The 57671-nt window shown below is 70.2% G+C and carries 50 protein-coding genes and 1 riboswitch (2 of these 51 cut by a window edge); of the genes, 10 read left to right on the top strand and 40 right to left on the bottom strand.

Annotated features, from left to right (window positions below):
• The 4 genes from ACWGO0_RS03430 to ACWGO0_RS03415 form a co-directional block, all read right to left on the bottom strand.
• Positions 1 to 1083, bottom strand: the start of a protein-coding gene (locus tag ACWGO0_RS03430; protein ID WP_453527275.1) for a Tox-REase-5 domain-containing protein. 1425 nt of this gene lie to the left of the window's left edge; 1083 of the gene's 2508 nt are visible here — the first part of the coding sequence; the start codon lies at positions 1081 to 1083; the stop codon falls past the left edge of the window.
• A gap of 195 nt (positions 1084 to 1278) precedes the next feature.
• A complete protein-coding gene (locus ACWGO0_RS03425) occupies positions 1279 to 1578 on the bottom strand; it encodes a hypothetical protein (RefSeq protein ID WP_453527272.1) in 300 nt (99 codons plus the stop codon).
• Between the two features lie 48 nt (positions 1579 to 1626).
• Positions 1627 to 3255, bottom strand: a complete 1629-nt coding sequence (locus ACWGO0_RS03420; protein ID WP_453527269.1) for an IS200/IS605 family accessory protein TnpB-related protein — start codon at positions 3253 to 3255, stop codon at positions 1627 to 1629.
• Positions 3256 to 3423: 168 nt separating this feature from the next.
• On the bottom strand, positions 3424 to 4272 hold the full coding sequence (locus ACWGO0_RS03415) for a M4 family metallopeptidase (protein ID WP_453527266.1): 849 nt from the start codon (positions 4270 to 4272) through the stop codon (positions 3424 to 3426).
• 41 nt (positions 4273 to 4313) lie between these two features.
• Between ACWGO0_RS03415 and ACWGO0_RS03410 the strand changes: the two genes are divergently transcribed.
• Positions 4314 to 4496, top strand: a complete 183-nt coding sequence (locus ACWGO0_RS03410; RefSeq protein ID WP_453527555.1) for a helix-turn-helix domain-containing protein — start codon at positions 4314 to 4316, stop codon at positions 4494 to 4496.
• A gap of 78 nt (positions 4497 to 4574) precedes the next feature.
• On the opposite strand, the gene serA is transcribed toward ACWGO0_RS03410, so the two are convergent.
• The 6 genes from serA to ACWGO0_RS03380 all read right to left on the bottom strand — a co-directional run bounded on the left by serA (position 4575) and on the right by ACWGO0_RS03380 (position 14307).
• Positions 4575 to 6167 (bottom strand): phosphoglycerate dehydrogenase, encoded by a 1593-nt coding sequence (gene serA / locus ACWGO0_RS03405; RefSeq protein WP_453527263.1) that lies wholly within the window; start codon positions 6165 to 6167, stop codon positions 4575 to 4577.
• Positions 6168 to 6467: 300 nt separating this feature from the next.
• Positions 6468 to 7469, bottom strand: coding sequence for a ketol-acid reductoisomerase (gene ilvC, locus ACWGO0_RS03400; RefSeq protein WP_453527260.1), 1002 nt, complete (start codon positions 7467 to 7469; stop codon positions 6468 to 6470).
• Between the two features lie 113 nt (positions 7470 to 7582).
• On the bottom strand, positions 7583 to 8110 hold the full coding sequence (gene ilvN, locus ACWGO0_RS03395; protein WP_383782881.1) for an acetolactate synthase small subunit: 528 nt from the start codon (positions 8108 to 8110) through the stop codon (positions 7583 to 7585).
• A 22-nt stretch (positions 8111 to 8132) separates the two neighbouring features.
• Positions 8133 to 9986, bottom strand: a complete 1854-nt coding sequence (locus ACWGO0_RS03390) for an acetolactate synthase large subunit (RefSeq protein ID WP_453527256.1) — start codon at positions 9984 to 9986, stop codon at positions 8133 to 8135.
• Positions 9987 to 10192: 206 nt separating this feature from the next.
• Positions 10193 to 13030, bottom strand: a complete 2838-nt coding sequence (locus tag ACWGO0_RS03385; protein ID WP_453527253.1) for a putative bifunctional diguanylate cyclase/phosphodiesterase — start codon at positions 13028 to 13030, stop codon at positions 10193 to 10195.
• Positions 13031 to 13356: 326 nt separating this feature from the next.
• Positions 13357 to 14307, bottom strand: a complete 951-nt coding sequence (locus ACWGO0_RS03380) for a 2-hydroxyacid dehydrogenase (RefSeq protein WP_453527250.1) — start codon at positions 14305 to 14307, stop codon at positions 13357 to 13359.
• Between the two features lie 160 nt (positions 14308 to 14467).
• Here ACWGO0_RS03380 and ACWGO0_RS03375 point away from each other — a divergent pair, with 160 nt between their 5' ends.
• Positions 14468 to 15424 (top strand): aldo/keto reductase, encoded by a 957-nt coding sequence (locus ACWGO0_RS03375; protein WP_453527552.1) that lies wholly within the window; start codon positions 14468 to 14470, stop codon positions 15422 to 15424.
• 144 nt (positions 15425 to 15568) lie between these two features.
• Positions 15569 to 16732, top strand: a complete 1164-nt coding sequence (locus tag ACWGO0_RS03370) for a PQQ-dependent sugar dehydrogenase (RefSeq protein ID WP_453527549.1) — start codon at positions 15569 to 15571, stop codon at positions 16730 to 16732.
• A gap of 37 nt (positions 16733 to 16769) precedes the next feature.
• Here the strand turns inward: ACWGO0_RS03370 and ACWGO0_RS03365 are convergent, their stop codons facing one another.
• From ACWGO0_RS03365 to ACWGO0_RS03295, 15 genes are all read right to left on the bottom strand, one after another.
• Entirely contained in the window at positions 16770 to 19850 is a 3081-nt protein-coding gene (locus ACWGO0_RS03365; RefSeq protein WP_453527546.1) for a helix-turn-helix transcriptional regulator, read from the bottom strand.
• Between the two features lie 47 nt (positions 19851 to 19897).
• On the bottom strand, positions 19898 to 20071 hold the full coding sequence (locus ACWGO0_RS03360) for a hypothetical protein (RefSeq protein ID WP_453527247.1): 174 nt from the start codon (positions 20069 to 20071) through the stop codon (positions 19898 to 19900).
• A gap of 294 nt (positions 20072 to 20365) precedes the next feature.
• Positions 20366 to 21034 carry a hypothetical protein gene (locus ACWGO0_RS03355; protein ID WP_453527245.1) on the bottom strand — a complete coding sequence of 223 codons (669 nt, stop codon included), beginning with the start codon at positions 21032 to 21034 and terminating at the stop codon, positions 20366 to 20368.
• Positions 21035 to 21116: 82 nt separating this feature from the next.
• Positions 21117 to 21671, bottom strand: coding sequence for a GNAT family N-acetyltransferase (locus ACWGO0_RS03350; RefSeq protein WP_453527243.1), 555 nt, complete (start codon positions 21669 to 21671; stop codon positions 21117 to 21119).
• 20 nt (positions 21672 to 21691) lie between these two features.
• Positions 21692 to 23938 carry an MMPL family transporter gene (locus ACWGO0_RS03345; protein ID WP_453527242.1) on the bottom strand — a complete coding sequence of 749 codons (2247 nt, stop codon included), beginning with the start codon at positions 23936 to 23938 and terminating at the stop codon, positions 21692 to 21694.
• Between the two features lie 252 nt (positions 23939 to 24190).
• Positions 24191 to 26302, bottom strand: coding sequence for a phosphocholine-specific phospholipase C (locus ACWGO0_RS03340; protein ID WP_453527239.1), 2112 nt, complete (start codon positions 26300 to 26302; stop codon positions 24191 to 24193).
• A gap of 238 nt (positions 26303 to 26540) precedes the next feature.
• Positions 26541 to 28049: an Asp-tRNA(Asn)/Glu-tRNA(Gln) amidotransferase subunit GatB gene (gene gatB / locus ACWGO0_RS03335; RefSeq protein WP_453527236.1), complete on the bottom strand. Its 1509-nt coding sequence runs from the start codon at positions 28047 to 28049 to the stop codon at positions 26541 to 26543.
• A 16-nt stretch (positions 28050 to 28065) separates the two neighbouring features.
• Positions 28066 to 28299, bottom strand: a complete 234-nt coding sequence (locus ACWGO0_RS03330) for a hypothetical protein (protein WP_453527543.1) — start codon at positions 28297 to 28299, stop codon at positions 28066 to 28068.
• 5 nt (positions 28300 to 28304) lie between these two features.
• Positions 28305 to 29807, bottom strand: a complete 1503-nt coding sequence (gatA, locus tag ACWGO0_RS03325) for an Asp-tRNA(Asn)/Glu-tRNA(Gln) amidotransferase subunit GatA (RefSeq protein WP_453527233.1) — start codon at positions 29805 to 29807, stop codon at positions 28305 to 28307.
• A 5-nt stretch (positions 29808 to 29812) separates the two neighbouring features.
• Positions 29813 to 30109, bottom strand: a complete 297-nt coding sequence (gene gatC / locus ACWGO0_RS03320; RefSeq protein ID WP_003966094.1) for an Asp-tRNA(Asn)/Glu-tRNA(Gln) amidotransferase subunit GatC — start codon at positions 30107 to 30109, stop codon at positions 29813 to 29815.
• Between the two features lie 108 nt (positions 30110 to 30217).
• Positions 30218 to 32383: a putative bifunctional diguanylate cyclase/phosphodiesterase gene (locus ACWGO0_RS03315; protein WP_453527230.1), complete on the bottom strand. Its 2166-nt coding sequence runs from the start codon at positions 32381 to 32383 to the stop codon at positions 30218 to 30220.
• Positions 32384 to 32701: 318 nt separating this feature from the next.
• Positions 32702 to 34894, bottom strand: coding sequence for an NAD-dependent DNA ligase LigA (gene ligA / locus ACWGO0_RS03310; protein ID WP_453527227.1), 2193 nt, complete (start codon positions 34892 to 34894; stop codon positions 32702 to 32704).
• A 30-nt stretch (positions 34895 to 34924) separates the two neighbouring features.
• A complete protein-coding gene (locus tag ACWGO0_RS03305; RefSeq protein ID WP_453527224.1) occupies positions 34925 to 35950 on the bottom strand; it encodes a methionine synthase in 1026 nt (341 codons plus the stop codon).
• A gap of 35 nt (positions 35951 to 35985) precedes the next feature.
• The gene (locus ACWGO0_RS03300) at positions 35986 to 36675 is read right to left on the bottom strand and encodes an SDR family oxidoreductase (protein WP_453527221.1); all 690 of its coding nucleotides are present in this window, start codon (positions 36673 to 36675) and stop codon (positions 35986 to 35988) included.
• 16 nt (positions 36676 to 36691) lie between these two features.
• The gene (locus ACWGO0_RS03295; protein ID WP_453527218.1) at positions 36692 to 37231 is read right to left on the bottom strand and encodes an LOG family protein; all 540 of its coding nucleotides are present in this window, start codon (positions 37229 to 37231) and stop codon (positions 36692 to 36694) included.
• Between the two features lie 94 nt (positions 37232 to 37325).
• Here ACWGO0_RS03295 and ACWGO0_RS03290 point away from each other — a divergent pair, with 94 nt between their 5' ends.
• A complete protein-coding gene (locus ACWGO0_RS03290; protein WP_453527215.1) occupies positions 37326 to 37685 on the top strand; it encodes a DUF427 domain-containing protein in 360 nt (119 codons plus the stop codon).
• Here ACWGO0_RS03290 and ACWGO0_RS03285 read toward each other — a convergent pair.
• Positions 37679 to 38512 carry a MerR family transcriptional regulator gene (locus ACWGO0_RS03285; protein WP_453527212.1) on the bottom strand — a complete coding sequence of 278 codons (834 nt, stop codon included), beginning with the start codon at positions 38510 to 38512 and terminating at the stop codon, positions 37679 to 37681. The genes ACWGO0_RS03290 and ACWGO0_RS03285 overlap by 7 nt on opposite strands.
• Before the next feature lie 141 nt (positions 38513 to 38653).
• Here ACWGO0_RS03285 and ACWGO0_RS03280 point away from each other — a divergent pair, with 141 nt between their 5' ends.
• Together ACWGO0_RS03280 and ACWGO0_RS03275 are read left to right on the top strand one after the other, a co-directional pair.
• On the top strand, positions 38654 to 39874 hold the full coding sequence (locus ACWGO0_RS03280) for a serine hydrolase domain-containing protein (protein WP_453527209.1): 1221 nt from the start codon (positions 38654 to 38656) through the stop codon (positions 39872 to 39874).
• Between the two features lie 95 nt (positions 39875 to 39969).
• On the top strand, positions 39970 to 40770 hold the full coding sequence (locus tag ACWGO0_RS03275; protein WP_453527206.1) for an alpha/beta fold hydrolase: 801 nt from the start codon (positions 39970 to 39972) through the stop codon (positions 40768 to 40770).
• A 12-nt stretch (positions 40771 to 40782) separates the two neighbouring features.
• On the opposite strand, the gene mnmA is transcribed toward ACWGO0_RS03275, so the two are convergent.
• Positions 40783 to 41913 (bottom strand): tRNA 2-thiouridine(34) synthase MnmA, encoded by a 1131-nt coding sequence (gene mnmA, locus ACWGO0_RS03270; RefSeq protein WP_453527203.1) that lies wholly within the window; start codon positions 41911 to 41913, stop codon positions 40783 to 40785.
• Positions 41914 to 41974: 61 nt separating this feature from the next.
• Here mnmA and ACWGO0_RS03265 point away from each other — a divergent pair, with 61 nt between their 5' ends.
• Positions 41975 to 42670: an N-acetylmuramoyl-L-alanine amidase gene (locus tag ACWGO0_RS03265; protein ID WP_453527200.1), complete on the top strand. Its 696-nt coding sequence runs from the start codon at positions 41975 to 41977 to the stop codon at positions 42668 to 42670.
• Here the strand turns inward: ACWGO0_RS03265 and ACWGO0_RS03260 are convergent.
• From ACWGO0_RS03260 to ACWGO0_RS03250, 3 genes are all read right to left on the bottom strand, one after another.
• On the bottom strand, positions 42663 to 43832 hold the full coding sequence (locus ACWGO0_RS03260) for a cysteine desulfurase family protein (RefSeq protein ID WP_453527197.1): 1170 nt from the start codon (positions 43830 to 43832) through the stop codon (positions 42663 to 42665). The genes ACWGO0_RS03265 and ACWGO0_RS03260 overlap by 8 nt on opposite strands.
• A gap of 108 nt (positions 43833 to 43940) precedes the next feature.
• Complete coding sequence (locus ACWGO0_RS03255; RefSeq protein ID WP_453527194.1) at positions 43941 to 44222, bottom strand: DUF4190 domain-containing protein; 282 nt, start codon at positions 44220 to 44222, stop codon at positions 43941 to 43943.
• Between the two features lie 32 nt (positions 44223 to 44254).
• On the bottom strand, positions 44255 to 44410 hold the full coding sequence (locus ACWGO0_RS03250) for a hypothetical protein (RefSeq protein ID WP_453527191.1): 156 nt from the start codon (positions 44408 to 44410) through the stop codon (positions 44255 to 44257).
• Between the two features lie 106 nt (positions 44411 to 44516).
• Here ACWGO0_RS03250 and ACWGO0_RS03245 point away from each other — a divergent pair, with 106 nt between their 5' ends.
• Both ACWGO0_RS03245 and ACWGO0_RS03240 read left to right on the top strand, forming a co-directional pair.
• Positions 44517 to 45158: a TetR family transcriptional regulator gene (locus ACWGO0_RS03245; RefSeq protein ID WP_453527188.1), complete on the top strand. Its 642-nt coding sequence runs from the start codon at positions 44517 to 44519 to the stop codon at positions 45156 to 45158.
• 10 nt (positions 45159 to 45168) lie between these two features.
• Positions 45169 to 46005 carry an alpha/beta fold hydrolase gene (locus tag ACWGO0_RS03240; protein ID WP_453527185.1) on the top strand — a complete coding sequence of 279 codons (837 nt, stop codon included), beginning with the start codon at positions 45169 to 45171 and terminating at the stop codon, positions 46003 to 46005.
• On the opposite strand, the gene ACWGO0_RS03235 is transcribed toward ACWGO0_RS03240, so the two are convergent.
• From ACWGO0_RS03235 to ACWGO0_RS03190, 10 genes are all read right to left on the bottom strand, one after another.
• Positions 46002 to 46859 carry a thioesterase family protein gene (locus tag ACWGO0_RS03235; RefSeq protein WP_453527182.1) on the bottom strand — a complete coding sequence of 286 codons (858 nt, stop codon included), beginning with the start codon at positions 46857 to 46859 and terminating at the stop codon, positions 46002 to 46004. The two genes, ACWGO0_RS03240 and ACWGO0_RS03235, sit on opposite strands and share 4 nt — an antisense overlap.
• A gap of 280 nt (positions 46860 to 47139) precedes the next feature.
• Positions 47140 to 47799, bottom strand: coding sequence for a trimeric intracellular cation channel family protein (locus ACWGO0_RS03230; protein WP_453527180.1), 660 nt, complete (start codon positions 47797 to 47799; stop codon positions 47140 to 47142).
• 19 nt (positions 47800 to 47818) lie between these two features.
• Positions 47819 to 49018, bottom strand: coding sequence for an ABC transporter ATP-binding protein (locus tag ACWGO0_RS03225; protein ID WP_453527177.1), 1200 nt, complete (start codon positions 49016 to 49018; stop codon positions 47819 to 47821).
• A gap of 26 nt (positions 49019 to 49044) precedes the next feature.
• Positions 49045 to 50145: an ABC transporter ATP-binding protein gene (locus tag ACWGO0_RS03220; RefSeq protein WP_453527174.1), complete on the bottom strand. Its 1101-nt coding sequence runs from the start codon at positions 50143 to 50145 to the stop codon at positions 49045 to 49047.
• Positions 50142 to 51140 (bottom strand): ABC transporter permease, encoded by a 999-nt coding sequence (locus ACWGO0_RS03215; RefSeq protein WP_453527171.1) that lies wholly within the window; start codon positions 51138 to 51140, stop codon positions 50142 to 50144. The genes ACWGO0_RS03220 and ACWGO0_RS03215 overlap by 4 nt, the downstream gene beginning before the upstream one ends.
• 116 nt (positions 51141 to 51256) lie before the next feature.
• A complete protein-coding gene (locus tag ACWGO0_RS03210; protein WP_453527168.1) occupies positions 51257 to 53050 on the bottom strand; it encodes an ABC transporter substrate-binding protein in 1794 nt (597 codons plus the stop codon).
• 63 nt (positions 53051 to 53113) lie between these two features.
• Entirely contained in the window at positions 53114 to 54112 is a 999-nt protein-coding gene (locus ACWGO0_RS03205; protein WP_453527165.1) for an ABC transporter permease, read from the bottom strand.
• A 329-nt stretch (positions 54113 to 54441) separates the two neighbouring features.
• A complete protein-coding gene (locus ACWGO0_RS03200) occupies positions 54442 to 55245 on the bottom strand; it encodes an enhanced serine sensitivity protein SseB C-terminal domain-containing protein (protein ID WP_453527162.1) in 804 nt (267 codons plus the stop codon).
• 115 nt (positions 55246 to 55360) lie between these two features.
• Positions 55361 to 56131, bottom strand: a complete 771-nt coding sequence (locus tag ACWGO0_RS03195) for an enhanced serine sensitivity protein SseB (RefSeq protein WP_453527159.1) — start codon at positions 56129 to 56131, stop codon at positions 55361 to 55363.
• 71 nt (positions 56132 to 56202) lie between these two features.
• Entirely contained in the window at positions 56203 to 56877 is a 675-nt protein-coding gene (locus ACWGO0_RS03190; RefSeq protein ID WP_453527156.1) for an AAA family ATPase, read from the bottom strand.
• Between the two features lie 156 nt (positions 56878 to 57033).
• A riboswitch (glycine riboswitch) is annotated at positions 57034 to 57131 on the top strand.
• A 177-nt stretch (positions 57132 to 57308) separates the two neighbouring features.
• On the opposite strand from ACWGO0_RS03190, the gene gcvT reads away from it, so the two are divergent.
• Positions 57309 to 57671, top strand: partial view of a glycine cleavage system aminomethyltransferase GcvT gene (gcvT, locus tag ACWGO0_RS03185; RefSeq protein WP_453527153.1) — the start only. The gene runs 765 nt beyond the window's last position; only the first 363 of its 1128 coding nucleotides appear in the window; it begins with the start codon at positions 57309 to 57311; its stop codon lies beyond the right edge, outside the window.

The following is a 57671-nucleotide window of genomic DNA, read 5'->3' as shown; positions in this document are numbered from 1 at the left end:
GCCTTCGCCCTCCGTGTCCGACGCGGGGACGTCGTACGCCTCTTCGGGCTCGCCGCTGGTCTCGGGGTAGGTGTCGTCCCCGGCGCCGTCGGGGCCGCCTGCCGTGTCGCCGCCTCCGTCGGCCCCGCCGGTGCCGGTGGAACCACCATCCGCACCACCGCTGCCGGTGGAACCACCATCCTCACCACCGCTGCCGGTCGACCCGCCGGCGCCCGTGGATCCGCCGTCGGCTCCACCCGTCCCCGAGGCACCCCCTGCCCCGGAAGCGCCGCCGTCCGCGCCGCCGGTCCCGGTCGACCCACCGTCCGCGCCACCCGCTCCGGAACCCGCGCCACCCGCCCCGGAACCCGTGCCGCCCGTCACGGTCGAGCCCTCGTCCGCGCCGCCCGTGACGCCGCCGTCCTGCCCCCGGCCCGCCTCCACCGTGCCTGTGCCGTCGTCGCCCGCCGGGCACGCCGTGCCCGTGACCTGGCAGATCGCCGACCGGAAGCCGTCCGCCACACTGCCGCCGACACCCGTGACCAGCAGCGCCACCACGATCGCGGCGACCAGCATGACGAGACCGACGTACTCGATCGTCGACTGCCCGCGGTCCCGCCGCCAGGTGATCATGTGCGGCAGCGAGAACTCCGGCTTGTCCTCGCGCTCACGCACCGTCAGGCGGAACCACTCACGGCTCTGCGGCCGGGTGAGGAAGACAAGGATCAGCGTCGGCAGGAACAGCTCGGTGAAACCGTGCGCCGAGCCGTCGCCGATATTGCCCACGCCGCCGATGAGCAGCCACACCTGTACGGCGGTCAGGCCCCACCACACGCGTATGCCACCGGTCCAGGCGCGCCGCGCCAGCAACCAGCCGGCCACTCCGGGCACGGCCCCGTACAGCAGGATGCCGATCAGCCTGGCGTCCAGAGCGTCCGCGGCCAGCGCCGAGCCGAGCAGACCGAATCCGCCCAGCAGAGTCGCGGCGAACAGGACGTGGACCAGCAGGCGCGCCGCGCCCAGCGCGCGCGGGATCTCCCGCCGTCCCGGCCCTGGTGCGGGAACGGCACCACCAGGTACGGGTATGCCACCGATCGCAGACATGCGTGACCCCAACCAGTACAGCCAGTGAGCGAAATGAGGATGTCTCACGCTAGGGCCGTGCACCCCGTGGCGTCGTGGGCCCCAGGGCCCAACACCGGGCCCAGACAGCCGGATCCGGACATCCGGGTCGAGGCTGCGGGCCGGGCCCGTCACGGAGACGGACCCGGCCCGGCCGGTCATGGAGCGGTGGTTATGTCACGCGCAGGTGCCCGCCGCCGAGGCGCGGGTCACGACGTCCGTCGTACCGCGGGTCTCGCTCCACAGGACGCGGTCGGTGTCGTCGTCCAGGCTCGGGTAGAGCTGGGCGCCGTCGCCGCAGGAGACGCGCTTCCAGGCCGCCTTGCCGTCGTCGACGATGTCGGCGAGGGGTGCGATCTCCAGCTTGGGCAGGTTGGAGGGGCCGCCCCAGGACATCGCGAAGGAGTCCGAACGGACCAGCGACGTGTCGTTGACGGCGAGCTGGACGTAGTCGCCGAAGCCGCCCCTCAGGCTCACACTGAACTGCTTCTTGGTGTTCGCCGGGTCGGAGAGGTCGTACCGTTCCTAACCAGTGAGCAGGAGTGAGTCTTTGACCCACGTCCCGGCACTGGGCGCATCCCGAACGGTTTTGGATGCACTCGGTCCCCGCTTTCGCTTCCCGCTCGGCTGCACGCCTCCTGGGGCGTGGTCCGTTGCGGGTGGGCGGTTTCCGTCACGCACACGGGTACCTGGTCCGGCCTGGACGGTCCGATGCCCGACACGATCACTCCGGTCGTGTGGGGGCGGTGCCGTCCGACGCCGGATCGGGTGCCCGAGGGCGCGTCGTCCGATCGCGATACCGGCGGCATCATGACGGGACATCTTGCGGTGCGAGGTGACCAGTGGCTTCTGCCAATGCTGACCACCCCACATGCTGGTGTAGGCGGGGTCGACAGCGACGATCGCGAGACCCTGTTCGGCGGCCATGGAGACCAGCCGGGCCTTGAGTTTCCCAGTCGGGATGCCGGAGATGAGCTGCCGGAACCTTTTCCTGCGGCCGTGCTTCTCCCGGGTCTTCTCGGTGGTGAAGTCGAGGTCCTCGATGCCGACCGCGGCGACACCGGCCTGCTTGGCCCAGGCGACCAGGCGGGTGATCGCGTGGCGGATCTGCGCGTCACGGTGATCGGCGGTGCCGGACAGGTCGTAAGGGAAGCGGTGCGGGTCGCCGACCGGGTTGCCGTGCCGGTCGAGGTGGTAGGCGGCGAAGTGGTCGGCGTTGGTATCGACGCCGACCATGCCCCGGGCTTGAGCGGTGGCGAGCGGGATGGTCTGGACGACGGGGCGTTGCCAGGATGCGGTGAGGTACCAGCGGTCGCGGCCGGTGTCGAAGTGGATGCGGTAGGCGACAGCCCGGTTCGCGGTGACGCGGTCGGCCCACTCCTGACCCCGGTGCGCGAACGCCACCGTGGAAGCGAGGACGTAGCGGCCGTGTTTGGTGTTGGCCAGGTGCGCGAGCGGGGCGGGCAGCCTGAGCGACACTTCACCGTTCGAGGTGACGCGAATCGTCTCGTTCCCGAACCTTTTCCCCGACTCGCCGTCGGCAGCGATGAACCAGCGCTCCGCCTCCCAGCGCTCCCGCCACGCCTCTTCGGTGAGCTCGGCATGGGTGAGGTGGTGGCGGGTGTTGAGGAGCCGTTTACCGCCCCGTACCACCCGAACCCGTCCCGCCTGCCGGTCGGTGACAGCGGCGGCGTGCCGGTGTTCCAGCATCGCGAGGCGACGCGACTTGCGAAACCACTCGCTCTTGGAACGGTAGCCGCCCGCGACCCGCTTCGTTCCGCGTTCCCCGACCGGCAGGGACAGGCGGTGGCGCAGCGTCCTGATCCCTGCTTCCAACTGCTGGATGTGCGCCGCCTGACAACGCCGCGCGAGCGCCCACTGATCATGCGTGGCCTTGGTGATCGCACCCGCGATCCGCGACGACGACACCCCCGTCAACTCCCGCTTACGCGACGCCCAGGTCTCCGCACCATGCGCCAGACCATCCGCACAACGAACCTTCAGATCACGCGAAGCAAGCACACTCTGGTGCGCACCGACCGCACGCAGCACCGCCTCGTCCTGCGACGTGAGCTGCTTGAGACGGTCCCGAACCGCCACACCAGCAGGCCCGGGCACCACGAAGGACGCCGCCAACCCTCGCAAACCACCCATCACATCACCCCCTCCCAAGGCCGAGTACCTGTCGCCCAGCCCAACGAGCCGAAGCCGACAAGGTCACCCATTCGGCCCCAGAACTCCCGTTCCCACCCTCACCGACCGGCCCACCTGACTCACTCCCCCTCACCACAACTCACGTCAGCTCAGCAAACCGACAGCAGCTCACAACCCCTTCACACCCTGGAAGCCCAGGAAGCCCAGGAAGCCCAGGAAGATGCTGGTGTTGACCGCGAAGCCGTACGTGCCGTGTGGACGTAGTCCGTCGGTACGTCGAAGAAGCCGCCGGCCTTCGCCTGGGTGAGGGTGCCGGTGGCGAGGTCGTAGACGCCGATGTACGTCTGCCAGGAGCCGTAGTTCAGGAACGGCACCTTCCCTCTCGGTCAGCGCCGTGTAGATGATCTCGTCGGCGAGGTGCTCGTCCATCGTCTGACGCATGTCCCACATGACGCCGCCGACGATGCTGGAGTTGAGGTGCACACCGCCGTTGTCGACCGCCAGCGGGACGTTGAGGTAGTTCTTGTCGGCGCGGCGGCCGTCGTTGAGGTCGCGCAGCGCGCAGTCCGCGGGGGCGGTGCCGTCGTTGCACAGGTTCTCACCGATGAGACCCGCCAGGGGGTTGTCCGTCGCGAGGCCGTCGGCGTCGGCCTCCATGGCCTCGCCGAAGTAGTCGGAGACCGCTTCGTTGAGGGCGCCGGACTGCTCGACGTACAGCATGTTGCCCGCGTGGTCGGTGATGCCGTGCGTCACCTCGTGGCCGACGACGTCGAGCCCGACGGAGAAGGGCACGCCCTTCATACCGCCGTAGACCATCTTGGTGCCGTCCCAGAAGGCGTTGCCGTACGGCTTGCCGTTCTGCGTGACGTTGACGACGGCCTTCATCGTGCCGCCGTTGCCGTCGATGCCGTTGCGGCCGAGGCCCTGGTAGTAGTCGAAGACGCGGCCCGCGTTCATGTGCGTGTCGACGGCACCCGAGGCAGTGGCCGCGGCGCCGAACTCGGCGGTGTCGGACACGGGAAGAGGTTCGCGGCGACGACGACGCGACCGTTCTCTCCCTGATGCTCGGCGGGCTCACGGACGAGGCGATCGCTCAGCGGCTGGGCGCGTCGGCCCGGACCGTGCAGCGCCGGATCAAACGGCTGATGGAGCGGGCCGGCGCCGACACACGGTTCCAGCTCGGCTGGCACGCCCGGGAGATGGGCTGGGTGTCCGGTCCCGCGCCTCACGACGCCCCGTAGACGCAGCGCACCCGGCATACGGACGCCTGTGCGAGACGGGCGTCCATATGCCGGGCACGGTGTGCGAGCGGCGGAGAATCAGTCGGTGAGGTTCACCGAACGGGCCGAGGCCGCGCCGATCTCGTCGGCGATCTCGGTGAGCACCGACTGCGGGACGGTGTCGTCGACCGTGAGGACGACCAGCGCCTCGCCGCCCACGTCCGCCCGCGAGACCTGCATCCCCGCGATGTTGAGACCGGCCTCGCCGAGGATGCGGCCGACCGCGCCCACGACGCCCGGACGGTCCTGGTAGCGCAGTACGCACATGTGGTCGGCGAGCGCCAGGTCGACGTCGTAGTCGCCGATGGCCACGATCTTCTGGAGGTGCTTGGGGCCGGCCAGCGTGCCCGAGACCGCGACCTCCTCGCCGCTCGACAGCGTGCCGCGGACGGTCACCACGTTGCGGTGGTCCGGCGACTCGGAGCTGGTGGTGAGGCGCACCTCGACACCGCGCTCCTGCGCGAAGAGCGGGGCGTTGACGTAGCTCACGGTCTCGTCGACGACGTCCTCGAACACGCCCTTGAGCGCGGAGAGTTCGAGCACCTTCACGTCGTGCTGGGTGATCTCGCCGTACACCTCGACGTCGAGGCGTGCAGCGACCTCGCCCGCGAGCGCGGTGAAGATCCGGCCGAGCTTCTCGGCGAGCGGCAGTCCGGGACGGACGTCCTCGGCGATGACGCCGCCCTGGACGTTGACCGCGTCCGGCACGAGCTCACCGGCGAGGGCCAGACGCACGGACTTGGCGACCGCGATGCCCGCCTTCTCCTGGGCCTCGTCGGTGGAGGCGCCGAGGTGCGGGGTGCAGACGACCTGGTCGAACTGGAACAGCGGGGAGTCCGTGCAGGGCTCCTTCGTGTACACGTCCAGACCGGCGCCGGCGACACGGCCCTCCTTGAGGGCGGAGGCGAGCGCCTCCTCGTCGACGATGCCACCGCGGGCGGCGTTGACGATGCGCACCGAGGGCTTCACCTTGTGCAGCGCGTCGTGGCCGATCAGACCGAGGGTCTCCGGCGTCTTGGGCAGGTGCACCGTGATGAAGTCGGCGACCTCCAGCAGCTCGTCGAGGGTGAGGAGCTTGACACCCATCTGCGCGGCACGGGCCGGCTGCACGTAGGGGTCGTACGCGACGATCTTCATGCCGAAGGCCGACATGCGCTGCGCGACGAGGACACCGATGCGGCCGAGGCCGACGACGCCGAGGACCTTCTCGCTGAGCTCGACGCCCGTGTACTTGGAGCGCTTCCACTCGCCGTTCTTCAGGGCGGTGTTGGCCTGGGGGATGTTGCGCGCCGTGGCGACGAGCAGGCCGCAGGCGAGCTCGGCGGCGGTGACGATGTTGGAGGTCGGGGCGTTGACGACCATCACGCCGGCCTTGGTGGCCGATGAGACGTCGACGTTGTCCAGACCGACACCGGCGCGGGCGACGACCCGCAGCTTCTTGGCGGCGGCGATGGCCTCGGCGTCGACCTTGGTGGCGGAGCGCACCAGGATGGCGTCGACATCGGCGATGGCGGGGAGAAGTTCGGCGCGGTCCGCGCCGTTGCAGTGCCGGATCTCGAAATCCGGACCCAGAGCGTCGACCGTGGCGGGCGACAGCTCTTCAGCAATGAGTACGACAGGTTTCGAGCTCACGAGAGTCCTCACAAGTCCAGTGCGGACGGCCGTCCCGACGGCCGCAGGCGGTGGAGGGGCTAGCCGCGTGGAGACGCACGACACTGTGGGCCCTGACGCGTGTATGTGTTGAGAAGTGTAGTCATGCAACGGGACACGTAATGCGCCCCGGTGGAAGGATCACCCACACGAGGGTGGACGACTTGTACACACGTTCGGTGCTGCCGCTTGCACCTCCTCCACCCGCAGTGACACGGACGGTGAGACGGGCGGTGTGTGCCGAGGGGGCGGGCCCACGGGCCCGCCCCCTCGGCGGAGGACTTACGCGTCCTCGTCGTTCACCCAGCTCATGAGCTTGCGCAGCTCACGGCCCGTGGTCTCCAGCAGGTGGTCGCTGTCGGCCTTCTTGTACTCGTTGTACTTGGGCAGACCGTTGTGGTACTCGGCCATCCAGGCGTTGGCGAAGGTGCCGTCCTGGATCTCGGTGAGGACCTTCTTCATCTCGGCCTTGGTGTCGGCCGTGATGATGCGCGGGCCGGTGACGTAGTCGCCCCACTCGGCGGTCTCCGAGATGGACCAGCGCATCTTCTCCAGGCCGCCCTCGTACATGAGGTCCACGATGAGCTTCAGCTCGTGGAGGCACTCGAAGTACGCGATCTCCGGCTGGTAGCCGGCCTCGGTCAGGGTCTCGAAACCGGCCTTGACCAGGGCGGCGGTGCCACCGCAGAGGACGGCCTGCTCACCGAACAGGTCGGTCTCGGTCTCCTCGGTGAAGGTCGTCTTGATGACGCCGGCGCGGGTGCCGCCGATGCCCTTCGCGTACGAGAGGGCGAGGGCCAGGCCCTTGCCGGTGGCGTCCTGCTCGACGGCCACGATGCACGGGACGCCGCGGCCCTCCTCGTACTGGCGGCGGACCAGGTGACCCGGGCCCTTCGGGGCGACCATGCAGACGTCGACGTTGGCCGGCGGCTTGATGAAGCCGAAGCGGATGTTCAGACCGTGGCCGAAGAACAGCGCGTCGCCGTCCTTGAGGTTGTCCTTGATGGACTCCTCGTAGACCTGGGCCTGGATCGGGTCCGGGACGAGGATCATGATGACGTCGGCCTCGGCGGCGGCCTCGGACGGCGTCACCACGCGCAGGCCCTGCTCCTCGGCCTTGGCCTTGGACTTCGAGCCCTCGTGCAGACCGACGCGGACGTCGACGCCGGAGTCACGGAGCGACAGCGCGTGGGCGTGGCCCTGGCTGCCGTAGCCGATGACCGCGACCTTGCGGCCCTGGATGATGGACAGGTCGGCATCGTCGTCGTAGAACAGCTCGGCCACTGGGTCTTCTCCTTGGTGTGCAGGTGTTGCTTCCCACCGTACGGCGGGGTGCGTCGGATACGTTGTCGGGTCTCGCCATGCGAGCGGCGCGGCGGCGGCGGGGCCGCCGTTTCCTACGCCGAGCGGTCGAGCGCGCGCAGGGAGCGGTCGGTGATCGACCGCGAGCCCCGCCCTATGGCGATGGTGCCGGACTGGACGAGCTCCTTGATGCCGAACTGCTCCAGCATCTTGAGCATGGCCTCCAGCTTGTCGGCTCCTCCGGTCGCCTCGATCGTGACGGCCTCGGGGGAGACGTCCACGGTCTTGGCGCGGAACAGCGAGACGATCTCGACGATCTGGGAGCGGGTCTCGTTGTCGGCGCGGACCTTCACCAGGACGAGCTCCCGCTGGATCGCAGCGGCGGGCTCGAGTTCGACGATCTTCAGGACGTTGACCAGCTTGTTGAGCTGCTTGGTCACCTGCTCCAGGGGCAGGTCCTCGACATTCACGACGATGGTGATGCGGGAGATGTCGGGGTGCTCGGTGGTACCGACCGCGAGTGAGTCGATATTGAAACCGCGCCGGGAGAACAGAGCCGTGATCCGGGCGAGGACACCGGGCTTGTTCTCGACCAGGACGGAGAGTGTGTGCTTGGTGGACATGGAGTCGGTCTCTCTCTGTCTCTCAGTCGTCTTCGTTGTCGCCGAAGTCGGGGCGGACACCGCGGGCGGCCATGACCTCGTCGTTGGAGGTGCCTGCGGCGACCATCGGGTACACCATGGCGTCCTCGTGGACGATGAAGTCGATCACGACGGGGCGGTCGTTGATGGAGTTGGCCTCTGCGATGACCTTGTCCAGGTCCGCGGGGTCCTCGCAGCGGATCGCGTGGCAGCCCATCGCCTCGGACAGCTTGACGAAGTCCGGCACGCGGGTGCCCTTCGCCGGAGCGCCGTCGGAGTCGGGGCCGGAGTGCAGCACGGTGTTGGAGTACCGCTGGTTGTAGAAGAGGGTCTGCCACTGGCGGACCATCCCGAGCGCGCCGTTGTTGATGATCGCGATCTTGATCGGGATGTTGTTGAGCGCGCAGGTGGTGAGTTCCTGGTTGGTCATCTGGAAGCAGCCGTCGCCGTCGATCGCCCAGACCGTACGGTCGGGCATGCCGGCCTTGGCGCCCATGGCGGCCGGGACCGCGTACCCCATCGTTCCGGCGCCGCCGCTGTTGAGCCAGGTGGCGGGCTTCTCGTAGTCGATGAAGTGGGCGGCCCACATCTGGTGCTGGCCGACGCCCGCCGCGAAGATCGTGCCCTCGGGGGCGAGCTGACCGACCCGCTGGATGACCTGCTGCGGGGAGAGGCTGCCGTCCTCCGGCAGGTCGTAGCCGAGCGGGTAGGTGTCGCGCCAGCGGTTGAGGTCCTTCCACCAGGCGTCGTAGTCGCCGGTGTTGCCCTCGGTGTGCTCGGCCTGGACCGCCTGGACGAGGTCGGCCAGGACCTCGCGGGCGTCACCGACGATCGGCACGTCGGCGGCGCGGTTCTTGCCGATCTCGGCCGGGTCGATGTCGGCGTGGACGATCTTGGCGAAGGGGGCGAAGCTGTCCAGCTTGCCGGTGACGCGGTCGTCGAAGCGGGCTCCGAGGGCGACGATCAGGTCCGCCTTCTGCAGCGCGGTGACGGCGGTGACCGCACCGTGCATGCCCGGCATTCCCACGTGCAGCGGGTGGCTGTCGGGGAATGCGCCGAGCGCCATCAGTGTGGTGGTGACGGGCGCTCCGGTGAGCTCTGCGAGGACCTTCAGTTCGCCGGTGGCCCCTGCCTTGATGACGCCTCCGCCGACGTACAGCACCGGGCGCTTGGCCTGGGTGATGAGCTTGGCGGCCTCACGGATCTGCTTGGCGTGCGGCTTGGTGACCGGGCGGTAGCCGGGCAGGTCCATCGCCGGCGGCCAGCTGAAGGTTGTCTTCGCCTGCAGCGCGTCCTTGGCGATGTCGACGAGGACGGGTCCCGGGCGGCCGGTGGAGGCGATGTGGAAGGCCTCGGCGATGGTGTGCGGGATGTCCTCGGCCTTGGTGACCAGGAAGTTGTGCTTGGTGATCGGCATCGTGATGCCGCAGATGTCGGCTTCCTGGAAGGCATCCGTACCGATGGCCTTGGAGGCGACCTGGCCGGTGATCGCGACGAGCGGCACGGAGTCCATGTGCGCGTCGGCGATCGGGGTGACCAGGTTGGTGGCACCGGGGCCCGAGGTGACCATGCAGACGCCGACCTTGCCGGTTGCCTGTGCGTAACCGGTGGCCGCGTGACCGGCACCCTGCTCGTGGCGGACCAGGATGTGGCGCACCCGGGTGGAGTCCATCAGCGGGTCGTACGCCGGCAGGATGCAGCCGCCGGGGAGACCGAATACGGTGTCGGCCCCGACTTCCTCGAGAGAACGGATGAGGGACTGGGCGCCCGTGACGTGCTCGACGGTGGCGGACGGTCCGTTGTGACGGGCCCGCGGCTGCGGGTGGTGGGCCCCGGTGGCCTGCTCGGTCATCGGCATTCTCTTCTCGAAGCTGAGGGTTTTTGCGGGGTTTTGGGGAGTGCCAGTGCAACAAAAAACCCCTCGTGCCGTGAGGCAAGCGAGGGGAGCGCGCCGGTGCGGTCTGCAGAGTGTCGTTGCGGAACTCTGCTTCAGCCGACGCGCTTTCCAAGTACGAGAATTCGGGTGCGCATGGCATTGACCCTCTCTCCGGCACGCGCACGGTGTCAAGTGGGTGGGACGGGCGTCTCAGAATGTGAGCCACTGAGACCACTGAGGAGTGGAATCGAGCCACCCGTCAGAACCGGCTGAGCTGCGGGATTGCCCGGTACGGGGAACTCGCCCCTGACCAGGGCGCGGCGCAGCCGGTACTCGTCGAGCGGCCCGGAGAAGGCCATCCCCTGGCCGTGCGTACAGCCCATGGCGCGGAGTGCGAGGACCTGTTCCGGTACGTCGACGCCGTCGGCCACGGACTGCATGCCGAGATCGCAGGCGATCCGCAGCAGCCCGCTGGTGATCTTGTGCAGCCTGGCGGACTCCACGACCCCTTCGACGAGCCCGCGGTCCAGCTTCAGGACGTCGATGGGGAGCCGGCGCAGGGCGTTGATCGCCGCGTAACCGCTGCCGAAGCCGTCGAGCGCGATCCGGACGCCCAGTCGGCGAAGCGCGACCAGCCGCTGTTCCAGGTCGTCGAAGGAGATCCGCGGGTCGCTGTCGGCGACCTCGATCATCAGCGCGCCGGAGGGCAGGCCGTGCCGCGTCAGGAGCGCCTCGATGGACCCGAAGGGCAGGGCCCGGTCGAGCAGCCGGCCGGCGGAGAGGCGCACGGTCACGGAGACCGGGTGTCCGGCCCTGGCCCGGTCGGCGGCCTGCTCGACGGCCGCCTCCAGGAGCCAGCGGCCGAGTTCGGCGGTGCGGTCGCTGTCGTCGGAGACCCGGAGGAATTCGGCGGGGGTGAAGAGGATGCCCTGCGCCGAACGCCAGCGCGCCTGCGCCGCGACGGCGGCGACGGTGCCGCTGGCGAGATGGACGACGGGCTGGTGCAGCAGGGCGAACTCGCCGTCCCGCAGGGCCGTACGCAGCCGGGCGGCCAGCTCGGAGCGGCGTACGACATCGGCCTGCATCTGCGGGGCGTACAGCTCGACCCGGTCCTTGCCGCCCGCCTTGGCGCGGTACATGGCGAGGTCCGCGTTGCGCATGAGGTCGGTGGGGGTGATGCCGGGCTCCGCGAACGCGACGCCGATGGAGGCGGCCACCCGGACCTCGCTGGCCCCGATGCGGTACGGCTGGGAGAGCGTGAGGCGCAGCCGGTCGGCGATCTCGTGCACCTGGTACTCGCGGGCGCCCTGATCGCGGGTGCCGTCGCCGACGATGAGCGCGGCGAACTCGTCACCGCCGAGGCGGGCCGCGGTGTCCCCGGCCCGCACGGAGTCGGCGAGGCGGTGGGCGGCCTGGACGAGGAGTTCGTCACCGGCCTGGTGGCCGATGGAGTCGTTTACCGCTTTGAAGCCGTCGAGATCGATGAAGAGGACGGCGGTGCCCGAGTCGCCCGAGCGCCGGCCGCCGAGCGCCTGACGGACCCGGTCGGTGAACAGTGCGCGGTTGGGCAGGTCGGTCAGCGGGTCGTGCTCGGCGTTGTGCTGCAACTGGGCCTGGAGTCTGACCCGCTCGGTGACGTCCCGGCTGTTGAGGAGCAGACCGCCCTGGTGCCGGTTGACGGTGGACTCCACGTTGAGCCAGTCGCCGGTGCCGGACCTGAAGCGGCATTCGATGCGGGTGGTGGGCTCCTCGTGGGGCGGCGCCGCCAGGAAGCGCCGCACTTCGTGGACCACCCTGCCGAGGTCTTCGGGGTGGATGATCGAGGCCAGCTCGGAGCCGACCAGATCATCCGCCTCGCGCCCGTACACCCCGGCGGCGGCGGGGCTGACGTAGCGCAGTATGCCGGTGGGCGCGGCGATCATGATGACGTCGCTCGATCCCTGCACCAGCGAGCGGAAGTGGTTCTCCTTCTGCGCCAGCTCCTGGGTGAGCGAGATGTTGTCGAGGAGCATGATGCCCTGCCGGACGACCAGCGCGAGGACGACGGTGCAACCGGTGAAGATCACCACCCGGTCGACCCGGCGGCCCTCGACCACGTTGTACAGGATGCCCAGGGTGCAGACGGCCGCGGCCAGATAGGGCGTCAGCGCGGCCAGCGAACCGGCGATGGGGCGGCTCGTGGTGCGCACCGCCGTCGAGCCGGGCCGCGCGGTCCCGGCATCGCGGCGCCGGGCGCCCCAGGGGGCGTACGCGAGGAGCAGGGAGCCGGTGAACCAGCCCGCGTCGAGTAGTTGGCCGGAGTGGTACGTCGAGCGGAGCAGCGGCGAGGTGAACACGGTGTCGCACAGGACGGTCACGGCGAGCGCGGCGATGGCCGTGTTCACCGCGGAGCGGTTGACGTTGGAGCGCCGGAAGTGCAGCGCGAGCACCATGGAGACCAGCACGATGTCGAGCAGCGGATAGGCGAGGGAGAGCGCGGCCCTGGCCACGCTCTCGCCCTCCGGGTCGGCGACGTGGGCGGTGTGGGCGAGGGCGAGGCTCCAGGAGAGCGTCAGCAGCGATCCGCCGATCAGCCAGGAGTCCAGCGCCAGGCAGACCCAGCCGGCCCTGGTGACCGGGCGCTTGGCGAGGACGAGCAGTCCGACGATCGCGGGCGGTGCGAAGCAGAGGAAGAAGAGATCGGCGAGGGACGGGGTGGGCACGGGGAGGTCGAGCACCACCTCGTACCACCCCCACACCGCGTTGCCGCAGGCGGCCATCAGGGAGGAGAGCGAGAACAGGAGCCAGGCGGGCCGGAGTCGGCTGCTGCTGGCCCGCGCGTACAGGAAGCAGGAGAGCGCCGCGACGAGCGCCGCGATGCTGAGCCCGAAGTCACCCATGAACAGGGCGACTTCCGCCGAGCCCCAGCCGACGGCGGCACCGAAGGCATACCCGGCGCAGACCGCGGCCAGGGCGATCTGGGAACCCAGCCCCGAGCCCTCGCCCGCGACCGCCTGCCGGGAGAGCGGGGCTCCGACCGTGGTCACCGCGGAACTCCCCGGTTCGCGTCCGGCACCCCCGGTGTCCGGCCTGCTGCCCGTCGTGTTCGCGGGTGGGGCCGAGTGCTGTCCGGCGTCAGTACCGATGACCGCCGTCGCACGCCCTGCCGCGTCGGATCGTCTCTCCATTGGCCGCACATCGCCCGTCGCCCCCTCGCGTTCTACTTCCTCCCCCGCGCCGCCCCTTCCACGACGCAGCCCCCCGTTCTGGACGATACACCAGACCCGTCACTCAGGGACATACTTCCTCTACTCTCCGTAACGACCTGCGGTGTTGCGGGAACCCGCTGCGATGAACGTACTCCGGAGCGTGTTCAGCCGGTGGTGAGTACGACGTTCCGCACCGGCTCGTCCGCGGCGAAGCGGGTGAGCTGCCCTGCCAGCAGACGCTTGGCCCTGGGCAGGAACGCCGAGGTGCTGCCGCCCACATGAGGAGTGATCAGGACATGGGGAGCATGCCAGAGGGGATGGCCGGCCGGCAGGGGTTCCGGGTCGGTGACGTCGAGTGCGGCACGCAGCCGGCCGCACTCGAGTTCGGACAACAGGGCCTGGGTGTCCACCACTTGCCCCCTGGCGACGTTGACGAGGAGCGCACCGTCCCGCATCGCCTTGAGGAACTCCGTTCCCACCAGCCCTTGTGTGGACGCGTTCAGCGGGGTGGACAGAATGACGATGTCGGCCTCGGGCAGCAGCGCGGGCAGGTCGTCGAGCGCGTGTACGGGACCGCGCGCGGTCGTCCGGGCGGAGCGCGCGACGCGCGCCACCCGCGCGCACTCGAAGGGTTCGAGCCGGTCCTCGATGGCCGAACCGATCGATCCGTAGCCCACGATGAGCACCGACTTGTCGGCGAGCGCGGGGTAGAAGCCGGCCCGCCACTCCTCCTTGTCCTGGCCGTGCACGAAACCGGGGAATCCACGCAGCGAGGCGAGGATCAGGGCGAGGGCCAGCTCGGCGGTGGACGCCTCGTGCACCCCCTTGGCGTTGCAGAGCCGTACGCCGGAGGGGAGCAGGCCGAGGCCGGGCTCCACGTGGTCGATGCCCGCGGAGAGCGTCTGCACGACCCGTACCGAACGCATGGCGTCGAGCGGACGGGTCGCGATCCGCGGGCCCTTCATGTAGGGAACGACGTAGAAGGCGCAGCCCGCGGGGTCGGCGGGGTAGTCCTTGCCGCCGTCCCAGAAGAGGTAGTTCAGCCCCTCGGGGAGCCCGTCGATCTCATCGGCCGGAATCGGCAGCCATACGTCGGTAGTGGTCTTCGAAGTCATGCTCAGGAGGCTAAGGCCTTCTCTCCGGATGAGGTCGGGCTGCTCGGCGGCTCCGTGGGGGCAGAGGTTACGTTTGGGTGCGGTGTGGTCCCGTGACCGCGGGACCGAGGGAGGGTTCGGGGAGTTGGAGCGCAGGACTATCGGTGCGGCGGCGCTCGCCGTGGGAGCGGTCGGGCTGGGCTGTATGCCGATGAGCTGGGCGTACAGCTCGTCGCAGCAGCGCGGCGACCGCTCGCTGCGGACGGTGCACACGGCGCTCGACGCGGGCGTCCAACTGCTCGACACGGCGGACATGTACGGCCCCTTCACGAACGAACTGCTCGTGGGCCGGGCCCTCAAGGGGCGCCGGGGCGAAGCCTTCCTCTCCACCAAGTGCGGTCTGCTGGTGGGCGATCAGCACATCGTCGCCAATGGGCGTCCGGGCTATGTGCGGCGGGCCTGCGACGCCTCGCTGCGGCGGCTGCAGACCGATGTGATCGACCTGTACCAGCTGCACCGCGCCGACCCCGAGGTGCCGGTCGAGGAGACCTGGGGGGCGATGGCGGACCTGGTGAGCGCGGGGAAGGTGCGCGCGCTGGGGCTGTGCGCGGTGGGGGCGCGCGCGTCACGCAGGCCCGGCTCGCGTCTGCACGACGGAACGATCCGCCAGCTGGAGCGCGTACAGCAGGTCTTTCCCGTCAGTGCGGTGCAGGCCGAGCTCTCCGTGTGGTCACCTGAGGCGCTGGAGGCGCTCCTGCCGTGGTGCACGGCGCGCGGTGTGGGGCTGCTGGCCGCGATGCCGCTCGGGAACGGCTATCTCACGGGAACGCTGACGCCGGGGCAGGGTTTCGAGCCGGACGACGCGCGGGCCAGGCACCCGAGGTTCACGGCCGAGATGATGGCCGCGAACCAGCCGGTGGTCTCCGGGCTCCGGCGGATCGCGGAGCGCCATGGCGCCACTCCGGCGCAGGTGGCGCTGGCGTGGGTGCTGCGGCAGGGGCCGCACGTGGTGCCCGTGCCGGGCGCGAAGCGGGAGCGGTGGGCCGTGGAGAACGTGGGCGCTGCGCGGTTGGAGCTCGACGACGCCGATCTGGCGGAGATCGCCGGGCTGCCGCGGGCGCGCGGGTCGTGGGACTGAGGGTGCCGCGAGAGAATTGGCGGAGATCGGGAACTCGGGGCGGGGCTGCGGTGTAGGAACAGTAGTGGTGCGGCCGTCGAAAGGATCGTTGCTGTGTTCGGATCTGCTGTCTCTTCCCCCCTCTCCCCTGTTGTCCGTAAAGGGGTGGTGGCCGCGCTGGCCTCGGCCTCGCTGCTGTTGTCCGCCGCCTGTTCGTCCGACGACGGCTCGGGGGGTCCGGCGGGACGGGAGGGCGACTCGTCGCCGTCGTCCGCCTCCTCGTCAGCTCCCCCTCCTTCCGGGACTGCCTCGGATCTGCCGCCCGCCAAGGGTTCGGTGAAGGTCGTCTCGACGCTCACGGAAGGGCTGGCGAGCCCGTGGGGCCTGGCCGCGCTGCCCGACGGTGATCTGCTGGTGGCTTCCCGCGACGATGCCACGATCACCCTGATCGACGGGGAGAGCGGGAAGAAGACGCTGCTGGGCTCCGTGCCCGGGGTGGCGCCGGGCGGTGAGGGCGGACTGCTGGGCCTCGCCGTCTCGTCGACGTTCGGCGCGGACCGTCTGGTGTACGCGTACTTCACGACCGAGTCCGACAACCGCATCGCCCGCATGCTGTACGAGGAGCGGAAGCCGGCCGGCCAGCAGCTGGGCGCCCCGGACACCGTCCTGCGGGGCATCCCCAAGGGCTCCGTCCACAACGGCGGCCGGATCGCCTTCGGCCCGGACCGCATGCTGTACGCGGGCACCGGCGAGACCGGGGACACGGGACTGGCCCAGGACAAGGAGTCGCTGGGCGGCAAGATCCTGCGGATGACACCCGACGGCGAGCCCGTGCACGGCAATCCCGAGGCCGGTTCGGTGGTGTATTCGTACGGGCACCGCAATGTGCAGGGGCTGGCCTGGGACGGGCAGAAGCGGCTCTGGGCGGCCGAATTCGGCCAGAACACCTGGGACGAGCTGAACCGGATCGAGCCGGGCGGGAATTACGGCTGGCCCGACGTGGAGGGCAAGCAGGGCGAGAAGGGATTCATCGACCCGGTCGCCCAGTGGAAGACGGAAGAGGCATCGCCGAGCGGGATCGCCTTCGCCGACGGTTCGATCTGGATGGCGGGGCTGCGCGGCGAGCGGCTGTGGCGCATTCCGCTCTCGGGCACGTCCGACCAGGAACCCTTGGCGGCGCCCCAGTCGTTTCTGAGCGGGGAGTACGGCCGGCTGCGGACCGTGCTCGCCGCGGGCGACGACAGAGTGTGGCTGGTCACCAGCAGTACGGACGGCCGCGGCAGCCCGAAGCAGGGGGACGACAGAATTCTGCTGCTGGAGGTGCGCTAGCACCGCCGTAACTCCTCAAGCCCGTAAGGCCATTGGGCTAGCGCGCCGGGTACAGCCGGAGGCGGTGCGCGAGGGCTGCCGCCTCGCCACGGCTGGACACCCCCAGCTTGGCGAGGATGTTGGAGACGTGCACGCTCGCCGTCTTGGGCGAGATGTACAGCTCCTCGGCGATCCTTCGATTGGTGTGACCGGCGGCCACCAGCTGGTGCACGTCCCGTTCGCGTGGCGTCAGCCCGAAGGACTCGACGGCGGCCACGGCCGGGTCCTGCCCCTCCGTGGCCACGGCATCCGCGGCGGGGACCAGAACAGCGGGGTGGGTCTGCGGCTCACCGGGCGGCCCGGGAGCGGTGAGTGCGATGCGGGCGCGGCCGGCCAGTAGCTCGATGGTCTCGGTGAGCGGCTGTGCCCCGAGCCGCAGCGCGGCGGCGTGGGCCTCGTGCAGCAGCGGGGTCGCGGAGGGGCGGTCGCCCTGGACGGTGAGGAGGGCTTCCGCCCAGCGGTGGTGGATCTGGGCCAGTTCGTAGGGCCGCTGGAGCGGAGCGAACGCGGTCGCGGCACGGGACCAGTGACCGGGGGTGTCGGTGCCTTCGGCGCGGGCCAGTTCGGCTTCGACGAGCATGCCGTAGGCGGCCCAGACGGGGACGAGCATCGGCAGCCGTTTGAGGTGGGTGCGGATCAGCTCCAGGATCGCGGGGCGTCCGGGTTCGGCGGCGGGGAGGCCGCGTGCGTCGGCCTCCGTCGCGGCGGCGACATGGAGCAGCGGCAGGGCGTACCGCTGGGTGCCCGGTGGGAAGCCGAGCCCGGCCTGCGCCTCGAACGCGGCACGGGCCTCGGGGAGGCGGCCCTGCTGTGCGGCCAGGGTCATGGTGTGACGGGCGGGGGTGATGACGTGCTGCGGTTGCGGGTCGAGCTGACCGAAATGGCGCTGAGTGAGGGCAAGTTGGGCTTCCGCCTCGGCGAAGTCGCCGCGTGCGATGGCCAGTTCGGTACGGCGGGCGGCGACGAGTCCGCGGGCCTTGCGGGAGCGGGCGATCAGGGCGGCCGCGTCGGCGGCCCGCCCGCTCTCGTCCCAGTGCCCGAGGGAGAAGAAGGACTGCGACTGGTTGGAGCGGACCCAGGCTTCGGTGTCGGCGATGCCGTGGCTGTGGCAGACCTCGATTCCGTGGTCGGCGGCGGCCACGGCCTCCAGGGAGCGGCCCATGGATTCGAGCGTGGAGGGAAGGTTGATGCTCGCACGGCCCATGATCCCGACCAGGTGCAGTTCCTCGGCCCGGTCGCGGACGGCGTACAGCTCGGCGATGCCTTCGTCCACGCCGCCGGCGTCGGCGGTGAGCCAGCCCCGGGTGAGGCGGGCGTACAGCTCGATGTGTTCGTCACCGACGAGCTGTGCGTACTCCACGGCGCGGTCGGCGGCGGCGAGTGTCTCGGCGCCGGGCCGGTGCAGGGCTCCCCAACTGGCGACGCTGGTGAGGACGTCGGCGTGCACGGCGGACGGGGGCAGGCCACGGACGAGGTCCTGGGCGATGGCCAGTTCCTCGCGGCCGTCGCCGCGGGTGAGGTCCTGCATCAGGCGGGAGCGCTGCACCCAGAACCAGGCGGCGCGCAGTGGGTCGTCCTCGCCTTCCAGGACCCGGATGGCCTTCTTCGAGATGGCCAGGGCCCTTTCGCGGTCGCCCCCGAAGCGGGCGGCGACGGTGGCTTCGGCCATCAGGTCCAGATAGCGGAGCGGGGTGGTCGCGGGGTCGCACCCGCAGGCGGGGTAGGCCTCCGCGTAGTCGAGGGGGCGCAGGGTGTCGCGTACGTCTTCGGGTACGTCGTCCCAGATCTCCATGGCCCGTTCCAGCAGGCGGAACTGCTCGGAGTGGGCGTAGCGGCGGCGGGCTTCGACGGATGCCTTCAGTACGGCGGGCAGGGCCTTCGCCGCGTCGCGGGCCGCGTACCAGTAGCTGGCGAGCCGGGTGGCGCGTTCGTCGTCGCGGACAAGGGAGGGGTTGGCTTCCAGTGCCTGCGCGTAGCGGCGGTTGAGGCGCGAGCGCTCGCCGGGCAGCAGGTCGTCGCTGACGGCCTCGCGGACGAGGGAGTGCCGGAAGCGGTAGCCGTCGGTGTCCGGTGCGGGCAGCAGCAGGTTGGCGCCGACGGCGGTGCGCAGTGCCTCGATGAGGTCGTCATCGGCCAGACCGGCGACGGCGGCGAGCAGTTCGTGCTCGACGGTGGAGCCGCCCTCGGCAATGATCCGCGCGATCTTCTGGGCGTCGTCGGAGAGGGCCTCGACGCGTACGAGGAGTAGATCGCGGAGGGAGTCGGAGAGGCCGGAGCCGTCGCCGCAGCATTCGACGCTGCGGGCCAGCTCCTCCACGAAGAAGGCGTTTCCGTCGGAGCGGTCGAAGATCTCGTCGACAAGGGCGGACTCGGGGGTGGCCGCGAGGATGCCGGTGAGCTGGCGCCGGACCTCGGGCCGGGTGAAGCGGGCGAGTTCGATGCGCTGGACGGCGCGGAGCCGGTCCATCTCCGCGAGGAGCGGGCGCAGGGGGTGACGGCGGTGGATGTCGTCGGCGCGGTAGGTACCGATCACCGTGAGGCGACCGCTGCGCAGGGTGCGGAAGAGATAGGCGAGGAGGTGACGGGTGGAGGCATCGGCCCAGTGCAGGTCCTCAAGTACGAGGACGACGGCGCGTTCGGCGGAGAGGCGTTCCAGCAGGCGTGCGGTGAGTTCGAAGAGGCGGGCGGTGCCGTGCTCGTCGTCCGACTCGCTGCCGGTGTCGCCGAGTTCGGGGAGCAGGCGGGCCAGTTCGCCCTCCTGGCCGGCCAGCGCCTCGGCCAGTTCCTCGGGCAGGGTGCGGCGCAAGGCGCGCAGTGCCGTGGCGAACGGGGCGAACGGCAGCCCGTCCGCGCCGATTTCGACGCAGCCGCCGACGGCCACGACCGCGTCGCGGCGGTCGGCCACCGCGAGGAACTCCTCGACGAGACGGGTCTTTCCGACGCCCGCCTCGCCACCGATGAGCAAGGCCTGCGGCTCGCCCGCCGAGGCCCGTACGAGCGCGTCGGTGAGCAGGGCGAGCTCGTCGGCGCGGCCGATGAACACGGGGCTGACGGACTTGGTCTCCACGCCGCCGAGCATCGCACACCGGTCCGATACCACGGCAGCCGGAAGGAGGGCCGCCATCGCTACGCGGCGTGGGCGAAGCGACTCGGGTCCGCGCTCACCCGCCCTTCGGTGTCGTCCCGTCCGGAACGGCGCTCCGCGCGACGGGCGAGCACCGCCTGCCGCGCCAGGCGCTGCGCCTCGGCCCGGCGCATCAGTTCGGCGGCCTGGATCTGGTGGAGTTCGTACGCGTACATGGTTATCTCCCTGGTGACGACGGCCTGGGGGCCTGCCCGGCCGGTGGCCGGGGGCCGGTTCCGGCCGTGCCACAACTCTCGTTCACCAGGGGGTGTCGTCACATCGGGCGAGTGCCGCATCTCCGCGGGGCGGGGGCCTTAGACGCGCTCGGCCGGTGCCGTACACCGCGCCGCGGAGGCCAGGCGGATGCCCTAGGGCGGCGGCAGCGGCTACGGCTGCCGCTGCGGGCGCACCAGGACACCGGACGCGGGGCCGTACGTCGGCTCCGGCCGGTGCCTCGATGGCGACCGCCGTCAGCCGCCGGCCGGTGCGCCCGCGCTGGGCAGCGAGAGGAACAGGTCGAAGTACATGCCGACGGAGATCAGTACACCGAGTACGCCGAGCACGACACCCGCCAGGGCGACGGCGCGGATCCAGCCGGGCTGCGGGCGCGTGGCGGGCGCTCCGAAGGCCGGGCGTACGAGGACGAACACGCCGACCAGCAGGGCGACCAGTGCGAACAGGCCGTTGACCAGGGCGGTGGTGTGCCAGGCGTCCGCGTAGATCTCGGAGATCTGCTGGGCGGGGCTGCCACCACCGGAGGTTTTGATCTGACCGATCAGGGTCTCCCGCTCGGCGGCGATCCGGCTGGTCCAGCCGCCCGTGAGCGAGACGACGCCGAGCCCGGCGGCTACGACGGCCGCGGCGCCCGCGCCGAACCCCGAGGCCGCGGTCGCCTCGGCCTCGTCGTACGCGTCGAGCTCCAGGTCCGCGTCGTCATCGTCGGCGACATCGGCGTCGGTGTCGGCATCGGTGTCGGCATCGGTGGCGGAGGCCCCGGCAGGGGCCTCCGCGCCCTTGACGTCCTTCGTGTCCTTGATGTCCTTGGTGTCCTTCACGGCGCTCTCGTCGGTCGCCGTGGTCTCCTCGCGGTCGTCGTCGACGGCGGGAGCGGTGGAGGTCTTGGGGGAGGAGGTGTTCATGCGCCGCACGCTAGGTGTCCCGGATGAGAACCCTCTTAACGTTTTGGCGCCGCACGGCGGTCAACCCCGCTGAGCACCGCCGTCAGCCCCGCTGAGCACGCCATTCCGGCGCCAGTACGGCCCAGATCTCCGAGTCGTGCCGCGTCCCCTGGTAGAGGTAGCCCTCGCGCATCACACCGTCGAGCGTCATCCCGAGCCGCTTAGCGACCGCGACACTGCGCGTGTTGGCCGAGGAGGCGACCCACTCCACCCGGTGCATGCCACGTACGTCGACCGCCCAGTCGATCAGCTTCCGCATCGCCCGGGTGACGAGGCCACGCCCCTCCCCCGCCGGTTCGAGCCAGCAGCCGACCTCGCAGTTGCCGGTTCTGGCGTCGAAGATCCGGAAGAGGACTCCGCCGACCAGCGTGCCGTCCAGCCAGATGCCGTAGAGCCGTCCGGTGTCGGCCGCCTGGCTGTCCGCGTACCGCTGGAGCAGGGCCCGCGCCGAATCGAGGTCGGTGGCGGCTGCGGCGAACGGGATCCAGGGGTCGACGAGCCCGCGCGCCCGGTCCATATGGCTCAGGAACTCCTGCGCCTGCCAGGTCTCCAGCGGGCGCAGCTCCGCCCCGTCGTCACCCAGGGATATCGCGAACATCGTGCTCCTTCGGTCTCATCTCAGTGAACGGGCTGAACGGGCTGAACGGGCTCAACGGGCTGCGACACCGGTTCGCCGTCCTCGCTCGTCCGCGTCCCCGGGATCTTCGCATGGTCCACGCCGCAGTCCGGCGCCTCGATGCTGATCCGCGGCAGCCGCCGGTCCAGCCAGCCGGGCAGCCACCAGTTCGCGCCGCCCAGCATGTGCATCAGCGCCGGCACCAGCAGCGTGCGCAGGACGAACGCGTCCAGTGCGACCGCCACGGCGAGCGCGATACCGAACATCGCGATGACGCGGTCACCACTGAGCACGAAGGCGAGGAAGACCGAGATCATGATCACGGCTGCCGAGTTGATCACCCGGCTGGTCTCGGCGAGGCCGACCCGGACCGCCCGCCGGTTGTCGCCGGTCTCCAGCCACTCCTCGTACATCCGGCCGACCAGGAAGACCTGGTAGTCCATCGAGAGCCCGAAGAGCACCGAAACCATGATCACCGGCAGGAAGGGTTCGATCGGGCCCGCGCTGCCGAGCCCGAGCAGTTCGCTCCCCCACCCCCACTGGAAGATCGCGACCACGACCCCGAAGGAGGAGGCGACGGCTGCCACGTTCATCGCGGCGGCCTTCAGCGGAATGCCGAGGGAACGGAAGGCCAGCAGCAGAAGCAGAGAGCCGAGCGCGATGACCACGCCGACGAAGAGCGGCAGCTTGCCGATGATGATCTCGGCGAAGTCGTCGTAACTGGCTGTCACACCGCCCACATGCGCCTGGAGCGAGGTGTTGTCCAGCGCCTCGGGCAGCACGTCCGCCCGCAGCCGGTCGACCAGCTCGCTGGTCTGCTGCGACTGCGGCGCCGAGTCCGGTACGACGGTGACGAACGCCGTGTCGCCGCTGCTGTTGTACGTCACAGGGCTGACCGACGCGACGCCCTCGGTGCCCCGCAGCGTGGCGGGCAGCGCGTCCAGGGCGAGCCGGTCGTCCGCGCCGTCCAGCTGCGCGGCGATCGTCAGCGGCCCGTTGACCCCGGGCCCGAAGCCCTCGCCCAGCAGGTCGTACGCCTGCCGGGTGGTGGCCGTGGCGGGGTTGTTGCCCTGGTCGGACGTGCCCAGATGCAGACCGAACGTGGGCAGGGCCAGGACCAGCATCACGACGGCGGCGACCGCCCCGAGCAGCTTGGGGTGCCGTTCCACGAAAGCGGACCAGCGGGCCGCGAAGCCGATGGGCAGCTCGGGCTGCGGCCCCTTCTCGGCGAGCTCCCTGCGCTCGCGCCTGCTCAGCGCACGCATTCCGATGAAGGACAGCAGTGCGGGCAGCAGGGTCACGGAGGCGGCGACGGTCAGTACGACGGTGAGCGAGGCTGCGATCGCGACGCCGTTGAGGAAGCCGAGCCGCAGGATGAGCATGCCGAGCAGCGCGATACAGACGGTGGCCCCGGCGAAGACGACGGCCCGTCCGGTCGTCGCGACGGCGTTCTGGGCCGCGTCCGTGACCGACAGACCGCGCCGCAGTCCTCTGCGGTGCCGGGTGACGATGAACAGCGCGTAGTCGATGCCGACGCCGAGCCCGATCAGCATGCCGAGCATCGGCGCGAAGTCGGCGACCGTCATCACATGGCCGAGCAGCACGATGCCCGCGTAGGCCGTGCCGACGGAGACGAGCGCGGTGGCGATGGGCAGCATGCTCGCGGCGAGCGAGCCGAAGGCGAGGAAGAGGACGACCGCGGCGACGACGACCCCGATGGCCTCGCTGAGGTGGACCGACGGCGCTTCGGTGAGGGCGACGGCGGTGCCGCCGAGCTCGACCTCCAGTCCGTCGCTCTCCGCCGCCTTCGCGGTGTCGACGAGGGCCTGCGCCTGCTCGGGCGCGATGTCGTCGGCCTGCTGGTCGAAGGTGACCGTGGCGTAGGCGGTGTGGCCGTCCGCGCTGATCTGCGCGGCGCCGGCCGAGCCGTAGGGACCGGTGACGCCGCCGACTCCCGGCAGTTCCTCGATCGCGTGGAGGGTCTTGGTCATCGTCTGTTCGACGTCGGTGGCCCGGACGGTGGAGCCGCTGGTGTGCCAGACGACGGTGTCGGTGTCACCGCCGAGATCCTTGAAGCCCTGCTGGAGGAGTTCGGTGGCACGACCGGACTCGGTGCCGGGCACCTCGTAGTCGTTGGAGTAGGCCGAACCCGCGAAACCCGCTGCGGTGGCTGCGCCACCGAGGGCGAACAGCCAGATGAGGACGGCGACGAGCCGGTGCCTGAGACACCAGCGGGCAATGGCAGCCAACGTACGTGCTCCCTGGGGGTTCGTGGATCTTTATCAGGAGGTAACCGAAATCAGTAGATAACCGAAACGTCCCTTTAAAGAACACATGACCTGAGAACAGTCACTCTGACAGCCAAACGTGATCCTTTGCCCCTTTCGTGGCCATGCTCACAGGGCTTGATCTCTTCCCTACACGCCCCACCGGTCTCACCGGCCCCATGGCACACGAATGGGCGGGTGCCGGTCCGGCACCCGCCCACTGAGCGTTTCCCCCTAGCCCGAGACGCTCGCCCTGCCGTTCTCGATGTGGCCCATCAGCCGCCGCCGGAACGCCGCGTCCCCGTCGACCGTGACCGCGAGGTCGTACCAGCCGCGTGCGTCGGCCGCCGAGTGCACGACCGTACGGCTGCGGCCCGGCTTCACCGTGATGCGGCGGGTCCAGCCGCGCAGGTCCTCCTCGTCGACGTACCCGAGGGGCCGCACGGTGAAGGTGAGCGTCCGCTCTCCCGTGTTACGCAGGGTGAGGTAGAGGTCGCGCTCGTGGGCGTCGAGCCGCGAGCCGACCTCCGCGTCGCCACCGGCCGTGCCCGCGAACTCGCGGCGGAAGCCGTTCGGCCCGGTGATCGTGAACCGGTAGGCGTCCCCGGTAAGGGGCACCGTCCATTGAGCCGTGCCCCTTACATCCCGGTGCTGCGGGGCGGGGAACTCACCGGCGTACGGATAGAGCGCGAAGTGCGCCGACGAGCGCCCCGTATTGCTGAGGTCCACCTGCACCGCCCCGTCCGTGACCCACGCCTGCGCGTCCGGCTGGTAGGGCAGCGGCCGTGCGGGGCGCGTCCCGGGCTCCTGTACGGGCATCCGCTGGACGGCCGGCGGCTTCGGCTGCCAGCGCCCGCTGAACGGCGGAATGGCCGCAGGACGGTCCACCTCCGGCTGCCGCCCGCCCCGCGAGAAGTCGAAGGCGGAGGTGAGATCGCCGGTGACCGCGCGCCGCCACTCGCCGATGTTCGGCTCCTTCACCCCGGTCCACCGCTCCAGGAAGCGGATCACGGAGGTGTGGTCGAAGACCTCGGAGCAGACGTAGCCCCCGATGGTCCACGGCGAGACGACGAGGAGCGGCACCCGCACACCGAGACCGGTGGGCTTGCCCTCCCACCACTCCTCGGCCGCCTCGGGAGGCGCGACCGGCGGCGGGACGTGATCGAAGAAACCGTCGTTCTCGTCGTAGTTGATGAGGACGGCGGTGTGCCGCCACACCTCGGGGTTCCTGCCCAGCGCGTCGAGGACCTTGTACAGGATCGTCGCGCTGTGGACCGGGGAGGACACGCTCGGGTGCTCGGAGTCCACGGCCGAAGGCACCAGGTAGGAGACCTCGGGCAGCGTCCCCGCGGCCACGTCCTCGGCGAACCGGTCGGCCAGTGTGCCCGTCTCCACCCGCCGCAGCCCGCGCTCGAAGAGGCTCCGCTCCGCATCGGACAGCGTGGCGACGCCCTCCTCCAGCAGCCCGAGCAGACGCTCCCGCTCGTTCGTGTCGGCCGCGTCACGGACGTCCGCGTAGAAGGCCTCCATGAACGTGTGCCCGCCGGTCTTCGCGAGGGCCTTGCGGGCAATCGCCTTGAAGGTGGCGAAGAACTCGATCTGGTTGTCGGTGAAGTTCTCCCACTCCGTGTACGTCTGCCAGCTGTGCCCCGCGGCCTCAAGACGCTCCGCGTAGGTGCTCCAGCCGTACCCGGGGTGTGTGCCCTCGTTGTACGCGTCGTTGCCGACGGCCCGCTTGCCGCTCGCCTCGAAACCCGTCTTCCCGCTCCACAGGTGGTTGCGGTTGGGGCTCGTCGAGGTGTGGATCGAGGAGTGGTAGGCGTCGCACACCGTGAAGGTGTCGGCCAGTTCGTAGTGCAGCGGAATGTCACGGCGGTCGTAGTACGCCATCGTGGCGGCCGTCTTCGTGGTCACCCAGCCGCTCATCCACCCGCCGGCCCAGGCCCGGCCGCCGCCGCTCCAGGAGTGGTCCAGCGCGCCGATGTACTGGAGGTCCTTCTTCTGCGTCTCGGCGGCCCCGCGCACCGGGAACGGCAGCACGGTCGTGCCCAGCGGGCCCGGCTGCTCGAAGACGGGCTTCCCCGAGGGGAGCTCGATGGCGTTGCGGTCGCCGAAGCCGCGTACACCGCGCAGCATCCCGAAGTAGTGGTCGAAGGACCGGTTCTCCTGCATCAGGATCACCACGTGCCTGATGTCGTCGAGCCCACCGCCGGACCCCGCCGGGGCGGCGGGCTGCGCGGCGATGGCGGCCTGGAGCGATGGCGGCAGGAACGATCCGGCTGCCGCTGCGCCGAGCGCGCCGCCTCCGAGTGCGAAGAGCCGTCGCCGTGAAATGTCCGTGGTCAAGTGAGCCTCCCGAATCGGTCGTACGGCGGGAAACTAACCAAGCGAGGTGGCGGCCGGAAGACCGCCGTACGGCACAGCGGTGAACGTCCAACAGGCGGCCCGAAAAGTCCAACTCCGCCCGGGACCCCACACGTCCGGGCGCGGTGTCGCGGGGTGCGCGAAGGGGAACGCGCGAAGGGGCGGCACGCCCGGAAATCCGGGTGCACCGCCCCTTCGCGTACATCGGTACGCCGGAAGGTCAGCCTTCGACGCCGAGCTTCTCCAGGATCAGCTCGCGCACACGCGCCGCGTCCGCCTGGCCGCGGGTGGCCTTCATGACCGCGCCGACGAGCGCACCGGCCGCAGCGACCTTGCCGCCGCGGATCTTGTCCGCGATGGCCGCGTTGGCGGCGATGGCCTCGTCCACGGCCGTGCCCAGCGCACCCTCGTCCGAGACGACCTTCAGGCCGCGCTTCTCGACGACGGTGTCCGGGTCGCCCTCGCCCGCGAGGACACCCTCCAGGACCTGGCGGGCCAGCTTGTCGTTGAGGTCGCCCGAGGTGACGAGCTCGGCGACCCTGGCGACCTGCGCGGGTGTGACACCCAGCTCGTCGAGACCGCGGCCGGTCTCGTTGGCGTTACGGGCGAGCTCGCCCATCCACCACTTGCGGGCCTGGTCCGCCGGAGCGCCCGCCTCCGTCGTGGCGACGATCAGGTCGACCGCGCCCGCGTTGAGGATGGACTGCATGTCGTGCTCGGAGACGCCCCACTCCTCCTTGAGCCGCGCGCGGCGCAGCCGCGGCAGCTCGGGGAGGCCCTTGCGGAGCTCCTCGACCCATTCACGGGCCGGGGCGACGGGCACGAGGTCCGGCTCCGGGAAGTAGCGGTAGTCCTCGGCGTTGTCCTTGATGCGGCCGGCCGTGGTGGAGCCGTCCTCCTCGTGGAAGTGCCGGGTCTCCTGCACGATCGTGCCGCCGGAGTTGAGCACCGCGGCGTGGCGCTGGATCTCGAAGCGGGCGGCACGCTCGACGGAACGCAGCGAGTTCACGTTCTTCGTCTCGGAGCGCGTACCGAACGCCTCGCGGCCGTGGGGCCGCAGCGACAGGTTCACGTCGCAGCGCATCTGCCCCATTTCCATCCGGGCTTCCGAGACACCGAGCGCCTTGATGAGCTCGCGGAGCTCGGCGACGTACGCCTTGGCGACCTCGGGAGCGCGCTCGCCCGCACCCTCGATCGGCTTGGTGACGATCTCGATGAGCGGGATGCCCGCGCGGTTGTAGTCGAGCAGGGAGTGGGACGCGCCGTGGATACGGCCGGTGGCACCGCCGACGTGCGTCGACTTGCCGGTGTCCTCCTCCATGTGGGCGCGCTCGATCTGCACGCGGAAGATCTCGCCGTCCTCCAGCTGGACGTCCAGATAGCCGTTGAAGGCGATCGGCTCGTCGTACTGGGAGGTCTGGAAGTTCTTCGGCATGTCCGGATAGAAGTAGTTCTTCCGGGCGAAGCGGCACCACTCGGCGATCTCGCAGTTCAGTGCGAGGCCGATCTTGATCGCGGACTCGACGCCGATCTCGTTGACGACCGGCAGCGCGCCGGGCAGCCCGAGACAGACCGGGCAGGTCTGCGAGTTGGCGTCCTGCTTGAGCTCCGTGGAGCAGCCGCAGAACATCTTGGTCTTGGTGCCGAGCTCGACATGGACTTCGAGGCCCATGACGGGGTCGTACGTCGCGAGGGCGTCCTCGTACGACTCCAGGTCAATGACAGTCACGGTGAAACTTTCCCTCTCAGCCCAGCAGGACGTCGTCGTCGCCGAGACGCTTCAGTTCGCGATAGAGGATCGCGAGGCCGGTGACGATGGCCGCGGCGGACACCGCGGCGTCGATCAGCCGCAGCATGTCGTTGTCGTTGCGCGCGAGCTTCGCCTGCTTGGCGACGCTGATCGCACCGAACGCGGTGCTGCCGAGCGCTACGTACAGCCCGGTCTTCGACTTCTTGAAGTTCTTGGCCTTCTTTGCCATGGCACTCACAGCGACGGAGCCTCCTCAAGCAGCGGGTGTCCCCACTTTTGCACGAAGGCGGCCTCGACGGCGGCTCCGACCTTGTACAGGCGGTCGTCCTTCATGGCGGGCGCGATGATCTGCAGCCCCACCGGCAGGCCGTCCTCCGGTGCCAGACCGCAGGGCAGCGACATGGCGGAATTGCCCGCGAGGTTGGTCGGAATGGTGCACAGGTCCGCGAGGTACATCGCCATCGGGTCGTCGGCACGCTCGCCGATCGGGAAGGCGGTGGTGGGCGTCGTCGGCGAGACGATGACGTCCACCTGCTCGAACGCCTTCGCGAAGTCCTGGGTGATGAGGGTGCGGACCTTCTGCGCCGAGCCGTAGTACGCGTCGTAGTAGCCGGAGCTGAGCGCGTACGTACCGAGGATGATGCGGCGCTTGACCTCGTCGCCGAAGCCGGCCTCGCGGGTGAGCGCGGTGACGTCCTCGGCGGACTTCGTGCCGTCGTCGCCGACCCGCAGGCCGTAACGCATGGCGTCGAAGCGGGCCAGGTTCGAGGAGCACTCGGACGGCGCGATCAGGTAGTACGCCGACAGGGCCAGGTCGAAGGACGGGCAGTCCAGCTCGACGATCGTGGCACCGAGCGACTTCAGCAGCTCGACCGACTCGTTGAAGCGCTGGACGACACCGGCCTGGTAGCCCTCGCCCGAGAACTGCTTGACGACGCCGACGCGCATGCCCTGTACGGAGCCGTTGCGCGCGGCCTCGACGACCGGCGGGACCGGGGCGTCGATGGACGTCGAGTCCATCGGGTCGTGTCCTGCGATGACCTCGTGGAGCAGGGCCGCGTCCAGGACCGTACGGGCGCAGGGGCCGCCCTGGTCGAGGGAGCTGGAGAACGCCACCATGCCGTAGCGGGAGACGCCGCCGTAGGTGGGCTTGACGCCGACGGTGCCGGTGACGGACGCGGGCTGGCGGATGGAGCCGCCGGTGTCCGTACCGATGGCGAGCGGGGCCTCGTAGGAGGCGAGCGCGGCCGAGGAGCCGCCGCCCGAGCCGCCCGGGATGCGGGTGAGGTCCCACGGGTTGCCGGTCGGGCCGTAGGCGCTGTTCTCGGTGGAGGACCCCATGGCGAACTCGTCCATGTTGGTCTTGCCGAGGATGACGACGTCGGCGGCCCTGAGCTTCTGCGTCAGCGTCGCGTCGTACGGCGGGATCCAGCCCTCGAGGATCTTCGAGCCGACGGTGGTCGGCATGTCCTTCGTGGTGAAGATGTCCTTGAGTGCGAGCGGGACGCCGGCCAGCGGGCCGAGCTTCTCGCCCGCGGCCCTCTTGGCGTCGACGGCGCGGGCCTGCGCGAGCGCGCCCTCGCGGTCGACGTGGAGGAAGGCGTGGACCTTCTCGTCGATCGCGTCGATCCGGGCCAGGTGGGCCTCGGTGACCTCGACGGCCGTGAGCTCACCGGAAGCGATCTTCGCGGCGATCTCGGCTGCGGTCAGCTTGATGATGGTGCTGATGTCCGTCATGACTTTTAGTCCTCCCCCAGGATCTGCGGCACCTTGAAACGCTGCTGCTCCTGGGCCGGGGCGCCGGAGAGCGCCTGCGCGGGGGTGAGCGACGGACGGACCTCGTCCGCGCGCATGACGTTGGTCAGCGGCAGCGGGTGGGAGGTCGGCGGTACGTCTTGGTCGGCGACCTCGGAGACGCGGGCGACCGCGCCGATGATGTCGTCGAGCTGACCGGCGAAGTGATCGAGCTCTTCGCCCTTCAGCTCCAGACGCGCCAGCCGGGCGAGGTGGGCGACCTCCTCGCGCGTGATGCCAGGCATGCAGCGATCCTCAGGGTTTGGTGTGTGGTTTTGGCCCAATCCTATGGGGTCGCCCGGGCCTCAAATTCAAGCCCGCCCCGAGATTGCGCACAAAGCGGCCACCGGGGGCTACCGGTCGACCCCCGCGGGCCCGGACACCGCACGCCCCGTGGGCCGGTGCTCCAGCTCGGGAACCACCGCCGCACCACTCGCCGCCGCGGCCCTGGCCGCCGCCTCCAGCTCCGCAGGCCGCCGCCACCCGTGCTCGCCGCGCGCCCGCAGCCAGGCCGTCGTCTCCTGCGGCGGCATCGCGGCGGCCACCAGCCAGCCCTGCACCGCGTCGCACTGCAGGTCCCGCAGCCGCTCCCAGGTCTCGTCGTCCTCGACGCCCTCCGCCACGACCAGCAGGCCGAGTGAATGCGCCAGGTCGATGGTGCAGCGGACGATCTCCGCGTCCTCGTTGTCGATGGCCAGCCGGGCGACGAACGAACGGTCGATCTTGAGTTCGCTGACCGGCAGCTTCCGGAGATGGACCAGCGAGGAGTAGCCGGTGCCGAAGTCGTCCAGGGACATCTTCACGCCGTGCCCGGTCAGCCCGGCGAGCGTGTCCGCGGCGCGCTGCGGGTCCTCCAGCAGCACGTGTTCCGTTATCTCCAGCTGAAGGGCGCCCGCCGGGACGCCGTGCCGGGCGAGCCGGGCGGCGACGCTGCCCGCGAAACCGGGCGTGTGGACGTCGCGCGGGGAGACGTTGACCGCGACCGGTACGTACAGCCCCTGGGCCCGCCAGCGGGCGACCTGGGCGAGCGCCGTCTCCAGGACGTACTCGGTGAGGTGGGGCATCAGGCCGGAGGACTCGGCGATCGCGATGAACTCGTCCGGGGGGACCCGCCCGCGCTCCGGGTGCACCCAGCGGACCAGGGCCTCCAGACCGGCCACCTGGCCGTCGAAGCGCACCTTCGGCTGGTAGTGCAGCTCCACCTCGCCCGCGTCGAGGGCGCGCCGCAGATCACCGAGCAGGCCGAGCCGGTCCGGGGTGTTGCTGTCCCGCTTCGACTCGTACACCTCGACGCCCGTACGGTCCCGCTTGGCCTGGTACATGGCCACGTCCGCGCGTCTGAGCAGCCCTTCGGCATCCAGCGCGTGGTCGGGGTAGACGGCGACCCCCGCGCTCGCCTCCAGCACCAGGGTGAGGCCGTCGAGGTCGAGCGGCGACGACAGCTCCGCGACCAGATGACGGGCCACGCGCTGGGCGCTCGTCGTGGAGTCCGCGGTCGGCAGCAGTACGGCGAACTCGTCGCCACCGAGGCGCGCGGCCTCCGCGCCGCGGGGCAGGGCCAGCCGCAGCCGGTCCGCTATCTGCAGGAGCAGCCGGTCCCCGGCCAGATGGCCGAGGGTGTCGTTGACCGCGCGGAACCGGTCGAGGTCGATCAGGACGAGCGCGGACCGGGAGCCGATACTCTCGGCCTCCTCCAGCGCCGTCCAGGTCCTTTCGAGGAGCCACTGCCGGTTGGGCAGCCCGGTCAGCGGGTCGCGCAGCTGCTCCTCGGCCCGTGCGCGGGCGATCCAGAGCGTGGAGTCCAGGGCGATCAGCGGAACGGCGAAGAGCGGCAGCAGTACGGGCATGGCCACGGCGACGACGCAGATCAGCGGGGCGATCCCGAGCAGGGCGACCGCCACAAGTCCCTGGCGGAGCAGGGCCGTACGGGCGATCGTCGGCAGCCCGCCGCCCTGCGGCGCGCGGGCGTACCACAGCAGGACCCGGGTGACGAGGAGATAGGTGGAGGCGGCGAGGAACACTTCCGGCAGGGCGTCGATGCCCCAGTCGAGTGGCCGCCAGGGCCTTTCGACGGTCGGCACCTCGCCGAAGGCGGCGAGGACGAGGGCCGCGGCGCCGATGCCCAGTATGTCCACGGCGCCGTGGAGCATCCCCTGCCACCAGCGGTGCCGGCGGGCCGTCCCGACGAGCACCACGACGACCAGGCTGACCAGGCCCGCGGGCACCCAGCCGTAGACGAGCAGCACGGCCAGGGTGAGAGCGGCCCCGGAACCCGTGCCGCCCCACCAGCGGTCGCGCCCGAGCGCGACCAGGTGGCCGACGATGATTCCGGTGAGCAGGGCCAGCGACCAGCCCGCCGTGCCGTCCGGGAAGAGCGCGTGACCGTCCTGCACCGTGCGGTAGAAGCCGGTCGCGAGCTGGATGGTCGCGATCGCCACAACGACGGCTCCCACCCGGGGCGTGAGGCCGACGAAACCTTGCAGCCGCGACACCGGTGCGGCGCTCTCGGTCGGTTTCATTCCGTCCCTCTCACAGCCGGCAGTGCAGATGTCACAGGATGGCCGCCGCTTTCATGCCGCCACGAACCAATTCCCACCACGCAGCCGTGCACGGCAGGTGCACGCTCAACAGTAGGCCGCGGAGGGCCTCCACGGGCAGCGCTCTACAGCTCTTGCTCGAATGCGAACCGGCGATCCGTCAGCTTCTGGTATGCGCCGAACGGGTGGCGCCGGCCGATGGCCGGACCACTCGCGCCCTCTTGTCCGCTTTCTTTCCCCGCTCCTCCTCGGCCACTCCCTGATGGCATGTCGATGGCGTATCGATCCGCCGGACAGGCCCTAACCCTCGGCCGGCACCGCTGCCTCGCGCGCCGCGTCCGGCCCCTGCCCGAGCAGGACGGCGAAGCCGTCCTCGTCGAGCACGGGCACCTTCAGCTGCATCGCCTTGTCGTACTTCGAGCCCGGGTTGTCCCCCACCACCACGAAGGAGGTCTTCTTCGAGACGGATCCGGTCACTTTCGCGCCCCGGCTCTGCAGCGCGTCCTTCGCGCCGTCCCTGGTGTGGGAGGCCAGCGTGCCGGTGACGACCACGGTGAGCCCCTCCAGCGGGCGGGGTCCCTCGTCCTGGCCCGCGCCCTCGTCCTCCATACGGACCCCGGACTCCCGCCACTTGCGCAGGATCTCGCGGTGCCAGTCCTGTGCGAACCACTCCTTGACGGAGGCGGCGATGATGGGACCGACCCCGTCGGCAGCGGCGAGCTCCTCCTCCGACGCCTCGTCGATCCGGTCGATGGAACGGAACTGACGGGCCAGCTCCTCGGCGGCGACCGGACCCACGTGCCGGATCGAGAGCCCCGTGAGAATCCGGGCCAGCGGGGCCGCCTTGGCCGCGGCGATCCCCTCCAGCATCCCCAGGGCGTTCTTCTTCGGCTCGCCCTGCTGGTTGGCGAAGACCGTGGCGATCTTCTCCTCGCCGGTCTTCGGGTCACGCTTGGGCAGTCCGCTGTCCTGGTCCAGGACATAGGCCCGGATCGGCAGGAGCTGCTCGACCGTCAGCCCGAAGAGGTCCCCTTCGTCGAGCAGGGGGGGCTCGGCGGGCTCCAGCGGCTTGGTCAGGGCAGCGGCGGCCACATAGCCGAAGTGGTCGATGTCCAGGCATTTGCGGCCCGCGAGATAGGCGACACGCTCACGCAACTGGGCCGGGCAGGAACGGGCGTTGGGACAGCGGAGGTCGATGTCGCCCTCCTTCATGGGGCGCAGCGCCGTACCGCACTCGGGGCACTCGGCCGGCATCACGAAAGGCCGCTCGCTGCCGTCGCGCAGATCGACGACCGGTCCCAGAATCTCCGGGATGACGTCGCCCGCCTTGCGCAGCACGACCGTGTCGCCGATGAGGACGCCCTTCGCCTTCACCACGTTCTGGTTGTGCAGGGTGGCGAACTCGACTTCGGAACCGGCTACTTCGACGGGCTCGACCTGGGCGTACGGGGTGACCCTGCCGGTGCGTCCGACGCCGACCCGGATGTTCACCAGCTTGGTGTTGACCTCCTCCGGCGCGTACTTCCAGGCGATCGCCCAGCGCGGGGCCCGGGAGGTGGAGCCCAGCCGGCCCTGGAGCGGGATCTCGTCGAGCTTGACGACGACGCCGTCGATCTCGTGCTCCACGGAGTGCCGGTGCTCACCGAAGTAGGCGATGAACTCCCGTACGCCGTCGATGGAGTCCACGACCCTGTTGTGCTTGGCGGTGGGCAGGCCCCACTCGTGCAGCAGGTCGTACGCCTGCGAGAGACGGTCGATGGCGAAGCCCTCGCGGGCACCGATCCCGTGCACCACCATGTGCAGCGGGCGGGTGGCGGTGACCTTGGGGTCCTTCTGCCGCAAGGAGCCGGCCGCCGCGTTCCGCGGGTTGGCGAAGGGCTTGTCGTCGGCCTCCACCAGCCGGGCGTTGAGCTCCTCGAAGGCTTCCATCGGGAAGAACACCTCGCCGCGGATCTCGACGAGCTCGGGGATGCGCTCGCCCTTCAGCCGGTGCGGGATCTCGGCGATCGTACGGACATTGGGCGTGATGTCCTCGCCGGTGCGGCCGTCGCCGCGGGTCGCCGCGCGGGTCAGTCTGCCGTGCTCGTAGGTGAGATTGACCGCGAGGCCGTCGACCTTCAGCTCGCACAGGAAGTGGTAGCCGCCCCTGCCGACGTCCTTGGCGACGCGCTCGGCCCAGGCCGCGAGCTCCAGGTCGTCGAAGGCGTTGTCCAGCGAGAGCATGCGTTCGCGGTGCTCGACGGAGGTGAACTCCGTCCGGTACGGCCCGGCGACCTTCTGGGTCGGCGAATCCGGCGTACGCAGCTGTGGATACTGCTCCTCGATCGCTTCCAGCTCGCGCATCAGCCGGTCGAACTCGGCGTCGCTGACGACCGGCTGGTCCTTCACGTAGTACCGGAAGCGGTGCTCCTCGACCTGCTCGGCGAGGAGTGCGTGCCGCTCCTGTGCCTGCGCCGGCACCGCGATCTGCTGCGCCTGCTGTTCGCCGGCCATCGTCCTGTCCTCCCGTTGACCCGTGCCCCGTTACTCAGGGTTGTCTGCGAGCGATCTCGCGGCCCGGGCGCAGTGGGCGAGCGCGGCACGCGCGTACGCGGGCGAAGCCCCCGCGAGCCCGCACGACGGGGTGACCACGACGGACTCGGCGAGAGTCCCCGGATTCAGCCCCAGCCTGCTCCACAGCGTCCTGACACCCATGACGCTACCGCCAGGGTCTGACAATCCGTCCGAGGCCGCGTCGGTGCCGGGCACCACTCCGAGGAACAGCTGGGTGCCGCCCTCGACGGCTTCCCCGATCGCCTCCTCCTCACGCTCGGTGAGCAGCGAGAAATCGAACGAGACGGCGTCCGCGCCGGCCCGGCGCAGCAGGGCGAAGGGCACCTCGGGCGCGCAGGAGTGGACGACGGTCGGCGCGTCGCCGTTCACCGCCAGCACGTCACGCAGGCCCGCCTCGACGATCTGCCGGTCCACGGCCCGGTAGGTCCGGTAGCCGCTCGCCGACCTGACTCGCCCCAGCAGCACGGCGGTCAGGGACGGTTCGTCGAGCTGGAGGACCACCTCGGCGCCGGGCACTCTGCGCCGTACCTCCGCGAGGTGCCCGCGCAGCCCCTCCGCCAGCGAACCCGCCAGGTCACGGCAGGCGCCCGGGTCTCCGAGCATGGCCTCGCCGCCGCGCAGTTCGAGCCCGGCGGCCAGCGTCCAGGGGCCCACGGCCTGGACCTTGACCAGCCCCTCGTAACCCTGGGTGAACTCCTCGAACGCGTCGAGATCCTCGCCGAGCCAGGAACGGGCCCGGCGGGTGTCACGGCCGGGCCGGTCGCTGATCCGCCAGCCGCTGGGCTCGACATGGCCGAACATCTCGACGAGCATCCCGATGGTCCGCCCGGTCATGTCCGCGCCCGGTCCGCGGGCGGGCAGCTCCGCCAGATACGGCATGCCCTGGCCGTCGGCGAAGGATCCGGTGACGGTCTTCGCCGCCTCCCGGGCGTCGCCGCCCGGCATGGACCCGATTCCGGTGGCCGGACACCCGCTGAACTTGCTCTTCTCGCTCACGCCGGAAGCCTACGGCCCGTGCCCGGAGGCCCCCGTCAGCGGCCCGGGCGGACCGTCAGGTCGTTGATCTCGGCGTCGCGCGGCAGGTCGATCGCCATCAGGATCGTGGTGGCCACGGAATCCGGGTCGATCCACCGGGAGGGGTCGTACTCCTTGCCCTCCTGCTGGTGGACCTTGGCCTGCATGGGGCTGGTCGTGCGCCCCGGATAGACGGACGTCACCCGGACCCCGTTCCCGTGCTCCTCGTGGCGCAGAGAGTCGGCGAGGGCCTTCAGACCGTGCTTGCTCGCCGCGTACGCACCCCACTCGGCGTGCGCGCTGAGTCCGGCGCCCGAGTTCACGAAGACGACGTGGCCGTGGGCGACACGGAGCTGCGGCAGCAGGAGACGGGTGATCTCGGCGGGGGAGATCAGGTTGGCGTTGAGCTGGAAGTGCCAGGCCTTGGGGGTGAGGTCGCCGATCGGGCCGAGCTCGACGACGCCCGCGATGTGCAGGACGGAGTCAAGCCGGTCGGGCATGGTCTGCTGGCCGAACGCCCAGGAGAGCCGGTCGGGGTTGCCCAGGTCTCCGACGAGCGTGCGCGCCCCCGGGTGGAGCGCGGCCAGCTCCTTGGCGCGGCCCGCGTCGCGGGCCAGCAGCCAGAGTTCGTCACCGCGCTCGTGGAGGCGGCGGGCGACGGCTGCTCCGATGCCGGAACCGGCACCGGTGATGAGGTGAGTAGGCATGGCCCCCATGCTCCCATCACCGCACTCCGGCCGACTCCTCCAGGTAGGCGAGCGCGCCCACGCCGTCCTCCGCGAAGAAGACCAGCTCGGTGAGGGGCATCGGCAGGAAGCCCTCGTCCTCCATACGCCGGAACTGCTCCTTCAGGCCGTCGTAGAAACCGGCCGTGTTCAGCAGGACGACGGGCTTGGTGTGCTTGCCGTGCTTCTTGAGCTCCAGGATCTCGGTGGCCTCGTCGAGCGTCCCGGTCCCGCCGACCATGATCACGACGGCGTCGGACTTCTCCAGGAGCAGTGCCTTGCGCTCGGCCAGATCGCGTGCGATCACCATCTCGTCGGCGTTCGTACGGGCCTTCGCCGCCAGGAAGTCCACCGAGACACCGACCAGCCGCCCGCCGGACTCCTGCACCCCGTCGGCGACGACCTTCATCAGCCCGCTCTCGGAGCCTCCCCAGACCAGGGTGTGCCCTCCCTTGCCGAGCAGTTCGGCGAACTCCCGCGCGGGCCGGGTGTAGCGGGCGTCGAGTTCGGCGGCGGAGAGGAAGACGCAGATGTTCATGCGCCTACCGTACGAGCCGCCACTGACACTCCACAAAGGGGCAGAGCAAAGGAGCGGAGGGAAGAAACCCGTCGCCCCCACCGCTGATACCGGCATGACTGTCACCCGAGGACACCGCATCACCGTGGAGCCCGGCACCGAGCATGTGCGCGTGATCCGGGACGGGCAGGTGCTCGCCGAGAGCCGCCGCCCGCTCGTACTGCGCGAGACGGGCTGCCCGGTCCGCTACTACCTGCCGCCGGAGGACGTCCTTACGGATCTGCTCACGCCCTCGGACTCCCGCACGCACTGTCCGTTCAAGGGGGATGCCTCCTACTGGTCGCATCCCGGCGCCGCCGACCTGGTGTGGGCCTACCCGGAGCCCCGGCCCGAAGTCGCCGCGATCAAGGACCACTTCTGCTTCTACGAGACCGAGGTCGTCACCAAGGACGTCATGGAAGGCGGAAGTCACTGACTCGGAACGGCGATGCCGGCTGCGCGTAGGTTCGCCTCCACCAGCGCGTTCAACCGGGCGATGGACGGTGACTCCTCCCGGTGGTGGTTGACCATTCCGTACCGGGAAGCGGCGTCGGATCGGCTCCGAAACCCGGTCGGCATCGCCAGCAGCGCGCGGTTGGTCAGCAGTTTGTCGGTCAGTTCGGACGCCAGCTTTTCGATCCGCGGGTCGTCCGGATCCCAGGCCCTCGCCTCCCAGCCCTGCTTGGTCAGCTCGACGGACTCGGGATCGTCGAGGGAGTGTTCAAGCCGGGTCAGGAAGGTGTCGAAGATCTCCGGGACCAGCGCCCGGGCCAGCACCAGAGCCTCCCGTTGACCAGCCACGTAGTCGGGACTGAAGCCGAGGTCGGCGAGTCGCTCCAGGACCGCGCAGGCCCGGTCGGGCAGCAGGGCCCGGTCGCCATGGTCGAGGCGGTGCAGCCTGTCGCGGCGCGCGATCAGGTCGTCGATCCGTTCGGTGAGCTGGTGATGGACGTCGTCCAGGGTGGCGGCGAACGTTTCGGGATCGGCGTCGAGCAGGTCACCGATCGCGGCCAGCGGCACGCCGGCCGCGGCCAGGGTCCGGACCTGGACCAGCCGGAACAGCTCGCCCGACCGGTAACGGCGGTAGCCGGAACCGTCGCGGTCCGGCTCGGCGACCAGGCCGAGCCGGTGGTAGTGCCGCACGGTCTTGATCGTGACACCGACGAACGCCGCCGCCTGACCGATCGTGAGCCCGTCTGCCATCGGCTCGCGCACCTCCGGATCGTGGACGTCGGCGACCGGCCGGGAAGTCCGGACGATCACGGGGGCGAGGATAGCGCGCACGCGACAGGGGGTTGACCTTGACCTTGGGTCAAGGCCGCAGGCTCTTCACATGGCCGCTCGAAGGGCCGGGCAGCCACCAGGGCCGCCATGAGAACCAGCACCGTGAACAGGAGATTCATCATGGGAACAAGCAACAGCGGCTTCTCCGAAGGCGGGCTGCGCCGACTGCGCGAGGTGCTGGCACGGCACGTCGAGTCCAAGAAGATCCCCGGCCTTGTCGCCCTGGTCAGCCGCGGCGGCCAGACGCACGTCGAAGCGATCGGGACGATGCGTCATGACGGTGGTGCGCCGATGCGCCGGGACACGATCTTCCGGATGGCGTCCACGTCCAAACCGGTCACGATGGCGGCGGCGATGGTCCTGCTCGACGAGTGCCGGCTGCGGCTGGACGACCCGGTGGATCAGTGGCTGCCGGAACTCGCTGACCGGCAGGTGCTGAAGCGGCCCGACGGGCCGCTGGACGAGACCGTGCCGGCGCAGCGGCCGATCACCGTACGGGACCTGCTGACCTCCACATTCGGGCTCGGAGTGGACTTCGAGTCGATGGCGTCCCCGATCAGGGCCGCGACCTTCGAGCGTCTCGACTACAGCGTGGCATCGGGGCCGGCGCCGGAGCCGGACGAGTGGATGCGCCGACTCGGCGAGCTGCCGCTGCAGTACGAGCCCGGAGTGCGGTGGCAGTACGACCTCAGCAACGAGGTGGTCGGTGTGCTCGTCTCCAGGGTCACCGGACAGTCGTTGGAGACGTTCCTGCGGACACGCATCCTCGATCCGCTGGGGATGAAGGACACCGCCTTCCACACGCCAGCCGACAAGATCGACCGACTGCCGCCCCTGTACGGGCCCGACCCGCAGACCGGCGAGTTCGTCGTGTGGGACGAGGCGGCAGGGGGAAGGTCCAGCGTGCCTCCCGCGTTCCACGGTGGCGGGCTGGTCTCCACCGCCGACGACTACCACGCCTACTTTCAGATGCTGCTGAACCACGGGATGCACGGGAGTGAACGGATCCTGTCCCGGGCCGCCGTCGAGCTGATGACCACCAACCGTCTCTCGCCCGCGCAACTGGCCGCCCGGGACGCCATGTTCACCAACGTCGCCCACCTGTCGTCCGGCCAGGGAGCGAACGGCGGCTGGGGCTTCGGGATGTCGGTGCGCACCTATCGCGGCGACTACGCGCCCATCGGCCAGTTCGGCTGGTTCGGCGGTACCGGCACCACCGCCTACGCGGACAGGACCAACCAGCTCACCGGAGTCCTGCTCACCCAGGTCGGACTGTCCACCCCGGATTCACCGCGTGCCATGAACGACTTCTGGACCACCCTCTACCAGGCCATCGACTGACCGTCAGCACCCCTCCTGGCCAGGGGAATTGAAGTCCCTCAAAAAGTTTCCGCCCGCAGCGATGAGTTTCTCCGGGCGTCGCAGTCCACCCTCACATGGACAAGACTCTCTCGCGCGACGGGACCACGATCGCGTACCGCCGCCAGGGCGACGGGCCGCCGCTGATCCTGGTCGGCGGAGCGTTGAGCACCGCGGCGACGGACGCCCCGCTGGCGTCCCTGCTGGCGCCGCACTTCACGGTCGTCACGTACGACCGCCGGGGGCGCGGCTCCAGCGGTGACGGCGGGCCGTACGCGGTCCGGCGCGAGGTCGAGGACCTGGCGGCGCTGATCGGCGCGGTGGGGGGCGCCGCCTCGGTCTTCGGCATGCTCTCCGGCGGCGCGCTGGCCCTGGAGGCCCAGGCCGCGGGTCTGCCCGTCGATCTGCTCGCGGTGTACGAGCCGCCGTACACGCCCGGCCGTTCCGGTCTGCTGTTCAAGGCCCTCTGCACGGCGCGGCTGCACCGGCTGCTGTCGGAGGGCGACCGGGGCGGCGCCGTGGAGCTGTACCTCTCCATGACGGGCGTCCAGACCGAGACGGTCGGCCGGATGCGCCGTGCGCCGCTCTGGCAGGGCCTGGAGGCGGTGGCGCACACCCTCGCGTACGACGACGCGCTGCTCGGCAACGGCGGCGTCCCGGCGGAGCGGCTCGCGTCGGTCACGGCCCGCACGCTGGTGGTCTGCGGCGGTTTCAGCCCCGCCCAGGTCCGGACGATGACCCAGGCCCTCACGGACGCGGTCCCGCGGGGCCGCCACCGCACCCTGACGGGCCAGACGCGCGACCTCGCGCCCCAGGTGATCGCCCCGGTCCTCACGGACTTCTTCGCGAAGCACCTGCACGCGCACCAGGCGTCGTAGCCCGGTGCACGGTCAGCCGGCCGCCGCGGTCTCCCGGCGCACCGTCGTCGCGATGGTGGCCGAGCCGACCACCCGGGTCCCGTCGTACAGCACGACCGCCTGGCCGGGGGCCACGCCCCGTACCGGCTCGGTGAAGGAGACGTGCAGCGTGCCGTCGATCAGCTCGGCGCCGGCCTCGGTCTCGCCGCCGTGGGCACGGAGCTGCGCGGTGTACGTACCCGGGCCCACCGGAGGCGTACCGCACCAGCGGGGCCTGATGGCGGTGAGCTCGGTGACGTCGAGGGCCTCGACCGGGCCGACCGTCACCGTGTTGTTGACCGGCGAGATGTCCAGGACGTAGCGCGGCTTGCCGTCGGCGGCGGGGTGTCCGATGCGCAGGCCCTTGCGCTGGCCGATGGTGAAGCCGAAGGCGCCGTCGTGCGTACCGAGCTTGGTGCCCGCCTCGTCGAGGATGTCGCCCTCCGCCTTGCCGCCCAGGCGGTCGGCGAGGAATCCCTGGGTGTCGCCGTCGGCGATGAAGCAGATGTCGTGGCTGTCGGGCTTCTTCGCGACGGCCAGTCCGCGGCGCTCGGCCTCGGCGCGGATCTCGTCCTTGGTGGTGAGGGTGTCGCCGAGCGGGAACATCGCGTGGGCGAGCTGCTTCTCGTCCAGGACGCCCAGCACATAGCTCTGGTCCTTGGCCATGTCCGACGCACGGTGCAGTTCGCGGCTGCCGTCCTCGTTCAGGACGACCGTGGCGTAGTGGCCCGTGCAGACGGCATCGAAGCCGAGGGCGAGGGCCTTGTCGAGCAGTGCGGCGAACTTGATCTTCTCGTTGCAGCGCAGGCACGGGTTGGGGGTGCGCCCCGCCTCGTACTCCGCGACGAAGTCCTCCACGACGTCCTCGCGGAAGCGTTCCGCCAGGTCCCAGACGTAGAAGGGGATGCCGATGACGTCCGCCGCGCGGCGCGCGTCGCGGGAGTCCTCGATGGTGCAACAGCCGCGCGCCCCGGTACGGAAGGACTGCGGGTTCGCGGAGAGGGCGAGGTGTACACCGGTCACGTCGTGCCCCGCCTCGGCGGCGCGGGCGGCGGCGACTGCGGAGTCGACACCGCCCGACATGGCGGCGAGGACACGGAGGGGGCGCTGGGAAGTCTGAGTCATAGCCTCACCAGGGTACGGGGCTCCGGGAACCGAATGCTCGCGGATAAGCGTTGTCGATCACATGGGGACCAAAGGGACCGCCGGCGCGCAGGGCTCGAAGCCCGCGCGCGGCATCGGCCGGCGCGCTGTACTGATCGGCGGCGCGGCGACGGCCGTGGGCACGGCCGCGCTGGCACGGGACGAGCTGAAGCGTGTCTGGTGGCGGATGCCGGGGGTGCAAAAGCCCCGTAAGCCGGGTGAGCTGGATTTCGCTGGTGCGCGGTGGGTGGCGGCCTCGGAAGCGAACTGGCGGATGGCGGACCGTCCCGACGACTACGGGATCGACCGGGTGGTCATCCATGTCACCCAGGGGAGCTTCCGCAGCGCGGTCGACGTCTTCCAGGACCCGGACCACGGTGCGGCGGCGCACTACGTGGTGGGCCAGGACGGCCGGGTGGCGCAGATGATCCGCGAGCTGGACGTGGCGTTCCACGCGGGGAACCGCTCGTACAACGAGCGCAGCGTCGGCATCGAGCACGAGGGCTTCGTGGACCGCCCGAAGGACCTCACGGCGGCGATGTACGAGTCGTCGGCGCGCCTGACGGCCGCGATATGCGGGCGGTACGCGATACCCGTGGACCGCGAGCACATCATCGGGCACGTGGAGGTGCCGGGCACGGACCATACGGACCCGGGGCCGCACTGGGACTGGGACCGCTATCTGAAGCTGGTCCGGGCGGCGGGACCGGGCGCCGCGAAGGGCGCAGGGCCTAGCTGAGTCCCGCCGTCCTGGCGCGTTCCACCGCCGGGCCGATCGCTCGTGCCACGTCCTCCACGTCCTGCTTGGTCGAGGTGTGGCCGAGCGAGAAGCGCAGGGTGCCTCGGGCCAGGTCCGGATCGGTGCCGGTGGCCAGGAGTACGTGGCTGGGCTGGGCGATCCCGGCCGTGCAGGCGGAGCCGGTGGAGCATTCGATGCCCTGTGCGTCCAGGAGCAGGAGCAGGGAGTCGCCCTCGCAGCCCGGGAAGGTGAAGTGGGCGTTGGCCGGCAGCCGTCCGCCCGGGGCGGGGTCGCCGCCGAGGACGGCGTCCGGGACGGCCGTCAGGACCGCTGCGGCCAGTTCGTCGCGGAGCGAGCCGATCCGGTGGGCGAAGTCCTCGCGCCCCTCGGCGGCCAGCCGCCCGGCGACGGCGAAGGAGGCGGCGGCGGGCACGTCGAGGGTTCCGGAGCGCACCTGGCGCTCCTGACCGCCGCCGTGCAGGACGGGTACGGGGGTGTATTCGCGGCCGAGCAGCAGCGCGCCGATGCCGAACGGGCCGCCGATCTTATGGGCGCTGACGGTCATCGCCGCCAGTCCCGACCGGGCGAAGTCGACCTCCAGCTGACCGAAGGCCTGCACCGCGTCGGCATGCATGGGCACGTCGAACTCGCGGGCAACGGCTGCCAGTTCCCGTACCGGCATGACAGTGCCGATCTCGTTGTTGGCCCACATCACGGTGATCATCGCGACATCGTCCGGGTCGCGGAGGATCGCCTCGCGCAGGGCTTCGGGGTGGACGCGTCCGTGGGCGTCGACGGGGAGGTAGTCGACGGTGGCGCCCTCGTGTTCGGCGAGCCAGTCGACGGCGTCCAGTACGGCGTGGTGTTCGACGGGGCTGGCGAGGACGCGAGTGCGGCGGGGGTCGGCGTCGCGGCGGGCCCAGTAGAGGCCCTTCACCGCGAGGTTGTCGGCCTCGGTGCCGCCGGAGGTGAGGACCACCTCGCTGGGCCGTGCGCCGAGTGCGTCGGCGAGGGCTTCTCTCGACTCCTCGACGGTACGGCGGGCCCGGCGCCCCGCGGCGTGCAGTGAGGACGCGTTGCCGGTGACGGCGAGCTGGGCGGTCATCGCGGCGATGGCTTCCGGAAGCATCGGCGTGGTCGCGGCGTGGTCGAGGTAAGCCATGGTGGGCTCGATTCTACGAGCCTGCGGCGGGGCGCATGCCGGGCGCATCACCGCAGGCCGTCCGCGCACGTCCCGGTGGCGTGCGGAGCGCTCGCGGAACCCCGCCGTTCAGCCCCCGAAACTCCAGGAGAACGTGCCGTTCACGGTGACGAGGACGGCCAGGACGACGAGGTCGGCCACACCGAGGGCGAGGCCCAGCAGGGCGCGGCCACGGCGGGTGGTGGAGCGGGCCAGAGCGAGGACGGCCATGGTGATGGCGACCGGCCCCAGCAGGATGTTCATCACCAGCAGACCGGTCAGCCCGAGGACGAAGGAGGCGACGGCGAGCCCGTCGGCCTCCCGGGCGCGGGGGCTGCGGGTGTCGCGCGGGGCGAGTGCGGTGAGTGTCATGGAACGGGCTCCTTCGCGGTGAGGGCCGGGGGTCAGTGGGACCTGCGGGCGAGACGTTCACGGACGGCGAAGACCGCAAGCCAGCCGCCGATGAGCGCTGCGGCGATCAGGGTCACGGACAGCGGGAGGTGGGCGACGGCTCCGAGGACGACCCCCAGGAGCAGCAGGGTGGCGACGAGGACAAACATGGTGCGGCCTCTCCGTGAGCGCTTGAGAGTACGAGTGTTCACTGACTCCTCAGTCTAGATGCCGCTCCCCTTCCTCTGTTGGGAGAACGGTTGTTTACTGAATGGCATGAGTCACACCGCCGGCATCCGCCAGACCCAGAAGCTGAAAACGCGCCAGGCGCTGCTGGACGCCGCGCTCCACCTGCTGGAGCACCAGAGCCTGAGCAGCCTGGGGCTGCGCGAGGTGACCCGCGCGGTGGGCGTGGCCCCGACCGCCTTCTACCGGCACTTCGACGACACGGCGGCGCTCGGAGTGGCCCTGGTCGAGGAGACGCTGGGCAGCCTGCACGGCATGATCGGCGCGATCCTCGCCGACACGGGCGACAGCGAGGCTCGCCTGGACCGCAGCGTGGAGCTGATAGCGCGTCATGTCGGTGAGCAGCCGGACCACTTCCGCTTCATCGCCCGCGAGCAGCACGGCGGCGTGGGCCCGGTCCGTGCGGCGATCGCCGCCCAACTCGGGCTGTTCGCCGACGAGGTGGCTGCGGCGCTCGGCACGGAGCCGGAGTCGGCGGGCTGGAGCCAGGAGGATCTGCGGATGCTGGGCGGGCTGTACGTGGACCACATGGTCCTCACCACCTCCGCCCTCCTGGAGGCGGGCCCCGCCGGCGAGCGCGAGGTGATCCGGGTGGCCCGGCGGCGTCTGCGCCTGGTGACTCTGGGCCGGGCGCACTGGCTGGACGGCGGCGCTCCGGGGACGTCCCCCTAGGCTCGGCCCCATGAGTGACTGGATTCTGGACAGGACCTTCGCGAGTTCCTCGGGCGAGGTGCGCTGGGGGGTGCTCGGCGCCGAGGAGGCTCCACCAGTCGTCCTGGTGCACGGGACGCCGTTCTCCTCGTACGTGTGGCGGGGCGTCGCCCGCGCGCTGGCGCAGGACCACCGGGTGCACGTCTGGGATCTGCCCGGCTACGGCGCGTCCGAGAAGTACCCGGACCAGGACGTCTCCCTGCACGCCCAGGCCGTCGTCCTGACCGAACTCCTCGGCCATTGGGGGCTCGACGGACCGGCCGTCGTCGCCCACGACTTCGGCGGCTGCGTCGCGCTGCGGGCGCATCTGCTGCACGGAGCGCGCTACCGGCGCCTCGCACTGGTCGACCCGGTGGCGCTGGCTCCGTGGGGATCACCCACGTACCGCCTGCTCGGCAGCCACCCCGACGTGTTCGGGCAGCTGCCGGCGGAACTGCACCGGGCGCTGGTGAAGGAGTACGTCGGTTCCGCGAGCCACCCCGGGCTGCACCCGGATGTGCTCGACCGGCTCGTCGCGCCGTGGTGCACGGAGGCCGGGCAGCCCGCGTTCTACCGGCAGATCGCGCAGAACGACCAGCGGTTCACCGACGAGATCCAGGACAGGTACGGGGAGCTGGAGCTGCCCGTACTGGTCTGCTGGGGTACGGAGGACACGTGGATTCCGGTTGGCCGGGGGCATGAGCTGGCCGGGCTGATCCCGGGCTCCGAGCTGCGGCTGATCGGCGGGGCCGGGCATCTCGTCCAGGAGGACGCGCCCGCGGAGCTGACCGCCGCGCTCACGGGTTTTCTGCGGCCGGACAGGCCCTAGCTTCGCGGGGCCCTGGCCAGTTGGCGGGACTGGGCCACCAGGCGGTCCGCGCTGTCCCAGACGTCCGCGTCCTCCTCCAGGAAGCCGCCCGCGAGGTTACGGGTGGTGATGGAGACACGCAGCGGGCCGGGGGCCGGGCGGCAGCGGATGTGGGTCGTCAGCTCGATCGTGGGTGTCCAGCCCTTGAGGCCCAGTTCGAACGAGGTCGGAGGCAGCGCGTCCACGGTGAGGAGAAGGGAGAGCGGGTCCGCGTCCCGGCCGTCCGCGAGGCCGAACCAGCCGCGCATCTCGCCCTTGCCGGACGGTGCGCCGATGGCCCAGCCGATCGTCGCCGGGTCGAGCTTGATGTCGAGGCGCTCGGTGATGGCGGAGCTGCCGGGGATCGGGGCCGGGCCGTCGCTCGGGCCGAGGCAGTGCTCGCGCGGCGGGATCGCGGGCGGCAGCGCCGTGGTACGGATGTCGTCGGTGAGGCCGTCCAGGTCGCCGTAGGTGGCGAGCACCCGGATGCGCTCGATCTCGGTGCCGTCCTCCGCGTACTGGAAAAGGGACGCCTGACCGGTGGAGAGGGTGCGGCCGGTGCGGACGACCTGTGTGCGGATCACCGCGGGGCCGGGCGCGGAGGCGGTGAGGTAGTGCGCGGAGACCGAGAACGGGTCGGAGTGCGGGAGCGCCTCACCGAGGGCGCGGCCGAGCATGGCCAGCAGATAGCCGCCGTTGACGGCCTGGATGATCGTCCAGCCCGCGGAGAGTTCCGCGTCGTAGACGCCCTCTTCGCGGAGCGTGACCGCCGTGTCGCGGTCGAACTCGCTGTCCCCGATGGTTGCCTGCGTCGCCTGCGCTGCTGCCTGTGCCATGCGATGCACGGTACACCGATTGCATTACTGAGCGGTAGCTTTTCAGGGTCGGGCAGATGACGGACTCGGACGGGCCCTAGGGTCTGTCCGGCGGGTCAGGGTCGGATAGGGCGCGGCGTCTGGTGCGGTGCATCGCAAGGCGCCGGAGCGTCCTCAGGTGGGGTCTCCCCTGCTCGAACGAAGTTGAGAGCTCGGGGAAGGAGCTATGCGGGCGGTTCGGCAACGCCGCGAGGTGCCGTGCCGGACGCCGTGACCCCGGCCATGATCCGCCGGACAGACCCTAGCCCTCGTCGGCCGTGGCCGAGCGGCGGTTGTAGGCACGTGGTGCCCGCCAGTGGAAGCGCATCGCCAGCAGTCGCAGGGCGAACGCGGTGATCACCGCCGCACCGCTCGTGAAGGTGTTGAGCGTGTCGAAGCGGATGCACAGCACGACCATCGCGGCCCCGACGATCGCGGGCACGGCGTACAGATCGCGGTCCCAGCGCAGCAGCGAGGGCACCTCGTTGGCCAGTACGTCGCGCAGCACACCGCCGCCGACCGCGGTGGTGAGTCCCAGGGCCGCGGAGGCGGTCAGCCCGAGACCGTACTCGTACGCCTTCACCGTGCCGGTGACGCAGAAGAGCCCGAGCCCCGCGGCGTCGAAGACGTTCACGCCGACCTGGATCCGCTCGACGTGGGGGTGGAGGAAGAAGACCAGGCCCGCGGCGAGCAGCGGGGTGGTGAAGTAGCCGAGATCCGTGAAGGCGGCGGGCGGGATCGCGCCGATGATCACGTCACGGAACAGCCCCCCGCCCAGCGCTGTCACCTCGGCGAGTACCGCGATGCCGAAGACATCGAAGTTCTTGCGTACGGCGAGCAGTGCGCCGGAGATCGCGAAGACGAAGATTCCGGCGATGTCGAGCGCATGCTGGACGGAGGGCGTGAACAGTTCGAGGAGCACCCGGGCAATTGTGCCGGTACTACTCCTTCGGGTTGTCCCCCGACTCCTCGGGCTCCGCCGGAGCGGACGGCCCCGGAGTCGCTTCCGGAGCGGCTTCCTCCGGCTCCTTCTTCAGGGCCACGATCTCGATCGCCTCCCGCGCCGTCGCCAGCGCGGTGTCGCCGGGGACCTGGTCCGGCGCGTTCTCCGGGTGGTGGCAGGCCACCTGGTGCCCGGTCTTCAGCGCGACCAGCGGCGGCTCCTGCGTCTTGCAGACCTCCGTCGCCTTCCAGCAGCGGGTGTGGAAGCGGCAGCCGCTCGGCGGCGAGATGGGCGAGGGCACATCTCCCTTGAGCAGAATCCGCTCGCTCTTCGCCGACCGGCGCCTGGGGTCCGGGATCGGCACCGCCGACAGCAGCGCCTTGGTGTACGGGTGCATCGGCGACTTGTACAGCGACTCGCGGTCGGCCAGCTCCACGATCTTGCCGAGGTACATCACCGCGATCCGGTCCGAGACGTGCCGGACGACCGAGAGGTCATGGGCGATGATCACGTACGTCAGGCCCAGCTCGTCCTGGAGGTCGTCCATGAGGTTGACGACCTGCGCCTGGATGGAGACGTCGAGCGCCGACACCGGCTCGTCGGCCACGACCAGCTTCGGGTTGAGCGCGAGCGCCCTGGCGATCCCGATGCGCTGGCGCTGGCCGCCGGAGAACTCGTGCGGATAGCGGTTGTAGTGCTCGGGGTTGAGACCGACCACCTCCAGCAGCCGCTGCACTTCCTTCTTGACTCCGCCCTCGGGGCTGACCTTCTGGAGCTTGAAGGGCGCTCCGACGATCGTGCCGATCGTGTGCCGCGGATTCAGCGAGGAGTACGGGTCCTGGAAGATCATCTGCATGTCCCGGCGCATCGGGCGCATGCCGCCCACACCGAGGTGCGTGATGTCCTTGCCCTCGAACTCGACCGTGCCCGCCGTGGGTTCGAGCAGCCGGGTGATGAGCCGGCCCATCGTCGACTTACCGCAGCCGGACTCCCCGACCACACCCAGGGTCTCCCCCGCGTGCACCTCGAAGTCGATCCCGTCGACGGCCCTCACGGCACCGGTCGTGCGCTGGAGCAGGCCCTTCCTGATCGGGAAGTGCTTCTTCAGGCCGGTCACCCGGAGCAGCACCTCCGGAGAGGCGGCCTTCCCGGAGTCCCGCTGCGCAGGAACGTCGACGCTCTTGTCCTGGCTCGTCACGGCTTTGTCCTCGCTTTTGTCCTCGCTCACAGCTTGGGCGCAATCTCTTCGGTCCAGATCCGCTCCCGCTGCTCCGCCGACAGGTGGCAGGCGGCCGAGTGCCGGCTGCCGACCTCCAGGAGATCGGGCCGTACGGTGCGGGTCACGTCGTCCTTGGGCAGATCCGCGTACGGGCAGCGCGGGTTGAAGGCGCAGCCCGACGGGATGTTGATGAGCGAGGGCGGAGAGCCCTTGACCGGGATGAGCCGGTCGGTCTGGTCCCGGTCGAGACGGGGCATGGAACCGAGCAGACCCCAGGTGTAGGGGTGCCTCGGCTCGTAGAACACCTTCTCGGCCGGTCCGCGCTCCACACAGCGCCCGCCGTACATCACGAGGATGTCGTCGGCGAGCTCCGCCACCACGCCCAGGTCGTGCGTGATGACGATGACGGCGGAGCCGAACTCCTTCTGCAGATCCCTGATCAGGTCGAGGATCTGCGCCTGCACGGTCACGTCGAGGGCCGTGGTCGGCTCGTCGGCGATCAGCAGTTCGGGGTTGTTGACCAGCGACATCGCGATCATCGCGCGCTGACGCATACCGCCCGAGAACTCGTGCGGATAGCTGTCGACGCGCTTGTCGGGCTGCGGGATGCCGACGCGGTCGAGCATCTCGACGGCCCGGGTGCGGGCCGCCTTCTTGCTGACGTCGTGATGGACCCGGTACGCCTCCACGATCTGCTTGCCGATCGTGTAGTACGGGTGCAGCGCGGACAGCGGGTCCTGGAAGATCATGGCCATGTCCCGGCCGCGGAGCTTGCGCACCTCGTCCGGGTCGCTGGACAGGAGTTCCTTGCCGTTCAGCCAGATCTCGCCGGAGAGCTGGGCCTTGCGCTTGCCGTACTGGCCGGCGGTGTGCAGACCCATGATCCCGAGCGAGGTCACGGACTTGCCGGAACCCGACTCGCCCACGATGCCGAGGGTCTTGCCCCTCTCCAGCGTGAAGCTGAGCCCGTCGACGGACTTGACCAGGCCGTCGTCGGTCGGGAAGTGCACCTTCAGGTCGCGGACGTCGAGGAAGGCGTCCGCTGCGGGCGAGGCGGAGGCGACCGGCTCGCCCAGGGCGGCTCCGCTCTTGCTCAGCTCGGTCATGACAGCCTCACTCGGGGGTCGATCACGGCGTACAGAATGTCCACGACGAGGTTGGCGATGATCACCGCGAGCGAGGTGATCAGCACGACGCCCAGGATGATGGGCAGGTCGCGCTCCTTGATCCCCGCGAGCACCGCCTGGCCGAGGCCGGGAAGGCTGAAGGCGGTCTCGGTGAGGATCGCGCCGCCGATGAGGGCGCCGAGGTCCATGCCGAGCATGGTCAGGATCGGTGTCATGGTCGAACGCATCGCGTGCTTGCCGATGACGACCGGCTCGCTGAGGCCCTTGGCACGGGCGGTACGGATGTAGTCCTCGCCCATGACTTCGAGCATCGTGGCCCGGGTGATACGGGCGTACATCGCCGCGTACAGGAAGGCGAGTGTGACCCAGGGCAGCAACATGCCCTGGAACCAGCCGCCGAAGCTGTCCCCGATGGGTACGTACCCGGAGTCGATCCAGGCCAGTCCGTAGTCGAAGACCGCGAGGGCCGCCATGGCGGTGAAGTAGATCGGCAGCGAGACGCCCGCGAGCGCGACGACCATGGCCGAACGGTCCCACATCGTGCCCCGCTTGAGGGCGGAGAGCACACCGGCCGAGACACCGACGAGCAGCCACAGGAAGGCCGCGCCGAGCGCGAGCGTCATGGTGACCGGAAGACGGTCGGTGAGCACCGGCCAGATGGCCTGCTCACTGCGGAAGGAGTAGCCGAAGCAGGGCGCGGCGCAGTTCGTGACGTCGCCGCCCCCGGCGTAGGTACGCCCGACGAAGATGCCCTTGAAGAACTCCAGGACCTGGATGAGGATCGGTTCGTCCAGCGCGAGCTTCTGCCGGATCCCTTCCACTGCCGCCGCGTCCGAGGTCTTGCCCACGTACATCGTGGCGGGGTCGACGCCGGTCCACTGGGGGATGAGGAAGAAGATGCAGAAGACCACCACGACGATGACCACAAGCATTACTGCGACGGCCATGAGCCGCCTGATGAGGTATGTGAGCACTGCTCTCGGCCCGGCGGGGGGCCGCGGGCCATCGGAGGTCGTCCGATGGCCCGCGGCGCACCGCTCCGGCCTTCACCTGCCTTTCGTGCCGTACGGCGGGTGTGCCGGTGTGGTGGTTACTTCACAACGCCCAGGCTGGTGAAGTCGTACGTACCGCTGTAGGCGTCCGTCGTGTAGACGTTCGTCAGTCGCGGGGAGCGCCAGTTGATGAACTTCTCGAAGACGAAGGGCAGGTAGTACGCGCCCTCCATCACCTGGTGGTTGATCTCGGTGGCGATGGCCTTCTTCTTCTCCGGGTCGAGCTCGACGGAGAACTTGTCGAAGTTGGCGTCGATCGCCTTGTCGTCGATCATGGCGAAGTTGTTGTTGCCGCTCTCGAGGATGTAGCTGCTGTCCCAGAGGGGCGCGCCGTAACCCTGGACCGAGGGGAAGTCCGGACCCCAGCCCATGATGATGATTCCGTAGTTCTTCTTCTTGACCACGGACGGGTTGCCGATGATGCCGGAGGTCTGCGAACCGTCGTACTTGTCGATGTCGACCTTGATGCCGACCTTGCCGAGCGACGCCTGGAGCGACTCGGCGGTGGCGACCTCGACCGGCTTGTTGTTACGGACGGCGATGGTGGTGGAGAAGCCCTCGGGCTTGCCGCACGCCTTCAGCGCTTCCTTGGCCTTGGTGACGTCCGGAGCGCCGTCGTTGGCGGCGAGGCCGAACGGGTCGTACTTCTGGCCCTCGGAGCCGGGCACCGACGGGGGCAGCATGTTGGTGCCGATGTCGCCACCGGCGACCGGGCCGCCGCGCGCGGTCTGGAGCGACTTGTGGTCGGCTCCGTAGATGACGGCCTTGCGGCAGTCGATGTTGTCGAACGGCGCGACGTTCTGCGGGAAGACCGCGTAACGGATGTAGCCGGAGACCGGGTTGTCCAGGTTCCCCTTGTGCTCCTTCAGCGCCTTGATACGGCCCTGCGGGGAGAGACCCGTCTGGTTGATGTCCAGGTCGAAGTCACCGGCGATCAGGCGGTTGTCCATGTCGTCCGCGTTAGAGAACAGGTTCAGCGTGATCTTGTCCGGGAGCGCCTTGCGGACCGGGTCGGACGCCTGCTTCCAGTTCGTGTTGCGAACCAGCACGACGGACTTGCCCGGCTCGTAGGACTCGAACTTGTACGGGCCGGAGGAGAACGGCTTCAGGCCGTACTTCGACTTGGTGTCCTTGTCCTGACGGACCGGCGAGGACGAGGTCAGCGCCAGGATCTCCTCGAAGTCCGAGTTCGCCGTCGGGAGCTTGAAGATGATGGTCTTCTCGTCCGGCGTCTCGATGGCCTTCAGGCCCAGCTTGTCCTTGGAGGTGTCCTTGTACGGACCCTTGTACTCGCCCTTGGGGTCGAGGATGTCACGCAGGTAGACCGGGCCACCGGACAGCACGTCCTGCGCCCACTGGCGCTCGATGCCGTACTTGATGTCCTGGGAGGTGATCGGCTTGCCGTCCTCCCACGTGACACCGTCGCGCAGGGTGTACGTGTAGGTCTTGCCGTCGTCGGTGATCTTGGCGCGCTCGGTGGCGAGGTCCGGCGTCAGCTCGGCCCCGGCCTTGCCCGGCTCGGCCTTGCCGGTCACCAGCTGGCGGCTGTAGTAGCGCATGAAGTTCCACACGAAGCCGTAGTAGCCGCGCGTGGTGTCCCACGAGTCGGCGTCCTGGGCACCGGCGAACTTCAGCGTGCCGCCCTTCTTCTCCGAAGGGTTGGCGATCTTGTTGTTGGCCGCGTCGAAGCCGGCCGCCGCGCCGCCCTTGCCTTCCTTGCCGTTGTCCTTGCCGTCCTCGCTGCCGCCGCATGCCGCGGTGGAGAGCAGCGCCGCGACCACGGCAGCAGCGGCCACTGCCTGCTTGCGCCGTGCGTTCCGTCGGGTAGTCACGATTCGGATCCTCCGTGTGTAGAAGCGGCCCGTGCGGTGCACGGGCTCCGCGGGGTACGGCAGTTAGCGAGAACCCTTCGGGTCGAGCGCATCGCGTACGCCGTCACCGAAGAGGTTGAAGGAGAGAACGGTGATGAAGATGGCCACACCTGGGACGACCATGTACATCGGGTCGGCCTCGTAGTAGCTCAGGGCCGAGGACAACATCTCGCCCCAGGAGGCGGAGGGCGGCTTCACTCCGACACCGAGGAAGCTCAGGGCGGCCTCGGTGAGGATGTTGGTCGGGATCATCATCGTGGCGTACACGATGATGGGCGCGACGAGGTTGGGCAGGAGCTCCTTGAAGAGGATGTAGATCCGCCCGGCCCCCAGGCTGCGTGCCGCGTCCACGTACTCCCGCTCGCGCAGCGACAGGGTCTGGCCTCGCACGACCCGGCCGACGTACGGCCAGCCGAAGAATCCGATGACCAGGATCATCACGAAGAGCCGGACTCCGGTACCCGTCAGACCCAGCATCTCGTTCGGCATGACCGAGACCAGCGCGATGATGAAGAGGAGCTGCGGGAAGGCCAGCAGCATGTCCATCACGCGGCTGATGACGGTGTCCAGCCAGCCGCCGAAGAAGCCCGCGAGTACGCCGAGAACCGTGCCGAGCACGATGGCGACGACGGCGGAGGCGAAGCCGACGAGCAGCGAGACCTGGGCACCGTAGACGATGCGGGCGAAGATGTCCCGGCCGCTGACCGGCTCGACGCCGAGCAGATGCTCCGAGCTCATCCCGCCGAACGACCCGATGGGAGTGGAGAAGAGAGGGTCGATCAGTTCTTCGTGGCGCTCGTACGGCGACTGCCCGACCAGACTCGTGATCAGCGGCGCCAGTACGGCGACGAGGACGAGCACCAGCACCACGACGCCCCCGCCGAGGGCCAGCTTGTCCCGCTTCAGACGCTCCCAGGCGATGCGGCCCAGCGAGCGGCCCTGCACCGCCTTCTCCGGGACGCCGGCCTCGAATCCCGCCGTCGGGGCCGCTTCCGTTGTCGGCTCGTGAAGTGGTGCCGTCATCGTGCCAGGGACCCCTCTCAACCGGCGGTGGCCGGTACACACTTGCCGCTGTGGCGGCGTGATCAGTCCGTTTGTGTTCAGGGACGGAACATCCCTTGTTGCGGGAGTCTTCATCGGGGCCGCGACAGGTTGCCAGACTTGGCGGTGAATGGATGCCTAACCGTGATGCATCAGGGCTGATCCGTTATCCGGACGCACGTGAACGCCCCCCGGACACGGGGAGGTTGGCATGGATTAGGGCACGGAGTACCGCCAAGGCCGCTTTGGGTGGCAGCGGCCCACAGAGCGGGTGAATTGCAGTTCGCCCGGCCATTGGGGCGAAAAGGGGACTAGAACGCGCGCGGGGCCTGGCCGGCGGGCGGCGGGTAGCCGTATCCGGGGGTGCCGGGCGGCGGTCCGGCCGGGGCGTGCGCCTCGCGGTCGTAGAACGGACGGGAGTTGGCGCGCAGCCACATCGCGACGGGGTCGTACTCGTCGGACATCGAGACCGTGGAGACGGGCAGGCCGTCGGGGACCGCGCCGATCGACTGCTGCATCATGGCGCGCACGGCGTCGACGGACGGCCGGCCGGTGTCGTAGAGATCGAGCCCGATCGCGAGGTACGGGACACCGAGCGCGGGCTGCACCCAGGCGCGGCGCAGCGAGCGGACGGCCGGGGTGCGGTGGGCGTTCTGTGTGAGCAGCGCGTAGAACTGCGGGATCTCGATGGCGGGCTCGGAGAGCCGCAGCGGTCCGGCGGGCATCCGGTCGAGGCCGGTCGCGATGCGGCGCAGGTCGAGCCAGGGGATGCCGACGCCGCCGCCGGGGGCGTGCGGGTTGAGCCAGATCCCCCAGCGGTCGGGGAAGAGCGCGCGGGCGATGTCACGTCCGGTGACGAGTTCGTGGGCCCGGTTCCAGCCGCTGGCCGAGAGCTCCTGGGCCGAGGTCACACAGGGGGCGTAGCCCAGCCCGTCGACCTCCATGTTCCCGTACTGGGCGTCGGGTGAACCGGCGGTGCCGTGCCAGAGGAGCATCCAGAGCCGGCCGTCGGTCAGGGCCTGGAGCAGCGCTTCGTACGCGTCGTAGCGCCCGGGCGTCACCTGGCCCAGCACGTGCTCGATCTGCCCGGCCGCCGCGGTGCCTGACGCGCTCACTCTGGGTCCCGCCCCTCATCGATCCGCTGTGTCGCCTCGCCACTTCCGGGCACACGGGTGCGACCCCGCCATCAAACCAGCTTATGCCTCGCTTTTGACACCGACTTGACGGCGGTCAGTGTCCGTCGCGCCGGTAGAAGGGCCGTACCTTCTCCCGCATCCAGTCCCCGACGGGGTCCTGCGCCACGTCGAGCAGGACGAGATTGACCGGCCAGGGCGGCTGGACCCGGCCGAGCGCACGGCCCAGCGCGTCCATCGGGGCGCTCTGCCCCGCACCGTCCCAGGTGGCGAACTCGACACCGACGAAGAGGACGGGGTCGCCGCCCTCGATGGTGGCCAGCGCCCGGCGGGCGGTGCTCACGACGCCGCTCTCCTGGAACTCCCCGGACACCGCGGCGAGGAAGTCGACGGGGTCGACCTGCCAGTCCGGCTCGTACAGCGTGACCCGGCCGCCGCTGGCGGGACCGTCCAGGGGTGTACGGCCGGCCCGGCACAGTTCGGCGACGGCGGGCGGCGGCAGGGGCAGGCCGACGGCTCCGCCGGGGTTCAACGCGATGCCGACCTGCGGGGGCAGCCCGCGGGCGAACTCGCGGGCGGGCGCCACGGCGAAGGAGAGGTGGGTGCCGACGCACAGCAGGAACTGGGCCTCGGAGCTGTACACGGGGACGTACGCGGATCCCTCGATGTCCATCATCGGCAGATCGAGGTCGGCGCTGGCGGTGCTGCCGCCGTTGGGCAGCGGCACCCAGAGCTGGCTGCGGCCGAGCACTTCGAGCAGCCGGCCGGCGGCCTCCGGGACGCCGAGGGAGGCGACCAGTACTTCTTCGAGCTCGTTGCCCGGCCAGCCGTGGTGCGGCTGCGTCTCGAAAGGCGCCGGATTGTCCACTGGTCCCCTGTTCCCTTCTCGTCATGCTCTGCGGCAGCGATCGTAGACGAGCGGGGCCGGCGCGGTGCGTCCTACGTACGCGCGAAGGAGATCCGGTCCAGCGCGTCCGCGGCCTGACGGTCCAGGAGCACCGCCGATGCGCATCCCGCGGGCAGCAGGCCGGTCTCCGTGTCGCGCATGAGCCGGCCGACGGAGCGCCGGTGGCGGGCGAAGGCGTAACCCGAGACTCCGCGCCCGCGCTCCCGCTGCCCCTCCCTGGCCACCTCGGGGGTGACGTCGAGCAGGACGAGGTGCAGGATGCGGCCCCGGCGCCGGGCGTCCCGGGCCAGCCAGCGCCGTACCCAGGTCTGCGTACCGCAGTCGTGGACCACGACGGCCTCGCCGGAGCGCAGTGCCTGCCAGAGTCCGGTGTAGTGGGCGGCCCTGACGAGCGGCCGGTAGAGGGCGTACGGGAGCAGGCCGGGCAGGGCGCGGGCCCAGCGGTCCCTGGTGTCCTGGGAGTCGATGGCCCGGTCCGTCACCGTGCGGCGGATCAGGGTCGACTTGCCGCTGCCGGGCAGCCCCGAGACGACCACGACGTCGCCCGCGGCGAAGTCCAGGCTGCGCGGGCTGCGCCCGTCCCGGCTGCGCAGATCGCGCACGACGGGTGCGTGCGTGCCCAGCGCCTCGCGGACGGGCGCCGCCTGCTGCGGCGGCACCGCGCCGTGCGCGACCCCCGCGGTCGTCGCGTAACGCTGCAACGTCATCGCCTCCCCCTGTCCGGTGACCCACATCTGCCCAAGAAGTGTAAAGAAAAGGTAATGCGGCACAACCGGCTCACCGGCGCGTTTCCGTCGGGACCGGACGCCCCACTCTCCCGCACCTCGTGCGATGATGACCCCGCCAACTGCATACCGGCCGTTTGAATCCGCGCGGGAGAGTTCCGGACACTGTGTGTGCCGGGCGCCGAAGGAGCAAGTTCCTCCCTTGAATCTCTCAGGCCCCGTACCGCGTGGATGAGGCAGATCTGAAAAGCGAGCCGTTTTGCGGCTCCACCCAAGGTGCAAGCCGACCTCTGCAGGGATTGTCCCCGTTCATCAGGGACTGACCCCCTTCAGGGCCTCTCGGCGAACCTCTCAGGTTCCGATGACAGATGGGGAGGGATCGTCCTCTGTCGTCATGCCCTGGAGCCATATCCATGAGCACTGCCCCGAGCACTGCCCCCCGCCATACCGCGCTGGACGCCCTGCACCGTTCGCTGGGCGCGACCATGACCGACTTCGCGGGCTGGGACATGCCCCTGCGCTACGCCAGTGAGCGCGACGAGCACAACGCCGTGCGTACGAAGGCCGGTCTCTTCGACCTGTCGCACATGGGCGAGATCACGGTCACGGGTCCGCAGGCCGTCGACCTGCTGAACCACGCGCTGGTCGGCAACATCGGCACGGTCGGCCTCGGCCGCGCCCGGTACACCATGATCTGCCGCGAGGACGGCGGAATCCTGGACGACCTGATCGTCTACCGCCTGGGCGAGACGGAGTACATGGTCGTCGCCAACGCG

The sequence above is a fragment of the Streptomyces sp. NPDC055749 genome (assembly GCF_053617235.1).
Note: the sequence above shows the minus strand (reverse complement) of the source record. Positions and strands in the feature narration are given on the sequence as shown.

Bases quoted from the DNA above. Each gene is read 5' to 3' on its own strand.
- ACWGO0_RS03420 (WP_453527269.1), bottom strand. From the start codon at position 3,255: ATGGGTGGTTTGCGAGGGTTGGCGGCGTCCTTCGTGGTGCCCGGGCCT.
- ilvN (WP_383782881.1), bottom strand. From the start codon at position 8,110: ATGTCCACCAAGCACACACTCTCCGTCCTGGTCGAGAACAAGCCCGGT.
- ACWGO0_RS03390 (WP_453527256.1), bottom strand. From the start codon at position 9,986: ATGCCGATGACCGAGCAGGCCACCGGGGCCCACCACCCGCAGCCGCGG.
- ACWGO0_RS03380 (WP_453527250.1), bottom strand. From the start codon at position 14,307: ATGACTTCGAAGACCACTACCGACGTATGGCTGCCGATTCCGGCCGAT.
- ACWGO0_RS03365 (WP_453527546.1), bottom strand. From the start codon at position 19,850: ATGCTCGGCGGCGTGGAGACCAAGTCCGTCAGCCCCGTGTTCATCGGC.
- ACWGO0_RS03360 (WP_453527247.1), bottom strand. From the start codon at position 20,071: ATGTACGCGTACGAACTCCACCAGATCCAGGCCGCCGAACTGATGCGC.
- ACWGO0_RS03355 (WP_453527245.1), bottom strand. From the start codon at position 21,034: ATGAACACCTCCTCCCCCAAGACCTCCACCGCTCCCGCCGTCGACGAC.
- ACWGO0_RS03350 (WP_453527243.1), bottom strand. From the start codon at position 21,671: ATGTTCGCGATATCCCTGGGTGACGACGGGGCGGAGCTGCGCCCGCTG.
- ACWGO0_RS03330 (WP_453527543.1), bottom strand. From the start codon at position 28,299: ATGGCAAAGAAGGCCAAGAACTTCAAGAAGTCGAAGACCGGGCTGTAC.
- gatA (WP_453527233.1), bottom strand. From the start codon at position 29,807: ATGACGGACATCAGCACCATCATCAAGCTGACCGCAGCCGAGATCGCC.
- gatC (WP_003966094.1), bottom strand. From the start codon at position 30,109: ATGCCTGGCATCACGCGCGAGGAGGTCGCCCACCTCGCCCGGCTGGCG.
- ACWGO0_RS03315 (WP_453527230.1), bottom strand. From the start codon at position 32,383: ATGAAACCGACCGAGAGCGCCGCACCGGTGTCGCGGCTGCAAGGTTTC.
- ligA (WP_453527227.1), bottom strand. From the start codon at position 34,894: ATGGCCGGCGAACAGCAGGCGCAGCAGATCGCGGTGCCGGCGCAGGCA.
- ACWGO0_RS03300 (WP_453527221.1), bottom strand. From the start codon at position 36,675: ATGCCTACTCACCTCATCACCGGTGCCGGTTCCGGCATCGGAGCAGCC.
- ACWGO0_RS03295 (WP_453527218.1), bottom strand. From the start codon at position 37,231: ATGAACATCTGCGTCTTCCTCTCCGCCGCCGAACTCGACGCCCGCTAC.
- ACWGO0_RS03290 (WP_453527215.1), top strand. From the start codon at position 37,326: ATGACTGTCACCCGAGGACACCGCATCACCGTGGAGCCCGGCACCGAG.
- ACWGO0_RS03280 (WP_453527209.1), top strand. From the start codon at position 38,654: ATGGGAACAAGCAACAGCGGCTTCTCCGAAGGCGGGCTGCGCCGACTG.
- ACWGO0_RS03275 (WP_453527206.1), top strand. From the start codon at position 39,970: ATGGACAAGACTCTCTCGCGCGACGGGACCACGATCGCGTACCGCCGC.
- mnmA (WP_453527203.1), bottom strand. From the start codon at position 41,913: ATGACTCAGACTTCCCAGCGCCCCCTCCGTGTCCTCGCCGCCATGTCG.
- ACWGO0_RS03265 (WP_453527200.1), top strand. From the start codon at position 41,975: ATGGGGACCAAAGGGACCGCCGGCGCGCAGGGCTCGAAGCCCGCGCGC.
- ACWGO0_RS03260 (WP_453527197.1), bottom strand. From the start codon at position 43,832: ATGGCTTACCTCGACCACGCCGCGACCACGCCGATGCTTCCGGAAGCC.
- ACWGO0_RS03255 (WP_453527194.1), bottom strand. From the start codon at position 44,222: ATGACACTCACCGCACTCGCCCCGCGCGACACCCGCAGCCCCCGCGCC.
- ACWGO0_RS03250 (WP_453527191.1), bottom strand. From the start codon at position 44,410: ATGTTTGTCCTCGTCGCCACCCTGCTGCTCCTGGGGGTCGTCCTCGGA.
- ACWGO0_RS03245 (WP_453527188.1), top strand. From the start codon at position 44,517: ATGAGTCACACCGCCGGCATCCGCCAGACCCAGAAGCTGAAAACGCGC.
- ACWGO0_RS03240 (WP_453527185.1), top strand. From the start codon at position 45,169: ATGAGTGACTGGATTCTGGACAGGACCTTCGCGAGTTCCTCGGGCGAG.
- ACWGO0_RS03235 (WP_453527182.1), bottom strand. From the start codon at position 46,859: ATGGCACAGGCAGCAGCGCAGGCGACGCAGGCAACCATCGGGGACAGC.
- ACWGO0_RS03220 (WP_453527174.1), bottom strand. From the start codon at position 50,145: ATGACCGAGCTGAGCAAGAGCGGAGCCGCCCTGGGCGAGCCGGTCGCC.
- ACWGO0_RS03205 (WP_453527165.1), bottom strand. From the start codon at position 54,112: ATGACGGCACCACTTCACGAGCCGACAACGGAAGCGGCCCCGACGGCG.
- ACWGO0_RS03190 (WP_453527156.1), bottom strand. From the start codon at position 56,877: ATGACGTTGCAGCGTTACGCGACGACCGCGGGGGTCGCGCACGGCGCG.